Raw genomic sequence first — 57495 nt, 5'->3', positions numbered from 1 at the left:
ACACGCGGTACAAAGGCTCGCCTTGCTTGACGGCATCGCCCAGCTTGTGGAGCAGGTCCACGCCCGAGCCTTGTACCTTGGGGGCGCCGGCCAGGCGGGCAATGCGTGCCAGTTGCAGGTTGTCGACACCTGTCACCACGCCATCGCGGGGGGCCATCACGTCAAAGCTCAGCGGGGCCAGCGCGGGCGCATCCGGGTCAAAGGGCTTGCTGCCTTGCGCTTCGATGATGGCGCGCATCTTGGCCAGCGCACGACCAGAGTCCAGGATGTCGCGGGCAATGGCAAAGCCATCGCCACCGCGCACATCGGGGTCGAACTCCAGCATCCGACCGGCCAGTCGCAAGGCCTTTTGCCGCAGATCGGCCGGTGCACGCGGATCGCCCATGAGCACACGCATCACATCGCGCGCCTCCAGCACCGGGCCGATGCCACTGCCGATGGGCTGACGCCCGTCGGTGATGACCACATCCAGGGTCAGCCCCAGGCGCGAGGCCACGAACTCAAAGAGCTTGCGCAGGCGTTGGGCCTCGGGCATGGAGCGCACCTTGGCCGTGGGCCCCACCGGGATGTCCAGCAGCAGGTGGGTCGAGCCCGCAGCGATCTTCTTGGACAGGATGGAGGCCACCATCTGCCCAGGCGAGTCGATGGACAATGGGCGCTCCACGGCGATCAGCACATCGTCAGCCGGGGACAGATCACTGGAGCCACCCCAGGCCAGGCAGGCACGGTGCTCACGAACGATTTCCCACAAGCGATCAAAGGGCGGTTCGACATTGGCCAGCACCTCCATGGTGTCCGCCGTGCCGGCGGGTGAGGTGATCGCACGCGACGAGGTCTTGGGGCACAACATGCCATGGGCGGCCACGATGGGCACCACCAGCATCGAGGTGCGGTTGCCGGGAATGCCGCCAATGCAGTGTTTGTCCACCACGGGATGCTCGCGCCAGTCCAGGCGGCGACCCACCGCAGCCATGGCATCGGTCAGGTAATAGACCTCTTCGCGATCGAGCTCGCCTTGATTGCAGGCCACCACAAAGGCCGTGAGCTCGATCTTGGAGTAGCGGTGCTCGGCGATGTCCCGCACGATGGCACGGAAGTCTTCGCGCTGCAGGCGCTCTCCGGCGATCTTGCGGTGCAGCGCGGGGATGGAGGAGGGCGGCTCGGCCTGGCTGATGAAGATGGGGTGACCGGCCTCTACGCCCAGTTGCGCAAAGGCGTCTTCGGACAGGCCCAGTTCATTGCAACCAACGATACAGGGGTCATCGACCACATTCAGGCTGGCCAGGATGCGGCGCCCATTGGCGCGGATCTCGACCTTGGAGAGGACCTGAAAGCCCTCGGCCCGGTAGACCTCGCAATCGCGGTGCAGATAGGCCACGTTCTCGCGGTAGGTGTCGATGGCCACTCGCCGCACACGCAGGCGCGGAGTGGTGTCGTCGTCGGTCGACTCGGGGGCTGGGGCTTGGCTCATGGGCAGGACGGGGGGCTCACTGCGCCAGCAGTGTGACGCTCAAGGAGGTGCCCGATTCGATCACCTGGATGAGGCGGTCGATGTTGGGGTGCTTGCCCGGAAAGACGCGGGCATCGGCCGTGTGCTCGGCATAGATGTCCAGGCCTTCCTGAGCGGCGGCAGCGTTGATGCTGCCATGCTTGGCGGCCAGCGCCGCGTAGACCGCCAGAGAGCCTGCCTGACCTGGCTTGTTCTCGATGGTGGCCAGGATCTGGCCTTGAGGGTCGATCAGTTGAAGAGCGCTGAGGTGAGCGACGGAGGGAAGTTGCTTGAGGTTGTCTGCGAACGACATGGCGTGAATGGCGGGAATGAATACGACCCCATCCGGATGGGATGGACACACCTCATTTTGCCCCAGCGCGACTCAAGCCAGCCACACCAGCGCCAGGCCGATCGCGGCGGGGAGCGCTTGCACAAAAAGGATCTTTCTGCTGGCCGTGGCCGCGCCATACACGCCAGCCACGAGCACACAGCCCAGGAAAAACACTTTGATGTGCGTGCCTGCTGCGCCCATGCTGATTCCCCAGAACAGCCCGGCCGCCAGAAAGCCGTTGTAGAGACCCTGATTGGCGGCCAGAACCTTGGTGGACTGGGCTTGTTCCAGCGTGAGTCCGAAGGCTTTGCGACCTGCGGGCTTGTCCCAAAGGAACATCTCCAGCACCAGAAAGTAGACGTGCAGCAAGGCAACGAGACCGATGACGATGTCGGCAATGAGGGTCATGGCAAGGCTCCAGGGCAGGGTGTGGATGAGTGTAAGTGCACCGGTCTCAATGCTTGTAGACAAAGTACGCCGCCGCGCCCGCGACCCAGCCCAGGACGAGCAACGCATGGATCTGGCGTTTGAATCGATGCCTGTCCAGCAAAGGCAGCACTCCCAGCAGGGCGAAACCGATCAGAAGCCATCCACTGATTTCCGCATGCCACCCGCTGGATTCGGAGATGCCGATGCGTGTCGTGATGGAGAGCCGCTGGAGCACCAAGGCCGAGATGCCCAGTGTGCCCAGTATCCCGATTCACGCTGCGGACAGGATGATCAGCAAGAAGGGTGTCCTGGCGTTCATCTGGGTCTGTCAGGAAGTATTGGATGAGAACGTTGTGCAGCGCGGATGATTGCTCATGCGCCGCCAACGGATTGGCCATACGGGCTGGCCAGAAAGATGAAGGCAGCGACGTTCAGCACCACGGTGCCCCAAAAGATAGAACGGAAATCCGGCTTCAGCGATTTGTGCCTGAGTGTTTGTTGTGCCAATAGCGCACCAGGCCAACCACCGATCAGCGCCAGGAAATGAAGCGTTTGCTCAGAAGTCCGCCAATCGCCCCGTTGAGCGGCCGATTTGTCGGCTGCGTAGGCAACGAAGGTGATGACGCTCAATCCCAGGTATGCCCATAAAAGCCAGCGGGGGGGATGAGCGAGCACGTATCCAAGAAGCAGGATAACGAGGAACACAGGAATGGCGAACAGGGTTGCAGTTCCCCATGGCGCTGCCCCCTCTCTCTTTGCCGGCTGCGAAACTGTGCTCCGCGCCCTAATCAACTCGACGTTGAACGCTCGCTTTTTACCCTGTGGTCCGACTTCGACTTCGAACGTGACGCGTTGACTTTGCTGCGGGCGCTCACGCAGACCTCGGAACGCTTTGATATGGACGAAGATCTCCTGTCCCCCCTGAGTGGGCTCGATGAAGCCGAAGCCTCGATCATCGTTCCAGGACTTGATGATGCCGTCGAACTGCATGATTCTGATTTACCTCACCGCTTCAATGTAGGCACCCTTGACCTGCAGGTGCTCGAAGCACATTCTAGGCGCCGACCAGCACCATGAGCTGGGCCATGAGCAGTCCCGGCGTGAGCACGAACGCAGAGAGAAAACCCAGCAGAAGCGCAACCCACCAGCGGCTCGCCGAGGGGTGAGAGGCGCCCGGGCGCCACACGGTCATGAGATACATCGCGCTGGTGACGTATGGGATGGCGACCTGCGCGACGGAGAAGTAAGCCCCCCATGACATCTGTACGTTGTGAGCCTGAGCGTAGCGTTGCGCGTCAGAAAGCGCATACCCACCAAATGCCAGGAGGGGCACGAACAGCACGGCGACCAGCTCAAGCAGCGCCCTCGAACGCCGAGCGGTGCGCAGCAGGCACTCCATTCTCCAGACTGCGAAGGCAAGACCAGGCAGCCATGTGGCTGCCCAGACGAGCACGGCGATGTGAGAACATGATTCGCGCATCAGCGCGGCCGTGTCTTGTAGAACTGCACGGGCGCCGCCGGGATCTGATTCAAGATGGACTTCTTGATCTTGCCCACCACGTGCATCTCACAAGGCTTGCAGTCAAACCGCAGGGTCAGCTTCTCCTTGCCATTGAGCAGCACCAGGGGTTCGGCCTTCACGGTGCCTTGCACACCGGTCACCCCTTTGGCCTGCTTGGGACACAGGCTCAGCGAGAAGCGCACGCAATGCTTGGTGATCATCAGGCTCACATCGCCCAGCTCTTCGTGGCTCTCGTAGGCCGCATCAATGACCTTCACGCCGTGCCTGGCGTAAAAGTCACGCGCCTTGTGATTGAAGACGTTGGCCAGGTAGCTCAAGCTGTCGTCGGGGTAGGGCACGGGGGGCTCGATCGCCTGAGCCCGTGGCAGCCGCTCCAGTGACTGGGCACGGCGGGCCTCCAGCGCCGTCAAGGCATCGCGACGCAACTGGTTGACCACGGAGGCCGGCACGAACCAAGGCTGTGCAGTGTCCAGGGTCATGTCCCGCACCGCGAAGATGGTGGTGCCCAGCTTGCCCAGGTTCTCACGCAGACTGGCCTCGGCCTTGTCAGCCTGCTGGGGCACCTGCTTGTCGACACACACCGATGCCTCGCCCTCGCAGCCATCCTCGTCGGTCACCGTGAGGTGCAAGCCATCGGCCGTGTCGCTGAGCCTGAGCCAGACGCCGATGCGGCGCTCCGCCGATTTCTTCGCGAGTTGCTGCTCCCAGGCGCGGTCCCGGTTGCGGTTGATGGCCACCCCCGGTTTCAGATCGGCCAGGGCCTCGATGCCTTCATTGGGCGTGATGCGCCACAGGCGTCCTGACTTGCCGATGGGGTCGGCCGTGTTCACCTGCACACCCACCAGATCACGTGTCAGCGTCTGGTAGTTGAGGCCATCGCCATTGTGGATGGCGTCGGTCTTGCTCAAATCGATGGCGACGTCGAACCAGGTGTCTCCCACCTTGGCCACTTCGCCAATGTGCAGCCCCAGGTGTTTGGGGGACTCGAAAGCGCCGATGTCTTCCTTGCGGCCATTCACGAAATAATCCGTGCTACCGCGGTTGAAGTTGCGATCTGGATCGGGCATGAAAAAGAAGGTGCACTCGCCGGAGGAGCTGCGTTGCAACTCCGGGCGATCCTCCAGGATGTTGTCCAGCAGCATCCGGTAATGGGCTGTGATGTTCTTGACATAGCCCATGTCCTTGTAACGGCCTTCGATCTTGAAGGAACTGATGCCCGCATCGATCAGGGCCCGCAGGTTGTCGCTCTGGTTGTTGTCCTTCATGGACAGCACATGCTGCTCGTAGGCCACGACCTGGCCTTGCGCATCGGTGACGTTGTAGGGCAGGCGGCAGGCCTGCGAGCAATCGCCGCGGTTGGCACTGCGGCCCGTGTGAGCATGGCTGATGAAACACTGGCCGCTGTAGGCCACGCACAGTGCGCCATGGATGAAGAACTCCAGCGCGCAGTCCGTCTGCGCTGCCACCGCCTGGATCTGTGGCAGCGTGAGCTCGCGGGCCAGCACGATCTGGCTGAATCCCACATCTTGCAGAAAGCGCGCCTTCTCCGGTGTGCGGATGTCGGTCTGGGTGCTGGCGTGCAACTGGATGGGGGGAAGGTCCAGCTCCAGCAGGCCCATGTCCTGCACGATCAGGGCGTCGACACCGGCGTCGTAGAGCTGCCAGATCATCTGGCGGGCGGGCTCCAGTTCGTCGTCCCGCAAGATGGTGTTGAGCGTGGCGAAGATGCGGGCCTTGTAGCGATGCGCATGTGCCACCAGGCGTGCGATGTCGGCCACCTCATTGCTGGCGTTGCTGCGGGCCCCAAAAGATGGACCGCCGATGTAGACCGCGTCCGCCCCGTGGTTGATGGCCTCGATGCCGATATCGGCCGTTTTGGCAGGGGCCAGCAATTCAATGAGGTGACGGGCGTGCGACATGGCGTGCAAATGAGAAAATCCAGCGCGGCAGTGTAGCGGCGGATGTCTGCTGGCGTCCATGCATTGCCCCCAACGATCCGTCCTTCTTTCTCCCACGGCATGCGCACCGTTTTGACCGCCCCACGTTCGACGTCATCGTCGGGCACGCCCCGCTTCGATCGGCTCGATGCGCTGCGCGGTGCCGCGCTGGTGTGGATGGCGGTGTTCCACTTCTGTTTCGACCTGGCCCACCGGGGGCTGATCGAGGCCAATTTCTACCGCGATGCGGTATGGACGGGGCAGCGCACGGTCATCCTGACGCTCTTTCTGTGTTGTGCGGGCGCCGGGCAGGCGATCGCGTCCGCACAGGGTCAGAGCTGGGGCCGTTTCTGGCGGCGCTGGGCTCAGGTGGCCGGCTGCGCTGTGCTGGTCAGCGCTGGCAGCTACCTCATGTTCCCCCGCAGCTACATCTACTTTGGCGTGCTGCATGGCATGGCCGTGATGCTGATCATTGCGCGCCTGAGTGCGCCCCTGGGCCGCTGGCTGTGGCTCCTGGGTTTGGGCGCGGTGCTGCTGCCCCAGTATGCGGCGCACCCCGTGTTTGATCAGCGGGCCCTGCATTGGGTCGGGCTGGTCACCCACAAGCCCATCACCGAAGACTATGTCCCTGTCCTGCCCTGGCTGGGCGTCATGTGGTGGGCGCTGGCAGCCACACAGTGGCTGCTGGCCCGACACCCTCACTGGCTGGCATCCAGCCACTCGCCTGGCGTCCCACAACGCGGGCTCACCTGGCTTGGCCAATGGAGCCTGACCTTCTACATGCTGCACCAGCCCCTGCTGATCGGGGCGCTGGAGTTGGGCTGGTGGCTGACCCACCGTGCCTGACGCATTCGACCGACCCCACCTCATCTCTTTCCAAGGAACGATTTTCATGACCACCGCGCTGACTCAAGACCAACTCAAGGCCCTCGTGGGCCGTGCCGCGCTCGATTACGTCAAACCGGGTGCCATCGTGGGGGTGGGCACAGGCTCGACCGTGGACAAGTTCATCGACGCCCTGGGCGAAGCCCTGCAAAGTGATCCTGCCCGTGTGGCCGGGGCGGTGTCCAGCTCCGTGCGCAGCACGCAGCGCCTGGAAGCGCTGGGCATCCGGGTGCTGCCCAGCGAATCGGTCACGTCTCTGGGCGTCTACATTGATGGCGCCGACGAGATCGATCACAGCGGCTACATGATCAAGGGTGGCGGCGCAGCCCTCACGCGCGAGAAGATCGTTGCCGATCTGGCCGAGCAGTTCGTGTGCATCGCGGACGAGTCCAAGCTGGTTCAAACCCTGGGCAAGTTCCCGCTGCCGGTCGAGGTGATCCCCATGGCCGCCGCGCAGGTGATTCGTGCCTTTGCTCGGCTGGGGGGCGAGGGCAAGGTGCGTGAGGGCGTGATCACCGACAACGGCAACCTCATCGTGGACGTGACCGGACTGAGCATCACCCAGCCGGCTCAGTTCGAGGCGGACATCAACCAGATCCCCGGAGTGGTGACCGTGGGTGTGTTTGCGCGCAACCGTGCGCAGGTGTGCTTGCTGGGCACACCTGCAGGTGTCAAGACGCTGACGTTCTGAGCTCTTTGGCCTGTGACCACCAGGCCAGCAGTCCCTGCGCGGCGTGTCGGCCAGTGGCCAGGCAGGCCGTGAGCAGGTAGCCCCCGGTGGGCGCTTCCCAATCCAGCATCTCGCCTGCGCAAAACACACCAGGCTGACGCTGGAGCATCAGGTGTTCGTCCATCGCGTCGAAGCGCACCCCACCGGCGGTGCTGATGGCTTCGTCGATCGGACGGGGACGCAGCAGTGTCAGGGGCAGGGCCTTGATGGCCTCGGCCAGTTGGCGGGCATCGGCCAGTTGTTCGGGGGTGAGCAGTTCGTGCAGAAGGGCCATTTTCAGGCCCTGCAGACCCAGTCGACTCTTGAGGTGGGTCGACAGGCTGCGTGGCCCGCGAGGCCGACTCACTTCGGCCAGGACCTGCTCCGCCGTGTGGGAGGGCAGCAGGTCCAGCCAGATTGTGGCCTGGCCATCGCGAACCATGGTGTCGCGGATGCGGCCGGAAAAGGCGTAAATCAGACTGCCTTCCACCCCGGTGGCGGTGAGCACGAATTCACCTTGCTGTCGCTGCACTTGGCCATCGAGGTCGGTGAAGGTCAGTGCCACGGGCTTGATGGGTTGTCCGGCGAAGCGGTCGCTCAGGTGAGTGCTCCATCCCGAGGCATCCGGCCGGGTGGGCGCCACATCAAAACCGCAGTTGGCCGCCTGCAGCATCGCGATCTCGATGCCCCGGGACTGCAGCCAGGGCACCCAGGCACCGTCTGATCCCAGGCGCGCCCAGCTGGCGCCGCCCAGTGCCAGCACGGTGGCATCAGGCCTGACCATGATCTCCTCGTCACCATGCAGCAGACGCAAGGCGCCATCGTCCGTCCAGCCCTGCCAGCGGTGCCGCATGTGGAAGCGCACCCCTTGCTGCCGCAGTCGATGCAACCAGGCCCTCAGCAGGGGCGCGGCCTTCAGGTCCGTCGGGAACACCCTCGATGAGGTGCCCACGAAAGTGTCGATGCCCAGCCCTTGAGCCCAGTCTCGAACGGCCTGGCCATCAAAGGCCCGGACCATGGGTGAGAGGGCCGCCTGGGCCTGAGGGTGGGCATAGCGCCCGACAAAGGGGTCGACGGGCTCGGCGTGCGTGAGGTTCAGACCACCGCGACCGGCCAGCAGGAACTTGCGGCCGACGGAGGGCATGGCGTCGTAGACATCGACGCGAGCACCGCCAGCAGCCAGGATCTCGGCGGCCATGAGGCCGGCCGGGCCCGCGCCGATGACGGCGACCTGCGGGCCTTGAGGAGAAGGGGACACGTGTTCAGTTCAGAAACGGAAGCCGGGAGGGATCTCGGGTTGCCCTACAGGGGGGACGATCGGTGTCTCGCGCTTCATGGGAGGAATGGGTTTGGCGCGCACAGGCGCTTCGGTCACCTGCACCAAGGGGGTAGCGCTGCGCCAGGCATAACCCGGAGGCAACACGGATTTGGCAGGGTAGCCAGCCGCATCCAGATAACTCATCCATTCACGCTCCTGGAAGCCCCTCATCTGTTGCTGACCAATGCGCAACACAGGCACCTGGGTGCTGCCCTCCAGGCGCTGCAGGGAGTCGATGTCTTCCTTGGTCTCGACCAGCTTCTCGGAGAAGGGGATGCCACGACGCTGCAAGGCACTGCGCCCCTGATCACAGGGTGCACAGTCGCGGGACGAATACAAAGTGACAGGGTACTTGCTGGCAACCTGCCGCAACTCCAGCGGCAAGCTGCCTGTGGATGACGTGGCGCCATTGGCCCTGATGGTCTGGCTGGGCCGGTCGGTCGACGGGCGATCGGTGTAGGTCACCTTGCCATCGGGGCCCACCACCTTGTAGAGGGCCCAGGCAGGTGAGCTCATCACCACGGCCAGCAAGCCGACCACCTGCACGGCGCGTGCTGCCTTGGGCCAGGCCAGAGGTGAGCGGGCGGGACGATGAGCGCGTTGCATGGCGACCTCGATATGAAGACTATGGGTGGGCGAGATATATGACTGTAACGCGCTCAGGCCATGCCCTGATGACGCAGCAGGGCGTCGATCTGGGGCTCGCGGCCCCGGAAGGCCTTGAAGTTCTCCATGGCGGAGCGGCTGCCGCCGGCCTCCAGGATGGCTTCTCGATAACGACGCCCCACCTCGGCATTCAACACGCCTTGATCTGGCGTGGCTGCCTCTTCGAAGGCCGCATAGGCATCGGCAGACAGCACCTCAGCCCACTTGTAACTGTAATAACCGGCCGAATAACCGCCTGCAAAGATGTGTGAAAAGCTGTGCTGGAAGCGATTGAAGGCCGGCGGAATGTGCACGGAGACCTCCTGGCGAACCTCGTCAGCCACCGCCTGGATGCGCTGGTCGCTGCCCGGTTCGGCATGGATGCGCATGTCGAACAGCGAGAACTCGATCTGGCGCAAGGTCTGCATGCCGCTCTGGAAGTTCCTGGCGGCCAGCATCTTGTCGAACAGCGCGCGGGGCAGGGACTCGCCCGAGTCGACATGGGAGGTCAGTTGCTGGACCACGCCCCATTCCCAGCAGAAGTTCTCCATGAACTGACTGGGCAATTCAACCGCATCCCACTCAACGCCGCTGATGCCCGACACACCGATGTCGTTCACCTGGGTCAGCATGTGGTGCAGGCCGTGACCGAACTCGTGGAACAGGGTGATGACGTCGTCGTGAGGCAGCAGGGCCGGCTTGTCACCCACCCCCTTGGCGAAGTTGCACACCAGATGGGCCACCGGGGTCTGCGTGACATGGTTGTCCGGGCGTGTCCAGCGGCCGCGCACATCGTCCATCCAGGCGCCAGGGCGCTTGCCGGGGCGGGCATAGGGGTCCAGGTAGAACTGGCCCACCAATTGAGGACCGGCGCCATCGCGCTCGATGCGGAAGAAACGCACCGACTCATGCCACACCGGGGCCGAGTCCGGCACGATGCGCACGTCAAAGAGCTTTTCGATCAGGCCGAACAGGCCCTTGAGCACCGTGGGCTCGGTGAAGTACTGCTTGACCTCCTGCTCGCTGAAGGCGTAGCGGGCTTCCTTGAGTTTTTCGCTGGCAAAGGCGATGTCCCAGGATTGCAGGTCTTCCAGCCCCAGTTCTGTACGGGCGAATTCGCGCAACTCGGCCATGTCCTTCTCGCCATAGGGGCGGGCGCGACGGGCCAGATCGCGCAGGAAGTCCATGACCTGCTGGGGGCTCTGGGCCATCTTGGGCACCAGAGAGACATCGGCGAAGCTGCCATAGCCCAGCAGTTGCGCCTCTTCCTGGCGCAGGGACAGCAATTGCTGCATCAGGGCACTGTTGTCACGGGCGGCATCCCCGAATTCACTGGCACGGGTGGCGTAGGCGCGGTAGAGCACCTCTCGCAAGGGGCGGTGCGTGGCGTACTGCATGACCGGCAGGTAGCAGGGCATGTGCAGTGTCAACTTGTGGCCGTCTTTGCCTTCGGCCTGGGCCGCTGCACGGGTGGCATCCTGCACGTCCTGCGGCACCCCGCTCATCTCTTCGGTGGATGCATAGAAGCTGAAGCCGTCGGTGGCATCCATCACATGTTCGGAGAAGGCCTGCGACAAGGCGGCCTGTTGCTCCTGGATGGCGGCAAAGCGTGCCTTGGCCTCGCCCTGCAGTTCCGCACCACCGAGCACGAAGCCACGTAGGGCATTGTCCAGGGCGCGTGCCCGTGCGGGGCTCAATTGCTCATGCACGGGCAGGTCCGCCTGGGCCTGATGCAGGGCCTTGTACTTGGCGTACAGGCGCTCATCGGACCCCAGTCGCGTGTAGAACTCGGTCACGCGGGGCAGGTTCTCGTTGTAGGCCGCACGCAGCTCCGGCGTGTCGGCCACGCTGTTGAGGTGCCCCACGGCGCCCCAGGCACGACCCAGTTGTTCGGTGATCACATCGAGCACGAGCGACAGCGCATCGTAGTCGGCGGGCACACTCGGGCCTGTCACTTTCTCCAGCGCAGCGTCGGCCTGCGCCAGCAGTTCGTCCATCGCAGGGGTGACGTGCTCCGGTTTGATCTGGTCAAACAGCGGCAAGCCGGTGGTATCAAGCAAGGGATTGGTGCTCATGGTGTGCAGATGAAAGAACCAGCTCAGGCGCGTTGCGCTGCGTCGCGCTCGGCGGCCTCGATGGTGTTGACCAGCAACATGGTAATCGTCATGGGGCCGACCCCGCCGGGGACAGGGGTGATGTAGCCTGCCACGTCCTTGCAGCCGGCAAAATCCACATCGCCGCAGAGCTTGCCCTCGTCGTCGCGGTTCATGCCCACGTCGATCACCACGGCGCCGGGCTTGATCATGTCGGCCGTGAGCACATTGCGCTTGCCCACGGCGGCCACCACCACGTCGGCCTGACGGGTGTGGTGAGCCAGATCGGCCGTGCCGCTGTGCGTGACCGTGACCGTGGCATTGGCCTGCAGCAGCATCATGGCCATGGGCTTGCCGACGATGTTGGAGCGGCCGATGACCACCGCGTGCTTGCCTCGCAGGTCCTTCATGCCGATGGATTCGAGCATCTTCATGCAGCCATAGGGCGTGCAGGCCTTGAAGCCTGTTTCGCCCACCATGAGGGCGCCTGCGCTGGCCACATGGAAGCCATCCACGTCCTTGATGGGCGAGATGGACTCGATCACCTTGTGGTCATCGATGTGCTTGGGCAGGGGCAACTGGACCAGGATGCCGTGGATGCTGGGGTCGTTGTTGAGGGCCTCGACGCGGGCCAGCAGGTCGGCCTCGGTCAGGGTGGCGTCGTACTTTTCCAGCACGGAGTGAAGCCCGGCGTCCTCGCAGGCCTTGACCTTGTTGCGCACATAAACCTGGCTGGCCGGGTTGTCACCCACCAGGATCACGGCCAGACCGGGGCGGACGCCCTTGGCGGTGAGCGCGGCGGCGCGTTGCGCCACTTCAGCGCGCAGTTGCTTGGACAGGGCGTTGCCGTCGATGAGTTGTGCAGTCATGGGGCAGGTCGGAGAAAGTAGGGGGATCTGAAAAACTGAAAAAGGCCGCTTGCAGAAGCGGCCTTTGGAAGAGAGCGCAAGATCGGGCCCGTGCTCAGGCCTTGGCCGCCGGTGCACCGGGTTGTCCGCTGGCACCCAGGGCGATCTTGAGCAGGTCGGCCACGGTGTTGGCGTTGAGCTTTTCCATCACATTGGCGCGGTGGGCTTCGACGGTCTTGATACTGATGCCCAGATCGTCGGCGATCTGCTTGTTCAGACGGCCAGCGACGATGCGCTCGAGCACCTGCGCTTCGCGGGTGGTCAGGCGAGACAACAGGGCGTCACGGCTGGCCGCTTCCTGCGATTGCGAGAAGGACACGCGAGCCTCGTCGAGCATGCGCTCGACCAGGGACACCAGGGCGTCTTCCTTGAAGGGCTTTTCGATGAAGTCCATCGCGCCCTTCTTCATGGTGTTGACCGCCATGGGCACGTCGCCGTGACCGGTGATGAACACGATGGGCAGAGGCGACTTGCGATCGAGCAGCTTGTCCTGCAACTCCAGCCCGCTCATGCCGTCCATGCGGATGTCGGTGATCAGGCAGGCGACCTCACGGGGGTCGAAGCGGGCCAGGAAGGACTCGGCCGAGTCAAAGCACCGCACCCGGTAGTCTTTGCCCTCGAGAAGCCATTGCAGCGAGTCGCGCACGGCTTCATCGTCATCGACCACGTACACGGTGCCTTTCTTGGGGATCAGACTCATGGGTTTGTGCAGATCTATCGTTGGTTGATGGAGGGGCCCCGGCAACACACGGGGCTCAGGCCTTGCCTTCCGGCGCGGCGTCTTCAATGGGTAGGGTAAACGTGAAACGGCAACCCATCACCGTGGAGCCATTGTAGATGTTCTCGGCCTTGATGCGACCATGATGTGACTCAATGATGGAACGACACAGGCTCAGGCCGATGCCCAGGCCGTCGGCCTTGGTCGAGCTGAAGGCCTCGAAGAGCTTGCCCAGCATCTCTTCCTTCATGCCCGGGCCGCCGTCGCTGACGGTGAACTCGACCACCGGGCCCTGATCTTCGGTGTTGCGCTGCGTGACACGCAGATCCACGATCCGGCGCGATTGGACGGTGTCGGCGTTGTCGATGGCCTCGGCCGCATTCTTGAGCAGATTGAGCAGCACCTGCTCGATCAAGATGGGGTCCACGCAGAGATTGGGCAGGCGCTGGCCGATGACGGCGTTGAGGGTCACTCGGCGGCGCTTCATCTCGAAGCTGGCCAGATCCAGCACCGCATCCGTGATGTCTCGCACACGGCTCATCTGGCGCTGGGGCTCGCTGCGCTTGACGAACTGCCGGATGCGGTGGATCACCTGACCGGCGCGTTGCGCCTGGCGGGAGGTTTTCTCCAGCGCCTCGATCAGGCCATCGTTGTCGATGGCGCCGTTCTTGATGCGGCTGATCATGCCGCTGCAGTAGTTGGAGATGGCCGCCAGGGGCTGGTTGAGTTCGTGCGCCACGGTGGATGCCATTTCACCCATGGTGATCAGGCGGCTGGTGAACTGGGCCTTTTCCGCCTGCCGGGCGGCGGCCTCCTCGGCTTGCCGACGCTCGGTGATGTCCGTGGCGATCAGCATCTGCGCCAGGCGGCCGTCGGTCCACTGGATGTAGCGTGCACGCACGTCGAACCATTTCTGAACCGACTCGACAAAGGCTTCCCGGGCATCCCCCCCCGCGTCGGTGAGATGCTGGGTGGGCAGACCGCCAAAGTTGTCCACCGACTCGTCGGACTCGCCCAGCCCGTCAGCGGCGGACACATCGCCGCCGGTGAGCTCCATGTGAGCCTCAGGACTGCCGCCGAACCACAGACGGTAGGAGCGGTTGGCAAACAGCAATTCGTTTTGTTGCACGGACACCACCGACACGGCGGCATCCAGCCCCTCCAGCACCGTGGTGAAGCGCTCGTGGGCCGCGCTGAGCTGGTCTCGCACGCGCTTGGCCTCGGTGATGTTGGTCACCGACGTCATCCAGCCCGTCTGGTCGCCCTGGGCATCGATCAGGGGAGAGACGTACATGCGAGCATCGAAGGTGCTGCCATCACGGCGTTGCACCACCACTTCCAGCCCCCCGGTCGGGCTGCGACCCAGCAACTCCTGCTGGAACATGCGGTTGAACTCGTCCAGGCGATCCTTGGGCCAGTAAGGGTAGGGCGGAGTGCAGCCGATCAGTTCGGCCTCCGAGAAGCCCGTCATGGCGCAAAACGCCGGGTTGACGTAGGTGATGCGCCCTTCCAGGTCGATGGTGCGCATGCCGGTCAGCATGGAGTTTTCCATGGCCCGGCGGAAATTGGTTTCCTGCACCAGAGTGCGCTGGATGTCGGTGCGGCGGCGCATGTGCTGCAAGGTGCCCATGAGCGTCCACACCGTCAGCCCCGACAGCGCCACCACCATCCAGAACAGGGTGTTGCCGATCAGGTTGGACGAGGTCTTGAAGCCTTCGCCGCGCAACAGCAGGCCATTGCCCACGGGCGTGACGATGACCTCGTACACAAACGTGGGTTTGGCGCCGGAGTCCTCCGCGGGGATGTCGGTGGTGGTCAGGGTCTGGCCATTGACCTGCACCAGGCTCATGGCATGGCGGCTGGCCACCTCACGCGGCACCAGAAAGCGCATCATCGAGTCCAGCGAGTACTCGGCCACCAGGGTGCCCACAAAGCCACTGCGGTCGATCAGGGGCACGTGCACCTGGATGACGCGCAGCCCGTTGGCGTTCTTGTAGGCCTGCGAATACACCGGCTGATTGCGCTCGCGCGCCAGCTTGAAGGCGCTCTTGGGCTCTTCACGCTGGGGCAGCAAGGGGGTGTAGCCCTCGTTGTGGTTGTTATAGAGGTCCAGATCAAGTGACCGGGACGCATCCATGCCCAGGTTCTGGCCCAGTTGCGCCGCCTTGACCCGCTCGTCGGCCTGAACCCAGCTGACGCCCACCACCTCGGGCCGCGCGCGGACAAAGTCGGCCGCCTGGTTCATGAATTGCTCGGGATTGACCGCGCGCACGCTGATTTCACGGGCCAATCTGAGCAACTGCTCCTGGTTTTCGATCAGACGCAGGCGAATCTGTTGCTGAACCACCTCAGTGTCGCGTTTGACCGACTCCTGTTCACGCTCCAGCTCTTCATTTCGCAAATACCAGAAGGCCGCAATGATGGCAGCCAGAAACAGCAGAACCGAGACCAGGGGGCCCAAGGTCGCATAACGGTCCTGTGTGCTAGGTGATTGCTGGCGCCACCAGCGCCAGAAGAGGCGTCGCGCATTGCCCACATTCTGGGCGGGCTGAGGCGGGGGCAGGGGAGTGGACGAAACAGGAAATACCATGGCCGAATTATCAATGTGGATACCCACGATCACCAATCCCGCGATTTGGGCCTAAATTCACGTTGCTTCGCCCTACTTATCCGAGGTCGCGAAACTGGCTTGGCATCCATACTGGGGTCAAGCCGACCCTCAACAGGAGACTGAACCCATGTCTGCTCTTGATCCGAAATTGTCCACACCCCAGGACCAGGATCCCCAGGAAACCCGTGAGTGGCTCGATGCGCTGTCGGGCGTCATCGAGACCGAAGGCCGCGCACGCGGCCATGAACTGCTCGAAGCCTTGCTCGAGCACGCCCGCCAGTCGGGCATCGACATGCCATTTTCGGCCAACACCGGTTACGTCAACACCATCGAGGTCGAGGACGAGGCCCACTGCCCTGGCAACCTCGAGATCGAGGAGCGCCTGCGCAGCTACATGCGCTGGAACGCCATGGCCATGGTCGTGCGTGCCAACCGGCACAACCCGGCCGATGGTGGCGATCTGGGCGGCCACATCTCGTCCTTCGCCTCACTGGCGACCATGCTGGGTATCGGCTTCAACCACTTCTGGCACGCCGACACGCCCGACCATGGCGGCGACCTGCTCTACATCCAGGGGCACTCGGCCCCCGGCATCTATGCCCGAGCCTTCCTGGAAGGCCGCCTCACGGAAGAGCAACTGATCAATTTCCGCCAGGAGGTGGGTGGCAAGGGGCTGTCGAGCTACCCCCACCCCAAGCTCATGCCCGAGTTCTGGCAGTTCCCGACCGTCTCCATGGGCCTGGGGCCCATCACGGCGATCTATCAGGCACGCTTTCTCAAGTACTTGCATGCCCGGGGCATTGCCGACACGAGCCAACGCAAGGTCTGGTGCTTCTGCGGTGACGGCGAGATGGACGAGCCCGAATCGCTGGGTGCCATCGGCCTGGCCGCACGCGAGAAGCTCGACAACCTGATCTTCGTCATCAACTGCAATCTGCAGCGCCTGGATGGTCCGGTGCGAGGCAACGGCAAGATCGTGCAGGAACTCGAAGGCGAGTTCCGCGGTGCCGGCTGGAACGTGATCAAGCTGCTGTGGGGCTCGTACTGGGATCCGCTGCTGGCGCGAGACAAGGACGGCATCCTGCGCCAGATCATGATGGAGATGGTCGATGGCGACTACCAAGCCTGCAAGGCCAATGATGGGGCCTTCGTGCGCGAGCACTTCTTCGGCCGAGACCCCCGGACGCTGGAGATGGTGGCCCGCATGTCGGACGATGACATCTGGCGCCTCAACCGGGGCGGACACGATCCGCAAAAGGTCTACGCGGCCTATCACGCGGCCGTGAACCACACCGGCCAGCCGACCGTGCTGCTGATCAAGACCGTCAAGGGTTTTGGCATGGGCAAGAGCGGGGAGGGCAAGAACACGGCCCACCAGACCAAGAAGCTCACGGACGAGGACATCAAGATCTTCCGCGATCGCTTCAACATCCCCGTGCCCGACGAAGACATCCCCAAGCTGCCCTTCATCAAGCCAGCCGACAACACGCCGGAGATGCAGTACCTGCATGCGCGGCGTCAGGCGCTGGGCGGCTACTTGCCCAAACGTCGCCCCAAGGCCGAAGAGACACTGACCGTGCCGGATCTGTCCGCCTTCCAGAGCATCCTGGAGCCGACGACCGAAGGGCGCGAGATCTCGACCACCCAGGCCTTCGTGCGTTGTCTGACGCCGCTGCTGCGCGATCCCCATCTGGGCCCCCGCGTGGTGCCCATTCTGGTGGACGAAGCGCGCACTTTCGGCATGGAGGGTCTGTTCCGCCAGATCGGCATCTACGCGCCCGAGGGCCAGAAGTACACCCCGGTCGATCGCGATCAGGTCATGTACTACCGCGAGGACAAGGCTGGCCAGATCCTGCAGGAGGGCATCAACGAGGCTGGGGGCATGAGTTCCTGGATCGCGGCGGCCACCTCCTACTCGACCAACAACCGGGTGATGATCCCCTTCTATGTCTACTACTCGATGTTCGGCTTGCAGCGCATCGGGGATCTGGCCTGGGCCGCGGGCGACATGCAGGCGCGTGGCTTCCTGCTGGGGGGCACCTCCGGGCGCACGACGCTCAATGGCGAGGGCTTGCAGCACGAGGACGGCCACAGCCAACTGGTGGCGGGCACCATCCCCAACTGCCTGAGCTATGACCCCAGCTTCGCGCACGAGGTGGCCGTGATCATTCAAAACGGCCTCAAGCGCATGGTCGAGCGCCAGGAAAACGTCTTTTATTACCTGACCCTGCTCAACGAGAACTACGCTCAGCCCGGCCTGCGCCTGGGCACCGAGAGCGAGATCATCAAGGGCATGTACCTGCTGCAAGAGGGCGGCAAACCCGGTGCGCCCAGTGTCAACCTGCTGGGATCGGGTTCGATCCTACGCGAATCCATCGCGGCCAAGGAGTTGCTGGAAGCCGACTGGGGCGTCAGCGCCAATGTCTGGAGTTGCCCCAGCTTCAATGAGCTGGCCCGAGACGGTCAGGACGCCGAGCGCTACAACCTGCTGCACCCGACTGCGCCCCAACGCCTGCCTTTCGTGACGCAGCAGTTGCAGAACCACGCCGGCCCGGTGGTGGCCTCGACCGATTACGTCAAGGCCTTGCCCGAGCAGATCCGGGCCTTCATTCCCAAGGGGCGCAGCTACAAGGTGCTGGGCACCGATGGCTTCGGGCGCAGCGACTTTCGCTACCGTCTGCGCGAGCACTTCGAGATCAATCGTCACTACATCGTGGTGGCCGCGCTCAAGTCGCTGGCTGAAGAGGGCCTGGTGCCGCCGGAGTCCGTCGTGGATGCGATTGCCAGCTATGGCATCAACCCCGACAAGATCAACCCGCTTTACGCCTGAGGTGCGCCGCCATGGCACTCATTGAACTGACTGTGCCCGACATCGGCGACGTGTCCGATGCGGCCGTGATTGAACTGCTGGTCCAGCCCGGCGATCCCATCAAACTGGAGCAGAGCCTGATCACCATCGAGTCCGACAAGGCGTCGATGGAGGTGCCCTCGACCCATGCCGGGGTGCTCAAGGAGCTGCGGGTGCGCCTGGGTGACAAAGTCAGCCAGGGCTCGCTGGTGGCAGTGCTGGAGGTCGCGGAGGCGACTCAAGGCGCCGCGCCAGCGGCGGCTCCCGCCCCCGTGGCCGCCGCTGTGGTGACACCCGCGTCGTCACCTGCGCCGGTCGCTGCCGAGCCCGTCGAGCGGACCCACCCGACAGCCGCCCTGGCTGCGCTGCCGGCCGAGCCCAGCGCCAGCGTACCGCATGCATCGCCCTCGGTCCGACGTTTCGCGCGTGAACTGGGCGTGCCCTTGGCCCAGGTCCCTGGGAGTGGGCCCAAAGGGCGTATCACCCATGTGGACGTGCAGAACTTCGTCAAGGGAGCGCTCACCGGTGCGACCACGCCGGCTGCCCCTGTCGCCAGTGGCGGAGCGAGCACCGGGGTCGCCGACCTGGGTGGCATGACCTTGCTGCCCTGGCCCAAGGTCGATTTCAGCAAATTCGGTCCGATCGAGCGCCAACCGCTGTCGCGCATCAAGAAAATCTCGGGTGCGAACCTGCACCGCAACTGGGTGCGCATTCCCCATGTCACCAACCATGACGAGGCGGACATCACCGAACTGGAGGCCTTCCGCCTCAAGCTCAACGACGAGCACGCCAAGGCCGGGCTCAAGTTCACCTTGCTGGCCTTCCTGCTCAAGGCCTGTGCCGTGGCGTTGCGCAAGTTCCCGCAATTCAATGCATCGCTGGATGGCGACGACCTGGTGCTCAAGCAATACGTTCACATCGGCTTTGCGGCCGACACGCCCAACGGGCTGGTCGTGCCGGTGATCCGCGATGTCGACAGCAAAAGCCTGAGCCAGTTGGCCACCGAGACTGCGGCGCTGGCGGCCAAGGCCCGCGAGGGCAAGCTGACACCGGCCGAGATGCAGGGCGGCAATTTCTCGATCTCGTCGCTCGGGGGCTTTGGAGGCACCACCTTCACCCCGATCATCAATGCGCCCGAGGTGGCCATCCTGGGGGTGTGCCGATCGGCCATGAAGCCGGTGTGGAACGGCTCGGCCTTCGAGCCCCGTCTGATGCTGCCCCTGAGCCTGAGCTATGACCACCGTGTCATCGATGGCGCATCGGCCGCACGCTTCAATACCTACCTGGCCAGCTTGCTGGCCGATTTCCGCCGCGCACTGGTCTGAGGGGGCACGAGATGGCATTGATTCCTGTTCCCGTGCCCGATCTGGGCGACATCGCCGACGCTGCGGTCATCGAGATCCTGGTCAAGCCTGGCCAGCGCATCGAGGCCGAGCAGAGCCTGATCACCCTGGAGTCCGACAAGGCATCCATGGAGGTGCCCTCGCCCCGTGCCGGGGTGGTGGGCGAGATCACGGTCAAGCTGGGCGACAAGGTGAGCCTGGGTCAGCAGATCCTGACACTGGAGGTGGAGGAGGGTGCGGCCACCGCAGCCCCATCGACCGCCACAGCCACGCCGGTCGTGACGGCAGCGGTGCCTTCCGCCCCGGCGGTGCCTGTCGCGGCGCCCAGCGCGCCCTCGTCGACGACGCCCCCCCCGGTCGAGACCGATTGTGATGTGCTCGTGCTCGGCGGCGGCCCTGGTGGCTACAGCGCGGCCTTCCGTGCGGCGGATCTGGGGCTCAAGGTGATCTTGGTCGAGCGGTATGCCGAGCTGGGTGGCGTTTGCCTGAATGTGGGCTGCATTCCCTCCAAGGCCCTGCTGCATGTGGCCTCGGTGATGGATGAGGTCAAGCACTTTGCGGCTCTGGGGATCAGCTATGGCACGCCCCAACTCGATCTGGACAAGCTGCGTGCGCACAAGTCCGCGGTCACGGGCAAGCTCACAGGCGGCCTGGCGGGCATGGCCAAGGCGCGCAAGGTGCGCGTGGTGCGGGGTTACGGCAGCTTGATCGATGCACACCATGTGTCGGTCGAGGCCACCACGGGTGCGGCGCAGGACAAGACCGGCGAGTCCAGCACACTGAGTTTCAAGCGCTGCATCATCGCGGCGGGCTCGCAAGCGGTGCGACTGCCCTTCCTGCCTGATGACCCTCGCGTGGTCGACTCGACCGGGGCGCTGGCGCTGCCCTCCGTACCCCGGCGCATGCTGGTCATCGGTGGCGGCATCATCGGCCTGGAAATGGGCACGGTGTACTCCACCCTGGGTGCTCGCATCGACGTGGTCGAGATGAGCGACACCCTGATGCCCGGTGCCGATCGGGATCTGGTCGGCGTGTGGCAGAAGTTCAATGCACCACGCTTCGATCGCATCATGCTGGGCACCAGGACCGTGGGTGCCGAGGCCACGCCCGAGGGCATCCGTGTCAGTTTCGAGGCGGCCAAGGCCGGCGAGGCCGCGCCCGAGCCGCAGACCTATGACCTGGTCTTGCAGGCGGTGGGTCGCAGCCCCAATGGCCGCAAGATCGGTGCCGACAAGGCGGGGCTGAGCCCCAATGAGCGCGGCTTCATCCCGGTGGATGCCCAGATGCGCACCCAAGTGCCCAGTCTGTTCGCCATTGGCGACATCGTCGGGCAACCGATGCTGGCCCACAAGGCTGTGCATGAGGGCCATGTGGCGGCCGAGGTGATCGCAGGTGAGTTGCTGGGTGATGAGGCCCTGGCCCGCGTGGTCTTTGATGCCCGCGTGATCCCCAGTGTGGCCTACACCGACCCCGAGATCGCCTGGGTGGGGCTGACGGAGGAGCAGGCCAAGGCGCAGGGCATCGCACTCAAGAAGGGGCTGTTTCCCTGGGGGGCCTCTGGGCGCGCGCTGGCCAATGGCCGCGCCGAGGGCTTTACCAAACTGCTCTTTGATGCCGAGACACACCGCATTGTCGGTGGCGGCATCGTGGGCACGCATGCGGGCGACCTGATTGGCGAGGTGGCACTGGCCATCGAGATGGGCGCCGACGAGATCGACATCGGCAAGACCATCCATCCCCATCCGACCCTGGGTGAGAGTGTCGGCCTGGCTGCCGAGGCAGCGCATGGATCGTGCACCGACCTGATGCCGGTGCGCAAGCGCTGATCGGGACGCGCTTCAGCGCGGCAGGCTCTGGACCTGCTGTTGCAGCGCGACCAGGAATTCGTCGATGGTGCCCTGATCAAAGTCCACATGCTGGTGGCACAAGGTCAGGAACATCTTGTCGGCCAGCGATGACGCAGCCATGAAGAAGGACGGACCCACACTGAGCGGTCTCAGCTCGGTCAGCCGTGGGCCGTCTCCTTTGGGCTGCAGGACATCGGCACTGCCCAGGTTGGTCAGAAAGCAGGTGGTCTTGGCCAGACCGCCGCTCGCGCGCATGGATTGCAGCAGCTTGCTCATCAGCCGCAGGCCAATGAACGGCAGGCCTGCCAGCAAGAGATAGGGGATGGCGCGCTCATGGCGCTCGAAACGCGCCAGATGATCGGTGATCTGCTCGTGGATGGACTTGATCTGGTCCGCCAGAGAGCTTTCATGTCCTGCGCGGATCACCATGTTGACCACGAAATTGCCCATGCGTGGCGCATGACCCTCGGGAAAATACTTTCGCAAGTCCACGGCAATACGCAGCACCGCCTGCGCCTTGGGATCCTGACGGTGAGGCGCCAGAAAGATCTGGGCCAGACAGGCGGTCAGCAGGGTGTTGACCGTGGTGTTGGCCGCCTTGGCCGCCGCCTTGAACTGTGTCAGTGTGCAGGGCAGTTCGGCATGATGCACCTTGGCGTGGCTGAAGCGTGGGTAGTGGCGTGTCTGCAAGGTCACGATGCGAGCGCCCTTGGCGCGACGCGCATCGCGTCGATGGGCCTGCACCAGGGCCCACACCATGCCTGGCCACTGCCATGGCCGCCTGGGCCACAGGCCGAGCCTCTGGCTGGGTGACTCGATGGGGCTGGGTGACATGGCCTGCCCTTGCAGTCGGGCCAGCAGGGCCTGGGTCAGAAAGCCCATGGTGGCGCCATCGGCCATCACATGGTGCACATTGAAGATGAGCACAGGTTGCTCGGGGCGAGGATCGTAGACGGCCCGCCAGGGCAGATTGCGCTGCAGAGAAATCGGGGTATTGAGCTCTTGTGTGTGCGCGGCTTCGGTATGAGCCGGGGTGTCCATCGGCACCCCTGTCCACACACTGAAGGCGACATCGAACAGCTGACGCAGCAGAAATTCGTCGTCCAGCACTTCAAGCTGATAGGTGAACCACCCAGGGCTGAGCACAGCTCGCAAGCGCGGTTGGGCCATCATCAGATCCCACAGAGACTGCCTGAGAAGGTCCGTGTCCACCGGGCGATCGAATCGCAGCAGATAGGGCACGTTGATGGGCCCCATGGGGCCTTCCGCCACCAGATTGGCTTGTTCCGAACGGTTCAGTTTGATCAAGGTGGTGCTGTTCACATGCGTCCCGTGAGAGTGATACGGGGAAACCTTCACTGGAACTGCCCCTGACCGACTTGAATATAGCAACATCCAGAGACGGGTCTGTTCAGTGAAAATCCCGACTCTGGGTCATCAGGCGTCCCAGCAGGGGGCTCATGTCCTTGAGCCGATGGGCGATCAGGTGGCAGACCTCGCCCTGGCGCTGCCACACGCCATAGACCGCCAGCAGGCGAGCATGCACCAGTTCGCGCCGTTGCTTGTCACGCAGATCGCGCCAGACCACGACATTGACCGTCCCGGTTTCATCCTCCAGGGTCACAAAGACCACGCCCGAAGCCGTGCCCGGCTGCTGTCGAACGGTGACGATGCCGCAGGCGCGGGCCAGGCGGCCGTCGGGAAAATCGCTCATCTGGGCGGCGCTCAGCAGGCGCTGCGCAGCCAGTTGTGGCCGCAACAAGGCCAGAGGGTGACGACGCAGGGTCAGGCCCAGCGAGGCGTAGTCGAAGACGATGTCTTCGCCCTCCGGCGGCGCGGGCAGACTCAGGGGCGGCTCATGGACCGGTGAGGCCTGCAGCAACGGTGGCGGTCGGTGCAGGGCCGATGCGGCCCAGACCTGCTGACGGCGGTGTCCCGACAGACTGCGCAGCGCATCGGCAGCGGCCAGCGCCCGCAGGGAGGGCTGGTCCAGCCCGGCCAGACGCCCCAGGGTCTCGACCGAATCGATGAGCGCACCGCTGCGCTCGCGTGCCTGCACGATGCGCTCGGCCGCCTCGCGAGAGAGTCCGTCCACCATCCGCAAGCCCAGTCGCACCGGGTTCTGGGGTGCCCCAGGGCGCCAGGGGTGTGACAGCCCGGTCAGGATACAGTCGACCTCGCTGTGCATCACGTCGGGAGGCAGCACCTCCACACCATGGCGCTGCGCATCCTGCACGAGCTGGCTCGGCGAGTAAAAGCCCAGCGGTTGGGCATTGAGCAAAGCGGCGAGAAAGGCGGCCGGCTCATGGCACTTGATCCAGGCGCTCGCATAGACCAGCAGAGCAAAGCTGGCGGCATGAGACTCCGGGAAGCCGTAAGAGCCAAACCCTTCGATCTGCCGACAGATCTGCTCGGCAAACGCCAGCGTATACCCCCGCGCGGTCATGCCCTGCACGATGCGCCGCTGGTACTTGTCGATGTGGCCGGCACGCCGCCAGGCCGCCATGGCCCGCCTCAGGCCATCGGCCTCGCCCGGCGTGAACCCGGCAGCGATCACGGCCACCTGCATCACCTGCTCCTGGAAGATCGGAATGCCCAGGGTGCGGCCCAGCGCGGCTTCCAGTCCGGGCGGGGAGTCATTCTTCTCCAGACCCTGCCTGCGCTTCAAATAAGGATGGACCATGCCGCCCTGTATCGGGCCGGGACGAACCAGCGCCACTTCGATCACGAGGTCGTAAAACGTCTGGGGGCGCAGGCGTGGCAGCATGCTCATCTGCGCCCGGCTCTCGATCTGGAAGACCCCGATGGTGTCTGCCCGGCAGGCCATGGCGTAGGTGTCCGGGTCTTCGGCCGGAATGTCCTGCATCTGGAATGGCTGTCCTCGGCGCAGGCCGATGAGCGCCATCGCACGCCGCAGCGCCGTGAGCATGCCCAGTGCCAGCACATCCACCTTGAGCAAGCCCAGGGCATCGAGGTCATCCTTGTCCCACTGGATGACGCTGCGATCCGGCATGGCGGCGTTCTCGATGGGCACCATTTGGCACAGCGGCCCGCGCGAGATCACGAAACCACCGGTGTGCTGACTCAGGTGCCGGGGAAAACCCACCAGGGTGCGCGTGAGCTCCAGCCACTGCAGGACACGTGGATCCTGTGCATCCAGCCCGACCTCGCTCAGCCGCTCAGCCAGGGCGCTGTGTCCATCCCACCATTGCAGATTGCGGGCCGCACGATCGATCTCTTCCTGGGTGAAGCCCAAGGCCTTTCCGACATCCCGCAAGGCACTGCGAGTGCGGTAGGTGATGACGGTGGCGGTCAAGGCCGCGCGGTCGCGCCCGTACTTCGTGTAGAGATACTGGATGACTTCCTCGCGCCGTTGGTGCTCGAAATCGACATCGATGTCCGGAGGCTCATTGCGCTCGCGGGAGATGAAGCGCTCGAACAGCACCGCCGTGCGCGCCGGGTCGACCTCGGTGATGCCCAGGCAGTAACACACGGCCGAATTGGCTGCGCTGCCACGCCCCTGGCACAGGATCTGGCGCGAACGGGCAAAACGCACGATGTCGTAGACCGTGAGAAAGTAGTGCTCAAACGCCAGCTCGCTGATCAGGCTCAGTTCGTGTTCGATCTGGCGGCGCACGGCATCGGGCATGCCCTGGGGGAAACGTCGACGCGCGCCTTCGAAGGTGATGCGACGCAGGTAGCCGCCCGGGGTCTCACCCTCAGGCACGACCTCGTCGGGATATTCATAACGCAGCTCATCGAGCGTGAAGTGGCAGCACGCGGCGATCTCGATGGACGCCTGCATGGTGTCCGGCGGATAGCGCTGGCTCAGCCTCAGCCGACTGCGCAGATGCCGCTCGCCGTGACGCTCCAGGGCCAAGCCGCAGTGGGGCAATGATCGGCCCAAACGCGTGGCGGTCAGGACATCCTGCAGGGGTTTGCGCGAGCGCTGGTGCATCAGCACATCCCCTGTGGCCACGAGCGGCAGACCGCTGTGGGCACTGAGGTCTCGCCATGCCTGCAGCCAGCGCTGGTCTTCGATCGATTGATGCAAGGCCAGGCTCAGGGCGGCGCGACCAGGAAAGTGCGTCTGCACCCAGCGTGCCTGCTGCCGCGCGGCGAGCTGGTGGGCCTCATCCTGCCCAGGGGGCAGGGCCAGCAGGATCTGGCAGTCATCGAGCCCCCCCTGGCTCGCTGCCGCGGCCACTTGCGCCTGCGTGAGTCGATAGTGCCCCTTGTCCGCCGAGGCTCGGCGGACCCGTGTGATGAACTCGGACAGCAAGCCATACCCTTGCCGATGACAGGCCAGCACAACCAGGCGGAAAGGACAGCCCCCCTCATCCGGGATGACACTGAACTCACTGCCCACAATCAGCTTGAACGCCAGCGCAGGAATGGCCGTGTCAGGGTGCTTGCGGGCATCCCTGAGTGCCAGGTGTGCCCGCACGACACCGGCCAGAGAGCAGTCATCGGTCAGGGCCAGGGCGCTGTAACCCAGCGTCAGGGCGCGGTTGACCAGCTCCTCCGGGTGAGAAGCCCCTCGCTGGAAACTGAAATTGGACACGCAATGCAGTTCCGCGTAAGACGGCAGGACGGCTGGATCCATCACATCTCGCCAAGTCAGAAAAGACCGTGTACGAACCACGGAGGACGACCGGACCGGGGCAGGGCGCGTTCGCGGAACACCCACAGCAGACCGGACTGCTCGTGATGCGCGATGAAATAGTCGCGCGCCATGTGGGGCCCCTGGGCATCCCACCAACCGGCTTCGATGCGATGCGGCCCAGCCAGCAGACGCAGGGATGCCAAGGCCACTTCACGCGGCTCGGGCACCAACCAGCCTGGCTGGGGCAAGGGGTCCACGGCGACATCTGGGGGCACCGTGCTCACGCTTGCCAAGGAGTCCGGCGTCATGGGCTGCCAATGCTGGGCCTGCTCGGGCCGGTGATCGGCTCGCAACTGCCCCTGGCACACCTGTGAGCCCCCCAGCCGCACAGACAGGCGCTCCAGCAGGGCATGCAGATGCTGGCGGTGTTCACGCAACCCGGAAGGCGTTTGCAGACGGGCCGGCCCCGTGCCTGCCTGCGGGTCCAGCTCGCCGAACAGGTCCTGGCTGTGCAGGCTCAAGCGTGTGATGTTGTCCACCCTCAAGCACAGGCTGTCCACAGGCGCGAGCAAGGTGGTGCGGCGCAGATGTTCATCCAGCAGACGGGTGAGCCGCTGCAGATCACGGGTCGGATCGGCCAGAGGCACCACCAACTGCCCTGGGGTCTCGCTGTGATGGCGAGCGCCATCGTGCTGCCAGCGCAAGGTGAAGCGGCTCACACCGGCCTGTCGCCCCGCCAGCCAGGCGCACATGGCGCGCAAGAGATGTTCGGCCCCATGCAGCAGTGCCTGTGCATGGGCCACCCGACCGTGCAGGTCCAGGTGCTGCTCGAAGCGCTCGGGCAAACTCATCCACTCGAACACTTCGGGCGCTTGACCATAGGCCTGATCCAGCGCCAGCAGCAAGGCAGATCCGAAACGACGACTCAGCCCACCACGAGGCAGTCGACGCACATCACCCAAAGTGCGGCAGCCCAGTGGCGCCAGGGTGCGTTGATGCACCGCCACGGCGGACAAGGCACTCAAGGGCAGGGGGTCGAGCAAGGTGGACACGGGCGTGTCCCAGTCGCAGTGTCGCTGCGCTGACCATGAGGCATCGTGCTGCAGGCAGGCCAGGGCGGCCCCGGCCGTGCACGCCAGCCGGCCACCGGGGCAACCCATGGCTTGGGCCTCCTCCACCAGACGCGTGTACAGACGGTCGGGGCCACCGAAGAGACGCAAGCTGGCCTGCACTTCCAGGAGGATGTGCGATCCGACCTGAGCCACGCGGGGGGTGAACTGCAGGGCCCACCAGCCCAATGCGGTGACCGGCCAGGACTCAGCCGATGACAAGGCGATCCAGCGCTGGGACATGATCGATGCTTGAGACATGCCCCCGAGCCCAGGACATGGCTGGCGCCGGATGCCTTGGCACGGACGGATCGGATCGGTCCCTCAGGCCGGGCAGATCCGGCAGGGACAAGTCCAGTGTCTGCGTGAGCAGGGGGCCGCGCCGTTTCAGGATGTCCACCTCCAGGCGGGCCTGATGGGCCGACAGGCGAGCCAGCAGCCGCAAAGGCGCTGCAGACGCCTCGCGGGCGGCTGCGGCAGGCCGCATGGCAAACAGCAGACCGGGATGCCGTGTGGCGCAGGCCTGCAGACGTCGCATGTGTTCCGGGCGGGCCTGGGGCAACCAGCAGAGCACGGCACTGACGGCCTGAGCCTTGAGCGCCTGCTCGGCCGCCCACAGACGCTCCGCCTGCGAGGCACAGCGCACCCAGAACACCTGATGCGCGGCAAGCCCCCGCTGCACCAGGCCTGGCAGATGGGGTTGGTAGGGCGGCCCAATGAGGAAGACCACACCGCCACGATCCGTGAAGCAGCTCAAGGCTGGCGACAACAAACGCCAGATGGCGCAACTCTGGGGTGGCTGCAGGATCTCCGTCAGGGTCTGCAGGGGCCAGCCGCCTCCCGGCAACTCGGCATCCAGACTCGCATGTCCACTGGCCCAGCCCGCAGGGGCGTGTGTGCCCATCCGGTGTCCTCGCCACAGTTGAGGGGCCAGGTGTTCGGGCAGCAGGTGTTCAGGCAGCGGTCTGGCAGGAGCAGGGTGGTGCACAGCGATACTGTATATTTGAACAGTATCATACTGTGTCCAACCCCTGTGCGTCCAGCCCTGTCTCAGGCCTTGTCGATCACATTCACCCGGTTGCGCCCGCCATGTTTGGCATCGTAGAGGGCACGATCGGCCGAGGACACCAGCTTGTCCGCGGTCACACCTGCCATGCCTGGCACGGCTGTGGCGACGCCAACGCTCACGGTCACCACCGAGGCCGTGGGGGAGGCTTCATGACGCATCTGCAGGCGCTCGATGCTCTGGCGCACACGCTCGGCAGCCAGTTGGGCCACCGATGCATCGGCCTCCGGCAGCACGGCAATGAATTCCTCGCCGCCATAGCGCGCCACGAAATCCCCCGGTCGACGCAAGGAGCTCTCCAGCGCCTTGGCAATCTGCCTGAGGCACTCATCGCCTTCTGGGTGACCGTAATGGTCGTTGTAGGCCTTGAAGTGATCCACATCGAGCATCAGCACGGACATGGGCTTGCGGTCGATGCGGGCGCGCTCCCAGACCTGCGTCAGGTAGTCATGGAAATGCCGACGATTGGCCACCCCGGTGAGCACATCCGAGCGCGAGAGCTTTTGCAGGCGCATGTTGACATCACTGAGGTCCTCGACCAGGGTGTGCTCACGACGCAGCAGCAGGTAGCGACGGCGCCGAGCCTTTTCGACCAGATAGTTGGCGGTGAGCGTGAAGCAGATCGTCACGGCCAGCAACTCGATCATGGCGATGCGAATGGGGGCAGGGTAGTCGGGCACGATCATGACCCCTGTCACGCTCACGCACAGCACCCCCAGCGAGAACAGGATCGCAAACCGAAAGGCCAATTGCTGCACCAGATTGCCATAGATGACCACCACCAGGAAACCGGCATGGTAGTAGTGAACATAGGGGCTGCGGCTTTCGTAGAGGATCACGGCCAGGCACAAGGCGGCTCCCCATCCACTGATCAGGATCACCCAGTCCGTGAAGGACGTGAGCATGCCGTCAATGATCCTCTGTTTGTAATGCGTGCTTGAAAACAGCGTGATCAGACACAGGGGCGTGAACAGGACCACACGCACCAGCACGCTGAACCAGAACACATCTCGCGCCATGAGCCAGTCGACCAGCAGAAAGCTGTTGAAGATCAGCAAGGCCAACCAGCCGCTGCGCAAGGTGTGTGAGATGCGCCCGGCCAGGGTGGTGATCTGATAGTCACGCTCCAGGCCTCCTGGCAGATCCAGCTTCCAGAAGGATGAGTTCAATCCACGCTCGATCAGGGCGTGCACCGTTTCCGAATCCAGGCCCATGGCTGCCGCCGGTCTGCGCGCCATGTTCAACATGCTCAGCATGGCGGCGCTCCTGCAGCAGAGGACGAACTGCCGCCGGGCTGCAGCACCGTGGCCGTGTGCAGGCAGACACGGTTGCGACCTCTGTTCTTGGCCCGGTAGAGCGCCTCATCGGCCAGGGAAATCAGGCGCTGGGGCGAGGCATGCCGATCTGAAGGCCGCATCGTGGCCACGCCCACACTGACCGTGACCACCTGATCGACAAAGGACGCGGCATGGGGCAGGGCCAGGGCGTACACGGCACTGCGCACCCGCTCGGCGGCCGCCTCGGCCTGGGCCGGTCCGGCCTTGTAGAGCACGGCAATGAACTCCTCACCACCGTAGCGGGCCACCAGATCACCGGGGCGCCTCAGGCTATGGCGCAAGGCCTGGGCCACCTGAACCAGGCAGGCATCCCCTGCAGGGTGTCCGTAGTGATCGTTGTAGGGTTTGAAGCAATCGACATCCAGCATCACGATGCCCACCTCGGCATCGTCGCGCTTTGCACGCTCCCACAACTGGCTCAGGAAAGTGTCAAAGTGGCGACGGTTGGCCACCTGGGTGAGCGCATCGACCCGTGACACACGCTCCAACTGGCGGTTGGCGCTGCTCAGCTCCTGCTGCAGCAATTTCTGCCGCACGGCCAGCAGGTAGTTCAGACGTTCCTCGTGCTCCAGGGTGTAGAGGTAGAACAGCGTGAAGACGGCCGTGGACAGCAGGACCAGACCGATCGGCGCCATCAATTCCAGTTTGGGCTCAGGGAACAACCACAGCGAGCCTGCATACATCAGCAGCAGCGCCACGCAGGTGGGGGCCGCCAGCCAGAACCGGGTGCGGACATAGATGTTGGAGTACAGGATGATCATGGCCATGCCTGTGGTGTAGGCCTGGGCATGAGGGCTGTGGCTGCTGATGCACAGCCACATCTGGATCGCGCCAGCCAGCAGGTCGGCGCCGATGGCCATCGTCTCCCGCAGCAGAACATGGTGGATCTTGACCATGAGCCACAGACCGATCAGGCAGACGGGCGTGAAGATCCACAGACGCGCCATCAGTGCCTGGTCGAACATGTCCGGGATCATGGCGTAGTCCGAGATCAGGAACAGATTGAGGACGAAAGCCACCAGCGTGCCAGCGATCACCAAGGTCTTGAGGCGGTAGTCCGCCGTTTCACGCTGAAAGCGCGCCTCCAGCATGCGAGGAAAGCGCAACCATCCGATGCCGCCTCTGAGGGTGTCCTCGATCAGGGTGGACAAGGCACGGTCTTCAGGCGTCAGCGTGTCCGCGGCCGAGGGGTCCGCCGGCGCAGGCGAGACGGCAGGTCGAGTCCCATCCGCTGCAGCGCTGGCCGCAGCGGGGAGCATGGACTTCAAACCCTCGATCATGAATGAACTGCAGTGCTTTCTGGCTCAGGCCACGGGATGGCTAGGCCTGCTGCCGTCCATGTTACGACGAATGATGTCTTTTGTGACATCCATGTAAGTTGACATAATATACATTGTCGCAAGTTAATGAATGACACTGGGCACGGTGGGCTTAACGCTTCGCGTGCAGTCATTTTCGGCGGATTGGTGCATGGACTGTGCTGATCTGATCGTGCCATGCTGCACAAAAAGGCCTGGGACTTACCCGATAGGTACAAGCAGAGCGCTCCAAGCCAAGCTCAGTGAGCCGTGTCGAGCACCTGCATCGCCGGTGAAATCTCCACCCGGTTTCGGCCCAATCGCTTGGCCTCATACAGCGCCGCATCGGCGCGGGCCAGCAAGTCGCCGCTCAGCGCCTGGTCTGCCGCCGGTGTCGCGATGGCCACGCCCACGCTCACCGTGACCGTGGCGGCCGTGCCCGATCGCTCATGACGCAACCCCAGCCCCTGGATCGTCTGCGTGATGTGGCGCGCCACGCTCATGGCCTGGTCCGCATCCTTGCCAGCCAGGACCACGGCAAACTCTTCCCCGCCCCAACGAGCGACCAGGCCATCCCGGCCCGTCACTTGATCCTGGAGCGCCCGCGCCACGTAGCGCAGGCATTCGTCACCCGCCGGGTGGCCATAGTGGTCATTGAATGCCTTGAAATGGTCGACATCCACCAGCAGCAGGGCCACGGCCTGCCCGCTGCCACGACGCGCGTCCCAGACCGTGCGCAGGAAATCATCGAAATAGCGTCGATTGGCCACACCCGTCAAAGGGTCCATCAAGGACGATGCTTCCAGTTGCTGGCGCGTCTGGTGCAATTGCTCCCTCAAATCCTGTGCCCGCAACAGTTGCAGATAACGTTCGCGCTCATCGCGCTCCAGCCGATAGTTGGTGATCAATGTGGAGCCCGCCATGACAAACATGAAGGCGGGCATGGTGATCAGCAGGCCCGCAGACACCGTGTCCAGGGCCAGGCTCAGGCAGGCCAGCTCCAGCAGCAGGATGCTCGCCGAAAAGGCCACCGCCACACCAAACCTCAGGCGTTGCACCACGTTGCCATAAATGAGCACGGGGACAAAGCCACCGTGGTAGTACACCAGCCAGTTGCTCTGCTGAATGGTGGGATTGAAGACCAGAACCGCCGCCATGGTCATGGCCGCCAGCAGTCCTGTGAGTGCGATGCCATATTCGATCCATCGCGGCGGCAGATGGGCCAGCATCCAGTTGCGGTAGCGCATGCCCAGCAGCAGCACACCGACGGACAGTGGCGTGAAGACGCCCAGCCGCAAGGCCAGCGCCAGTTGAAACACATCGGGCGCGATGTGCCAGTCCACCAGCAGAAACAGGTTGTAGACCAGCAAGGCAATCCAGCCACTGGCCATGAAATGCTGCAATCGCGATGCCGCGGTCGACTCGTTGAAGAGCCGTTCGACCTCCGGCGCATCGAACTGCAGTTTGAGCCGGTGCATCCTCATGCTGCGCAAGACCTCTCCGAGGGCATCGGATGGCTCAGTCGGGCCCAGACGCGATTGCGCCCTCGCCCCTTGGCCTCATACAAGGACATGTCCGCTGTGCGAACGAACTCCTCGATGCTGCTCTCGGGACCAGGGTCGACCGAGGTCACGCCGATGCTGACCGTCACCATCGGTGCCGTGGGGGACGCCGCATGCAGCAGGCCCTGAGCCTGAACCGACAGCCTGACCCGCTCTGCTGCCTGCTGGGCCATTTCCAGCGAGGCCCCATTCATGATCACGGCGAACTCTTCACCGCCCCAGCGAGCCACCAGATCACGAGGCTTGCGCAAACAGGCGCCAATGGCCTGCGCCACGGTGCGCAGACACTGGTCTCCGGCTTGATGCCCGTATTGGTCGTTGTAGGCCTTGAAATGATCCACATCGATCAGCAGCAAGGCCACCGATGAACGTTGTGCCAGAGCGCCCTGCCAGACCTGTCCCAGGAAATCATCGAAATGGCGTCGGTTGGCCACCTCCGTGAGGGCGTCCGTACGGGCCGTGCGGGCGAGCGCATCATTGGCCTGGCTGAGCTCCGCTTGCAGAGCCCGCTCCTGCATGTCCAGCAAGTACGCCTGCCGCTCGCTGTGCTCCAGGCGGTAATTGCCATACAGCGTGAACACCATGGTGGCCACCAGCAAGAGGCTGGTCGCCACGCCAAGGGGATCCTGCACGGCATCCAGCATCACGATGACCGCCCCCTGCCCCACCGCAATCAACAGACACATCACGACCATGGGCCAGAACCGCCCGATGCCGGTCGCAAAAACCACCACGATATTGATGGTGACCAGCGTGCTCAGTGCCATGTCACTGTCACTGACCAGCACCAGGGAAAAACACAAGGCGGAGGCCACCACGCCAGCCAGCGCAATCGACCACTCGGTCAGGAAGGGCTTGCGCAGACTGTAGACCAGCAGCATGCCGATCAGACAGGCCGGCAGGAAGATCCCCAGACGGAAGGCCAGCGCGAGATCCAGACTGTCATGGATGAGGAAGTAGTCCGACAGAAGAAAGCCACTGAAAAGAGCAATGGCACCCAGGCCACTCCACAGCACCATCCTCAGGCGTTCAGCGGCACCGCCAGACTGAAACTGGCACTCCAGATCCGCGGGGAACTTCAACCACGCAAATCCTTTGGCCAGGGTGTTGTCAATCAGACGGCACATAACAAATCACGGCTACAACGTACACCCCGAACCTTAAAGGCTTGCCTTATGCTTTGGCTTCGTGTCCGAGTGCACGCTTTCCCGAGTCAATATGCGTAATAGTCAGCTTTCCGTCAATTGTTCACGACCCTGGGGTCGGGCCTGGCAGTTCACGTCCCTGGCCATGCTGGCAGCGGCCTGCGCGCTCCCGGCGCATGCGGGCAGCGTGCTGGATGGGGTCAAACAACGAGGCCAGTTGCGCTGCGGCGTGAGCACGGGCGTCGTGGGGTTCTCGGCACCGGAAACCGGCAACCGCTGGAAGGGCCTGGACGTGGACATCTGCCGCGCTGTGGCGGCGGCCGTCCTGGGCGATGCCAACAAGGTCAGCTACACACCCCTCAATGCCCAGCAGCGCTTTGCGGCCCTGCAGTCGGGGCAGATCGACATCCTGTCGCGCAACACCTCCTGGACGCTGACCCGGGATGCCTCCCTGGGCTTCCATTTCGTGGCGGTCACCTACTATGACGGGCAGGGCTTTCTCGTCCCCAAGAAGCTGAAGGTCAACAGCGCTCGCCAGCTCAAGGGCGCTCAGGTCTGCGTGCAGGCCGGCACCACCACCGAAAAGAACCTGGCCGACTTCTCGCGCCGCCACCAGCTCAACATCAAGCCGGTGGTCTACGACTCCTTCGAAGCGGCATTCAAGGCGTTTTTCTCGGGACGCTGCCAGGCCTACACCACGGACGCCTCGGGTCTGGCCAGCGTGCGCAACAAGGAAGCGCCCAAACCCGATGACTACCTGATCCTGCCCGAACTGATCTCCAAGGAGGCCCTGGGCCCCATGGTGCGCCGCGGCGATGACGAGTGGCTGGCGATCACACGCTGGACCATCTACGCCCTGATGGAAGCGGAAGAGCTGGGGCTGACCCAGGCCAACATCGAGCAGCGTCGCAAGGACCCCGATCCGGCCATTGGCCGCTTCACCGGCTCGGGTGAAGACCTCGGCAAGCTGCTGGGCCTGGACAAGGCCTGGGCCGTGCGTGCCGTTCAGGCCGTCGGCAACTACGGCGAGATCTTCGAGCGCCATGTGGGCCAGGGCTCGCCGCTGAAGCTGGCGCGTGGCCTGAACCGCTCCTGGACCCAAGGGGGCCTGATGTACCCGCCCCCCCTGCGTTGAGCGCCCGCGCCTGAGCATGCTGGACTTTCTGACACAGCCCGCCGGATTCGACATCGGCGAGACCGGCGGCTGGCTTTTTGACGCACAGCAACCCTTGTGGCACGCCTTTGCCGTGGGGCTGGGCAACACTTTGCGCGTCAGCCTGCCCGCCATCGTGCTGGCGCTGGCGCTGGGCACGGTGCTGGGCCTGGGGCGGCTGTCCGCCCTGCCCGTTCAGCGACGCCTGTCGCTGCTGCTGGTCGACACCTTCCGCAATGTGCCCCTGCTGGTGCAGTTGCTGATGTGGTACTTCGCACTGGTGGAGATCCTGCCCGACCCATCATCTGCCGTGGCCCTGCTTCCCGGCGTCTGGCTGAGCAAGGGGGGCTTGAGCTTTCCCTGGTGGGACGGCGCCGTCGGCGCCTGGAGCGTGCCCGTGCAGGAGCCCTTCAACGTCCAGGGGGGCGCCGCGCTCACGCCGGAGTACCTGGCCGTGCTGATGGCGCTGAGCACCTACACCGGGGCCTTCATCGCCGAGATCGTTCGCGCAGGCGTGCTGTCCGTGCCGCGCAGCCTGCTGGAAGCCGCCGAAACCCTGGGCGCCACCCAGGCCCAGATGCGCTGGCGGGTCCTGCTGCCCCAGGCCTGGCGCGCCATCATGCCGCCGCTGAGCAACCAGATCCTCAACCTGATCAAGAACTCCTCGCTGGCCGTGGCCGTGGGGTATCCGGATCTTGTCTCGGTGGGCAACACGGCCCTGAACCAGACCGGCAGGGTGTTCGAGTGCATGGCCTTGATGATGCTGGTGTACCTGCTGCTGTCGCTGCTGGTGTCGACCTGGATGAACCGATCGGCTCGTCTGCACCGTGAACGCGCCGCTGCGGGAGGCTGAGATGGCACGCAGCCCCCTGTCAGCCTGGTTGAAACAGGCGCCCTGGCTGGCGCTGGCGGGCTTCGTGGCCTGGCATCTGCTGGACTGGGCACTGATCCAGGCCGTGTTCCGCCCCGACCTGGCCGCCTGTCAGGCCTTGGCGCGTGAAGGCGCTTGCTGGGGCGTGGTGCCCCAGAAGGGCCTGACCTGGTTGTTCGGACGCTACCCGGAGGAGTGGCGCTGGCGCCCAGCCCTGAGCCTGCTGCTGTGGGCCGCAGCGCTGCTGCTCTTGCTCCGGCCGCTGTGGCCCGCCAGGCTCAAGGGGCCGCTGAACGGGCCTGTGCTCGGGTCCGTGCTACTTCTGTGCCTGGGCGGCCTGGCCTTGCTGGCCGGGCACACCGCTTTGGGGCACCCTTCCCTGGCCCCCGTGGACTCATCCCAATGGGGCGGCCTGCCATTGACGCTGCTGCTCACAGCAGGGGCCTTGTCCTGCAGTCTGCCCCTGGCTCTGCTGCTGGCCTGGGCCCGACTGTCGCCCCGGGCTCTGTGGTCCTGGCCCGCCGTGCTGGTGATCGAAGTGGTTCGTGGCGCACCGCTGGTGATGTGGTTGTTCATGGCGGCCTTCCTGCTGCCCGCGCTCCTGCCCGAGGCCTGGGGCGTCGGGCCCGTCGCACGGGTGTGGCTGGTGACCACGGTGTTCTCGGCCGCCTACGCCGCCGAGATTCTGCGGGGCAGCCTCAGGGTGGTGGCGCAGGATCAGACCGAGGCGGCCACGGTGCTGGGCGCACACTGGTGGCAGCGGCAGCGGTTGGTGATCCTGCCCCAGGCCTTTCGCAGTGCCCTGCCCGCCCTGGTGAACCACACCATCGGGCTGCTCAAGGACACGGCCCTGGTCATGGTGGTCAGCCTGCAGGACCTGACGGGATCGCTCTCCATGAGCCTCAATGGCGATGCCGACTGGCGGCCCTACTTCCTGGAGGCCTACCTCTTCATCGCGCTGGTGTATGCAGCGATGTGTCTGGGTGTGGCGGCTGTGGGGCGAGCCCTGGAGCGGCGCTACCCGGCCCTGGGCGTGGGCCAATAAAAAAGGTTCTTCGCGGAATTTCGGGATGAACCATAAAAAAGGCCCACCGATGACGGTGGGCCAAATTTCAACACACACACTTGCCGCACGAGAAAACTGTCTCCGCCGGCGATCGCGTCTCCAAATGGAGTTCGCGATCAGAACACCGCGCTCACTGAGCGTCGATGTCGGCGATTTCGAGATCGGAATCCGTGTCTGCCTCATCCGAGGCAGACAGGGGAATGAGGGGCTTGTCCAGGGGACGGCACACGCGGCTTTGCAGGCGGTTGAGGCGCTCCGAGCGCTCCATGGCTTCCACCACGGCCTGTGGATCCATCATCAGTGCAAAGGGGTTCGAATAGATGCTCTGCTTTTGCATACCGCCTCCAGTGGGGAGTGAATTTGACCGTTTGATGGGTCCACTGTAGGAGGAGGTAACAAGATGCACCAGTCGTCGAAGCGCCAAACCTCGTGTCAGAAAAAGCCTGACAAGGGTTTTTCTTGGACTCGTGAACTATGCACTCAGGCCAGCACCAGCGGGAACAGCGTGTCGAAGTTGCGAGAGGTGGCCTGGCCCACGTCTTCCACGCTCAGGCCCTTGATCTCGGCCAACTGGCGCGCCACCAGGGGGACCCACGCGGGAGTGTTGGTCTTGCCACGGTGAGGCGCAGGTGCCAGGTAAGGACTGTCGGTTTCGATCAGGCAGCGGTCCAGCGGCACGAAACGGGCCACCTCACGCAGATCGACCGCGTTCTTGAAGGTCAGGATCCCTGAGAACGAGATGTAGAACCCCAGGTCGAGCGCCGCACGCGCCACCGCCTGTGTTTCGGTGAAACAGTGGAAGACACCACCCACCTGCCCTTGCCCCTCATCTCGCAGGATGCTCAGGGTGTCCTCACTGGACGAACGGGTGTGGATCACCAGCGGCAGGCGGGTTTGCCGCGCCGCACGGATGTGCACACCAAAGCGCTCACGCTGCCAAGCCATGTCGGCATGGGTGCGCTCGCCCACGCGGTAGTAGTCCAGCCCGGTCTCACCGATGCCCACGATGCGGGGCAAGGCCGCGCGCTGGAGCAGATCGTCCAGCGTAGGCTCCTGAACGCCCTCGTTGTCAGGGTGCACACCCACCGTGGCCCACAGCTGAGGATGCTGGAGCGCCAGTTGATGAACCTGGGGGAATTCTTCCAGCGTCGTGCTGATGCACAGCGCCCGATCGACCTGGGCCTGTGCCATGTCGGCCAGCACCGTATCAAAGGTGTCGGCGTACTGCGGGAAGTTCAGATGGCAATGCGAATCAACGAACATGGGAGCAAAGACCGTGAGCAGGCTGTCAAGCCTGCGATTGTCGACCCAAAACCAGGGTCAGAGGGTCTGTGTGGGTTTGGCCGACGAGATGGCGGTGCCCAGCACCTGCTCGATCTTGACGCGCAGCACGCGGGTCTTTTCGTCGCTGGGGAACTTGACGCCCACGCCTTGCGTGCGCCCACCCGAGGCATTGGCCGGGGTGATCCAGGCGATCTTGCCCGCCACGGGGTAGCGCTGGCCATCCTCGGGCAGGGACAGCAGCAGATAGATGTCGTCACCCAGCCGATACTCGCGGGTGGTTGGCACAAAAAGCCCACCGTCGGTGAAGGCCGGAATGTAGGCGGCGTACAAGGCCCCCTTTTCGCGGAACACCAGCTGGATCACGCTGGGCCGAGCCGGAGAAGATGGCGTCGACGCAGCACTGCCCCCCAGGGGCGACAGACCCGTGGGCAGTGACATCATCGTGGAAGGCCCGATCGCCGTGGCAGAAAACCCGGTCGCCGGCAGTGCAGTTGGCTGGAAGTCGCTCATCGTGGTGGCAAGTTTACCGGCTTGACGCCCCGTGCGTGCGTGAAATCACACACGTTTACCCGAGGCGACCGCCCGGCGAGCCTGGAAGAGCAAGGCTTCGATCTTCAAGGGACCATTCCAGGGGTGATCGGCGTGCCGTTGCACCTTGCGCAATTCGATGGACCACGCCGTGAGGCGCTCCAGTTGCCCTTGCGCATGGAGGGCATCGGCCGGGAAAAAGCGCGCCGCGCCACCCGCACAGAGGCAAGCCAGGTCATGGCAGAGCTTTTGCAGCAGATCCACCACCTTGGGCAAGGGCCAGCTGGCCCAGTTGCCCGCACGGCCACGCTCGATGTCGGGCAGCACACCCCGCCAGAGCTCAGGGCTCCAGCCCATCTGCAGCAACTCCAGCGCCCCTTGTGGGCTGCCCCCGGCGGCGGCCAACACCATCTCGGCGTCGGCATCGCTCAGGCGTGTGCCGCCCTGCCCCTGCAACCATTCACGCACCTGCGCCGCCTCGGGCGTGGGCAAGCGCCAGGCCTGGCAGCGGCTGCGCACCGTGGGAAGCAGATCGTCCAGAGAGCCACAACTGAGCACGAAACGCACATGGCCCGGCGGCTCTTCCAGGGTCTTGAGCAGGGTGTTGGCGGCGATCGTGTTCATGCGGTCCGCGGGGTGCACGACCACGACCTTGGCGCGACCCCGCGACACGGTGCTCTGCGAGAAAGTCACCACCTGGCGAATGGCATCGACCTTGATCTCGGCGCTGGGCTTGCGCTTTTTGCCATCGCCCTTGTCGTCGCCGGCGTCGTCCGGACCATGCTCCCAGCCCAGGCTGGCTTGCAAGGCTTCGGGCACGATGACCTTGAGGTCGGGGTGGTAGCCCTGATCCACCAGGTGGCAGCTCGGGCAGGCATCACAGCCAGGCGCCATGGGTGCCCCCGGCGCGCGAGGGGCTTCACACAACCAGGCCTTGGCCAGGGCCAGGGCGAGCTCCAGTTGACCGCCTCCTGCATCACCATGGATCACGGCCGCCGAGGTCCGCAAGCGATCCAGCGCCTCGCTGAGCGCCGGGGCCTGCCAGGGCAGCAAGCTCAGACCGCTCACCACCAGCCTCGCTGCGCCATCACGGCTTCCACCTGCAGCGCGACCTCATCGGGGGTTCGAGCCGCATCGATGACCGCAAAGCGTGCCGGCGTGGCTTGCATGCGAGCCAGATAGCCTGCGCGCACGCGCTCGAAAAAGGCCCGGTCTTGCGCCTCGAAGCGATCCGGGCTGCGTGCGGCGCTCAGGCGCTGCGCGGCAATGGCCGGATCCACGTCAAAGACCAGGGTCAGGTCGGGTTGGCGCCCCTGCTGTACCCAGGTCTCCAGGGTGCTGAGCACCGACAGGTCAAAACCCCGCCCCCCACCCTGGTAGGCGAAGGTGGCATCGGTGAACCGATCGCACAGCACCCATGCGCCACGCTGCAAGGCGGGCTCGATCACATGATGGAGGTGATCGCGTCGCGCGGCGAAGACCAGCAAGGTCTCGGTCAGGGGGTCCATGGGCTGATGCAGCACCAGCTCGCGCAGGGATTCGGCCAGGGGCGTGCCACCGGGTTCGCGGGTGCGCACCACATCGCGGCCTGCCGCACGCCAGCGCTTCTCGAGCTCGTCGAGGTGGCTGGTCTTGCCCGCGCCATCGATGCCTTCGAAGGTCACGAAACGGCCTGGCACGCCCGCTGGGGCGTCAGGGTTCAGGCCGGTGGCCAGGGTCGAGTCGGTCATGGGCGGTTTCGCTGGTAGCGGTTGACGGCGCGATTATGCTCAGTCAGCGTCTCGCTGAAGGCGCTGCGGCCGTTGCCTTGTGCCACGAAGTACAAAGCGCGGGTAGACGCCGGCTGCACGGCGGCCAGCAAGGCGGCCTTGCCGGGCATGGCGATCGGCGTGGGCGGCAGGCCACCACGCGTGTAGGTGTTGAAGGGGGTGTCGGTCTGCAGGTGCACCTTGCGCAGATTACCGTCAAAGGACGCTCCCAGGCCGTAAATCACGGTGGGATCGGTCTGCAGGGGCATGTTGATGCGCAGGCGGTTGCAGAAGACGGCGGCGATCAGCCCCCGGTCCGCTTCGTGCCCGGTCTCCTTCTCGACGATGGACGCCAGGATCAGGGCCTGCTGGGGCGTGCTCAGAGGGCAGTCCGGGCTGCGCAAGGCCCAGGCGGCCTCCAGATGACGAACCATGGCCTTGTGAGCGCGGCGCATCACGGCCAGGTCGCTGCTGCCCTTGGCATACGCATAGGTGTCAGGGAAGAACTGCCCTTCCGGTGCCAGTCCTGGCGCGCCCAGCTCGGCCATGATGGCCTCGTCGCTCATGCCTTGCGATGCCGCCCGCAGACCGGGGGACTGGGCCAGCTCCTGCCGCCAGCGCCGGAAGGTCCAGCCTTCGATCAGCTTGACGCGGGCCAGGCTTTCGTCACCCTGCACCATCATGCTGAGCAACTGGCGCGGGGTGACGCCTGCACTGACCTCGTAGCTGCCGGCACGGATGCCTCTGGCCTGTCCTGACCAGCGGAACCACTGGTAGAGCATCCATGGCGAGGTCTGCACCCCCGCCTCGACCCAGTTCTGCGCCACGGTGCGTGGGGTGAGCCCCTGCTCGACCGAGAGTTCGACAGAGGGCTGCGCCAGCGGCAAGGCCTGTCCGGCCCACCACCACAAGCCGCCGAAGGCCGCGCCCAGCGCCAAGGCGGCCGCCAGGGCCAGGCCGATCAGCCAGATCAGAAGCCCCCGCCCGGCAAGGGCCCGAGGGACATGAGTGCGTTGAAGGGACAAAGCCCGAGTGTCTGCATGGAAGTTCACGGCGGTGATCATAATCACCTCATGAACACGAACTCACTCCCCGATGTGTCAAATTGGGCCGGTGCCTGCACGGTGTCGACCCTGGCCTGCATCAAGGCGCAAGGTGCCGATGCAGCCACGTTTCTGCATGGACAGCTGAGCCAGGACGTGCAGTCCCTGGGCCCCCAGGAGGCCAGGCTGGGTGCCTATTGCTCCGCCAAGGGGCGCATGCTGGCCAGCATGCTGCTGCTGGCGCCCCAGCCAGAACAGGTCTGGCTGTTGTTGTGTGACGACGTGCTGCCCGCCACGCTCAAGCGCCTGCAGATGTTCGTGCTGCGCGCCAAGGCCAAGCTGAGCGACGAACGCGGCACCACGGCGATCGTGGGGCTGGTCGGCACAGCGAGCCTCGCCGCCATTCCCGGGGCTGACTCAGCGGCCTTGAGCAGGCCCTACCAGGTTCAGGTGCTGCCCGCAGCATCGGCCGACGACGCCAGCACCACCGTGCTCGTGCGATTGCCCGATGTGCAGGGCCTGGCGCGCTGGCTGTGGATCGGCCCTCAGGCAGCCGCGCAAGGTCTGATGGCTGCACTGCCCGCCCTGGACGCAGATCGATGGGCCTGGCTGGACGTGATGAGTGGCGTGCCACAGATCGAGGCGGCCACGGTGGACCAGTTCGTGCCCCAGATGGTCAATTTTGAAATCGTGGGCGGCGTGAACTTCAAAAAGGGGTGCTACCCCGGGCAGGAGGTGGTGGCGCGCAGCCAGTACCGAGGCACGACCAAGCGCCGCGTGTTCCTGGCCCATGCCGATGCGGCGATCACGCCGGGCCAGGAAGTGTTTGCAGCCGACGATCCGGGGCAACCGGCGGGTCTGGTGGTCAACGCCGCCACCCGGCCCATGTCGGACGGTGAAGCTTCGGCCCTGATCGAGCTCAAGCTGGCACATGCGGGCAGCGCCCTGAGCGTGGGCGCCCTGGAGGGCCCGGCTCTCACACTGGCCCCCCTGCCGTATGAGCTGCCCGGCGGCGACGACTGAAAACAAGAGACAATCCGCGCACTCTGACACGCGACACTGGCGTCCGGCCTGCGATCCTGGGTCGGCGCCTGCGTTTTTGTCGCAAGATGACCGCCAATGCTCTCTCTCTACATCTACTACCAGGTCCACCCTGACCACGCCGCCGTTCTGCAGGGCGCCGTGCAGGACATGCAGGCCCGCTTGCGCTCGGCCATGCCGGGCCTGGCGGCTTCGCTGCATGTGCGCGAGGACGCCGGCGCCAGCGCGCTCACCTGGATGGAGATCTACCACTTCAACGGCCACGCCGATGACCGCGCCTGGGCCACATTCGAGGGCGCGCTGGCCATGCAAGCGGCGCAACTGCCAGAAGGCCTGATCGGTGCGCGCCAGGTGGAGCGTTTTCGCGCCCTGCCCGCCCGAACGGCCCACTGACCCACGAACTTCAGGATTCCCTTATGTGCCTGGTGTCGCTTGCCCTGGACCTCAACAGCCGCTTTCCCTTTGTGCTGGCCGCCAACCGCGACGAGTTCACGGAGCGCCCGACGGCGCGCATGGGGTGGTGGGATGCACCCGGCCAGCCTGCCATCCTGAGTGGCCGGGATCTGCGGGCCGGCGGCACCTGGCTGGGTCTGACGGCCTCAGGACGACTGGCCCTGGTCACCAATGTCCGCAACCCGGCCCGTGAGGACAAGAGTGCTCCCTCGCGGGGCGACATCGTGCCGCTGTGGCTCAAGGGGCACAAGCCCATGCAGGAGCTCTGGCCCCAACTGGCCATGTCCGGCTACAACGGCTTCAACCTGATCGCGCTGGACTTCGCTCAGGGCGAGTGCTTCTGGCTGTCCAACACCGTCAACCACCCCAAACGGCTGGAGCGGGGTCTGTATGGGCTGTCCAATGGCGTGCTCGACACGCCCTGGCCCAAGGTCCAGCAACTCAAGGCACGCACCAAGGCGGCGGTGAGCGAGTCCGACTCGGTGGATGACCTGGCCATGCATCTCTTTGAGGCTCTGGCCGACCCGACCATGGCGCCCGATGACCAGTTGCCTCAGACCGGCATTCCTCTGGAGTGGGAGCGCATGCTCTCGGCGGCCTTCATCCGTAGCCCGGATGGCGGGTATGGCACACGCTGCTCCACCCTGGTGATCACCGAGCGCATCCACAAGCGTCTGGTGACCCATGTCATGGAGCGAACCTACACGGCCGGCACCCGCATGGCCCTGCTGCGCCGGGTGACCCTCAAGAACTGGCCGCCTCGCCACACCGCCACGCTGGACGATCTGGCGCGACTGGATCAGATGCTGCCACCCGCCGCACTGAGGCAGGAAGACTCGTTCGAGAGCAGTGACGTGCAGGAGCAGGACGACCACGCCCTGACCCCACCGACGCCGCGCAAGACCCGCGCCCGCAGCCTGATCAAGAACACCCGCACGCGCCGCACGGAGCCTTGAGCTCAGAGGTCTCGGCGCATGAGCACGTGGGGGATCTCGACCTCGTCGAACACTTCGCCCTGGGCCACAAAGCCCTCTGACTCATAGAAGCGCTGCGCGGCGGTCTGGGCGTGCATGCAGACCTGTGTGCAGCCTTGCGCTTGAGCGGCTTCGACCAGCGCGCGCAGCACGGCGCGCCCCACCCCAGCCCCACGCATGGCGCGCAGCACGGCCAGGCGGCCAATCCGGGCCTGCCCCGAAGGCAAGCCCTGAGTGATCAGCCGTCCGGTGGCCAGTGGCAGACCCGCCAGGTTGCGCACCACGGCATGCAGAGCATGGGCGTCGTCGGCATCCCACTCTTCGGCTTCGGGCACGGCCTGCTCGTCGATGAAGACACTGCGGCGCACCGCCTCAGCCGCCTGCTGCTGATCGCGCCAGGGGCCCAGGGTCAGCGTTGTGACAGGCTCGCCGTGGGCGTGTGCATGGATGTGCTGGCGGAAGGTCTCGGGCACAGGATGCGAGCGACGGGTTTCCAGCGAGGTGTAGACATAGACCGCCTCCCCGGTGAGCAGCAGGCGGTGATCAGCCCACACGGCCCAGGCCATCTTGATGGACGAAGTCCCGATGCTTTCACAGCGCAGGCCAATGTCAAGATGGTCATCCAGCCGCGCGGGCGCGTGGTAGGACAAGGTGTGCTGCCTGACATACACGTCACCACCGAGATGGCTCATGCCATCCGGATAGGGCAGACCCGCCGCGCGCCAGTACTCGCTGATGGCCACATCCAGGTAAGTCAGGTAGTGACCATTGAAGACGACCTGCTGGGCATCGACCTCTTGCCAGCGGACACGCAGGCGATGGATGAAGGGAAAGTCAGTTCTCTTTGCCATTCAGGGATTGTCGCTGCAAGGAGCGATGCCGATACGGTCCTTGCACCGAACAACCCATGAAGCCTTCTGCTGCACCCTCATCACTTGACAACAAATCGAACCTGAATGAGCTTCTTGCCCGGCAGGCTCACCACGGCCAGTACCTTGCTGCCGGGCGGCGGTGCCACTTGCCCAGATGCCGACAACTGACCGGGACCGGACGCCTTCAAAGCCATGCGGGTTTTGACCTTGCCAGACAGCACCGTGACCTTGGCGGTGGCGCCATCCACCTTGGCTGACTGCCCATGGTCACGCACATGCAAGGTCACGACATCGCCGCGGGCCACGAGCTCAAAGTCCATGTGCTGGGCTTCGCTGACGATGCCGCCGTGCTGGGGCTGGTGCCCTGGGTCGTCGTCGCGGTGCTCGCCACCGGCGTAAGCATGGCCGCCCAGACTCAGGACGAGAGACAGAAGAAGGTGTTGATATCGCATGACAGTCCTTATCAATGGATGGATCGATCAGAACGCTTCACCGCTCTGGTCTTGCAACAGGCGTTCGGCATCGCGCTTGCCAAACAGCCAGAACATGGTTGGGGTCAGGAAGGTGTCCAGCAGGGTCGAGCTGATCAGGCCCGAGAAGATCACCACCGCCACCGGGTTCAGGATCTCGGTGCCAGGCTGCTCCGCCTCGAACAGCAGCGGTGCCAGCGCGAAGGCGGTGACCAGAGCGGTCATCAGTACGGGGCTCAGGCGCTCCAGTGAACCGCGCAGGATCATGGCTTGGTCGAAGCGTTCACCTTCCAGGCGCATCAGGTTCAGGTAGTGGCTGACCTTGAGGATGCCGTTGCGCACCGAGATGCCTGCCAGGGTGATGAAGCCAATCAGCGCGGCCACCGACAAAGGCTGGCCCGACAGCCACAGCCCCAGCACTGCCCCCACCAGGGCCAGCGGGATGTTGGACATGATGAGCGCCGCCAGTCTCACTGACTTGTAGCGCGTGTGCAGCACCGCGAACATCAGCACCAGCGAGACGATGGACAGCAGTCCCACCAGGCGGCTGGCTTCTTCCTGCGCCTGGAATTGGCCACCCAGGGTCACGAAGTAGCCCTCGGGCAGTGTGGTATCGGCCACCGCCTGACGGATGTCGGCCACCACGTCAGACAGCGCTCGGCCTTGCGCGTTGCCAGACAGCACGATGCGGCGCTTGCCATCGTCGCGGCTGATCTGGTTGGGACCGTCGCTGTCTTCGATGCTGGCCACGCGCGACAGGGGCACCGGCCCCAAAGGCGACTCCAGCAGGATGCGGCCCAGGCCATCGATCGAGCGAGCCTGCTCGGGCAGGCGCATCACCAGCGCGAAGCGTCGGCTGCCCTCGCTCACCTGTGTGATCTTCTCTCCCTCGACCAGGCTTTGCAGCGCTGACAGGATGTGCGGCACCGGGATGCCCAGTTGTGCAGCCACTTCCTGATCCACACGAACCTTGATCTGCGGCGCCAGCACCTGCTTTTCCACCTCCAGATCGGTCAGGCCTGGTACGGTGGCCAGCTTGGCCCGAAGGGCCTCGGCCTGCCCGCGCAAGGTATCGAGGTCTTCGCCGAAGAGCTTGATGGCGATCTGCGAGCGCACCCCCGAGAGCATGTGGTCGATGCGGTGCGAAATGGGCTGACCGATGGCGATGCTCGCAGGCAGGTTCACCAGCCGGGCGCGGATGTCAGCCTGAATCTCGGCCATGCTGCGGGTGAGTTCGCTGGTGGGCTTCAAGCCCACATCCAGCTCGCTCACATGGACACCCTCGGCGTGTTCGTCGAGTTCGGCGCGTCCGCTGCGGCGCCCGACGTGCGTCACCTCCGGCACCTGGCGCACCAGACGCTCGGCCTGAGAGGCCAGTGCCGAGGTCTCGGCCAGCGTCACGCCCGGGTTCAGTCGAATGCCGATCAACAAGGTGCCTTCGTTGAACGGAGGCAGGAAAGTGGTCGGGAACAAAGGCACTGCCGCCAGAGAGCACAGCACGGCCGCGGCGCCTGCGGCCAAGGCGCGCCTGGGATGCGCCAGTGTGGCACGCAAGGCCTGGCCATAGCGCAACTTGAGCCAGGCCAGCGCCCGGGTGTCGCCATGGTCCAGCGACTTCATGCGCGGCAGCAGGAACGACGCCAGCACCGGCGTGACGGTGACCGACACCAGCAGCGAGGCCAGCGTCGAAACAATGAAGGCAATGCCCAGCGGCACGAACAGCCGCCCCTCGATGCCAGGCAACGCAAACAGCGGCAGGAACACCAGCACGATGATGGCCGTGGCGTACAGGATGCCGGAGCGAACCTCCATCGATGCCGCCTTGACCACGGCCAGTGTGCTCAGGCGCTCGCCTTCGGGCTTGCCTCGCTCCATCTTGAGCCGTCGCAAGATGTTCTCCACGTCCACCACGGCATCGTCCACCAGGCCGCCGATGGCAATGGCCAAGCCCCCCAGGGTCATCGTGTTGATCGACAGGCCAAAGTAGCGAAAGACCAGCGCTGTGACCAGGATGGACACCGGGATGGCCGTGAGCGCGATCACCGTAGGCCGCAAGGTGCCCAAGAAGACGAACAGGATCACCGCCACGAACACCGACGCGCCGATGAGCTTGCCCTGCAAGGTGGTCACCGAGGCTTCGATGAAGCTGGCCTGGCGGAAGGTCACGCGTGGCGCCTCCATGCCTGCGGGCAGTGACTTGCGCATGTCCACCAACGCGATCTCGATGGTGCGTGTCAGGCCGATGGTGTCGGCCGTGGGTTGTTTCTGGATGCCCAGGATCACGGCGGGCTTGCCGCCAAAGCCTGCATCACCGCGCTTGATGGCCGCCGCAAAGGCGACACTGGCCACCTGTTTGAGCAGCACGGGCTGGCCGTTGCGAGCCGTGAGCGCAAGGTTCTGCAAGTGCTCCAGCTGCGAGGTGCGGCCCAGGTGCCGAATCAGGTACTCGCGCCCGTTGAGCTCAAGAAAGCCGCCCGAGCTGTTCGACGAGAAGCCGCGCAAGGCCGACTCCAGTTGCGCCAGCGTGATGCCCAACTCGGCCATGCGCACCGTGTCGGGCTGCACCTGGAACTGGCGCACCTCGCCACCGATGGGGATGACCTGAGCCACGCCCGGGATGGCCATCAGGCGGGGGCGCAGCACCCAGTCAGCGTACTCGCGCACGGCCATGGGTGACACCTTGGCCGTGTCGATAGGAATGGCCACCTGCATGATCTCGCCCATGATGGAGCTGATGGGCCCCATGCGCGGCACCACCCCGGCGGGAAGCCCCTCTTCCATCGAACTCAGCCGCTCCGAGACCATCTGCCGGGCGCGGAAAATCTCGGTCGACCAGTCGAAGGTCACGTAGACGAAAGACAGGCCCGAACTGGACACGGAGCGTACCGACTCCACCCCAGGCAGACCGTTCATGGTCGTCTCCAAGGGGAAGGTGATGAGCTGCTCCACTTCTTCGGAGGCCATGCCCCCGGCCTCGGTCATGATCGTGACCGTGGGCTTGTTGAGGTCGGGAAACACATCCACCGGTGTGCGCGTCAGAGTGAATGCGCCATAGGCCATCAGCACGACTGCGGTCAACATGACCAGCAGCCGATGGGCCAGTGCGGTGTCGAGGAGCCACTTGAACATGCGTGTGCTCCCTCAACGAACCTGATTGATCAGGCTGGCACCCTGGGTGACCACGAGCTCGCCGACCTTCACGCCCGAGCTCAGCCGCACTTGCACGCCATCCATGGGCGCATGCGTGACCACGCGGGGCTCGAAGCGCTCGGGTGCCACCTTGACCCACACCGTGTCCTGGTTCGATGGGCTCTTGACCAGCGATGCCGCGGGCACGGCCATGCCGCGCTGGCTGTCACGCGTTTGCGCAAACACTTGCAGCACTTGCCCCAAGGCCAAGGTGTGGCCTTGGGGCAGGGGGGACTCGGCTGCGAACAGCAGTGGCAGGGCCTGCTCACGCAGGCGGCGTGCCGCACCCATGAAGCGCAGCGGCACGCGTGCACCGCCCACAAGCAGGCTGGCCGAGCCGATCTGCCGGGCCTGTGCAGGCTCGTAGGCCAGCGCCTCAATGCGCAGCCGGTTCGGATCCACCACTTCGAAAACCTGATCGCCAGGCTGCAGCACCTGCCCCGCCACGGCGTTGGCCGAGGCAATGACACCCGAAACCGGCGCCACCAGGGCATCGCGCCGCGAGAGCCCGGCGCTCACAGCCTTCAGGCGTTCGCGCAGGCTGATCACCTCCGCCGCAGCGGCCTCAATGTCCTTGCGGGCCACGGTGTCCGACAGGGCCTGCAAGCGGCTCAGGCGGCTTTCAGCCAGCCGCAGGGATGCGCGCAACTCGGCTTGCTGCGCCTGCTGATTGGCCTGTTCGATGGCGCCAGGGGTGGGCACCACATGGGCCAGCACCTGGCCCTGCCGCACGGCTTGTCCGAGCGATGGCAAGCCTGAGGGCCCTGCCTCCAGGCGACCGGCGATGGCGGCCTGAACACGCCCCCCGGCGTTGGGGTCCATCACCACCTTGCCTGTCAGGACGAAAGCGCTGGGCCAGGCAGCCTCGACGGTGAGCGCCGTGCGCACGCCGATCTGCCGCTGGGCGGGTTTGGGCAAGAAGACGCTGCCATCGGCCTGCCGCTTGGGGCCGTTGCCCACCACTGCCGGTGGGGCATCGCCGTGGTCATGGCCTTCACCGGCCATCGCAGGTGATGCACAGAGCATGGCCGCAGCCAACAGACCCACCCGTGCAGCCATGGCCGCCGAGCGCATGGATTTGAACAGTGCTGGCATCATGCGGCACCTCCCGTGCGCAGGCGGCGTTGACGCCCCATGAAAGCCATAAGCCCCACCACCACCGCGACCACCACGAGCGCTGCCCCGCCCCAGGGCAACCAGCGCCGCCAGGTGAGCGGTGCGGCACCCTCGTGGGCGTGCTCATCGCCATGTTCATCGCCATGCACGTCGATCTCGGCGGCCAGCAGGTCCGAGCTCTCGCCGACCACCACCGTCGCGCTCACGGGCACGCTGCCTTCTGCCAGGGGCCTGGGAAGGTCGACCTCGAACGTGCCATCGGGGCTGGTCCGCGCCTGCAAGGTCTGCCCGGCCAGTTCCAGCTCCACGCTGGCCTGGGTGACAGGCTCATTGCTGGCCTTGCGGTCCAGGTACATCGTGATGCGCTGGCCCTGCAGCACCCCGACCAACTCGAAGTCTTCGGACTCGGCGGTGAACCGGGGTTGCGCAGGAGATTCTGCTGCCACAGGCGCTTCGCCATGGTCGTGTCCTTCATCCGCCTGAGCGTGTGTGAAGACCATGGCCAGGGTGGCCATGAGGCTCGCCGTGAAATGTGTTCGCCCAATGGGGCGAAGCCAGAAATGGGTGGTCATGTGGACCCTCTCGTGAGTCGTTGGTGGTCAAGCGCACGGACCTGAAGCAAGCGCGCTCACCTGTCGTTGACAGATATCAGTCGGGCAACAGGCCCGCCGCTTGCCGCAAGGCAGACACGGCCGCAGCGACATCGATCTGCGCCAGCGCCGCTTGTCGGGTTGCCTCCTGGGCCTCCTGTGCAATGCGCAGACGCGTGGGCAGATCGGTCTCACCCCATTTGAATGACTTGTCGAAAAAGGCCTGCGTCTCTTGCGCCAGGCGGGCGCGGGCGAGGGCCGCATCTCGCTGAGTCTGCGCCCATGTCACGCGTTGCCTGGCACCCAAGTACACCGCCTCAACCTCTGCTCGCACCAGCTCTGCTTGCGCCTCCAGCTCGGTGGCCTCGGCACCTGATTGGATGGCATGCGTGATCTGTGCAGGTGAGCTGCCCAGCGGCACACGCAGGCCCAGTACCAGGGCACGCTGGGTGTCCTCACCGCGTTGACTTCGGCTGTGGACCGTGCCCAGCATCAGCTCCGGGTTCGCGCGCACCTGGGTCGTCGCCAAAGCGGCTGACTCCCTTGCAGCCAGAGCCTGTTGCCTAGCCAACTGCACGGCAGGATGCTGTTGCACGTCAAATGTTGCCAAAGATTCGACGTGCGCCTCGGGGTGCTCGGACACCCGAGGCTCTGCGCCCTCAGGCCAGGCCCCCCTCGCCGCCAAGGCTTGCCAGGCCAAAGAGCGCTGAGCTTGTGCCTGAAGCTGCGCGACTTCAGCCAGTGCCAAGGCGCCGGCAGCTTGATGATGGTCGGACTGTGCCAGGTCCCCGGCGATGACGCGCCGCTTCACATCGGCAAGCAAGGTGGTGGCGCCACGCACTCGCTCGGTCGCCATCTGCGCGTCCACCTCCGCACGCTGCCAAGCCCACCAGGCCTCTCGCAAGGCGCCCGCCAGCGACAAGCGTGCTTCCGCGACCCGTGCATCCAGCGCCTGGTCCTGTGCATGGGCCAGTTGCTGTGCGCGGTCTCGCTGCCCTGGCAGCCACAAGGGTACGGACACACCCAACTCCAGTTCGCGGGCTCCTTGGTCGGAGCCAGGCCGGTCGGTCTGAGTGCGAATGTCCAGCGATGCGGGCTGTGTGGTCCAGGACTGTGCAGCGTGCAACGCCGACTGATTGGCAGCGCGGCGCTCAGCCAGTGCCCGCTGGATGGGATGACGAGTCCACGCACGCTCAAACACCTCGTTGAGTTGGAGCGGGGCCGGTGTGGCCATGCCAGTGAAGGACTGGGTAGACGCCCCTGGCAGTGACGCCGGTTGGGCGTTCAGCAGACGGGGGACGACAAGCGCACACACCAGGCAGACACGAGCGATGGCCTGAGATGGTGTGATGGGCGCTCGTGCCGCCCCTTGCCTGAATGGCAAAAGAGATGACATGCGATTCTTCTCCGGTGGGTGACCAAGATGGGAATCGGCAAGGCACAGTCATGCAGAACGGGGCGTCTTGCATGGGCGCGCGAAACGCGCCATGTGTCAGAGGGTTGGCCGCAACCGCCTCGCCGATCAGGCGAGGCTGCGCCACTGAGGGCGTTCTGGACGGATCGAAGGCGGTGCCGTCGTGCCTGCCTGCGTCGTGTCAAAGTGGATTTCAGAGGACACGGGACGCCGGTAGCTGTCAACCAGACCCAGCATGGCGAGCGATGCCGCTTGACACGCATGGCAATCGGCATGGTCCATGGTCAGGGCATCACTGGAAGTATCAGCACCAACATCATCGGCCGCAGCCTGGTGATGCTCATGGGTGTGATGGCCCACGTGCGACGAGCCGGAAGCCTCGTGCTGGCAATAGGGCGCTGCTGCGGCCCAGATGGACTGCAGCGGAAGCAACACCAGCAACAAGACGGCCAGGAATCGACGCATGAGCGAGATGCTAAGCGATTTTTGATCAGGCACTGGTGTCGTGCTTCCATCCGCATGACGACGTGTCACTGGCCGTGGCTTCTGCCATGGAGAAGTCCTCTCTCTGGGGTTGTGAGCGTCTCTCCATGCTGCATTCAAAACCCTGTAGCTGATATAGAGTCAAGGGGTGTTAATGGCAGATGTGGAAACAAGCCCATGAAGATCGGAGAACTCGCAAGGAAAACGAACACCCCCGTCGAGACCATTCGGTTCTACGAGCGCGAGGGGCTCATGCCTGCACCCGTGCGATCAGAGGGCAACTATCGGATCTACGATCAGCATCACATGCAGCGCCTGGCATTCATCAGGCGTTGCCGTGCGCTCGACATGACCTTGCAGGAAGTGCGCGCCCTGTTGGCCCTCATGGACCAGCCAGACAGCAGTTGCGAACAGGCCAATCAGTTGCTGGACGAACACATCGAGCATGTCACCCGGCGCATCGCAGAACTGACGGCGCTCAAGCACCAGTTGTCTGAACTGCGCGCGCTGTGCGACAGCGGTCACAGGGCAGACCAATGCGGCATTTTGAATGCCCTGACGACCAGCCCCTCACCTGACTGTCCCCCAGACTCGTCGCATGTGCCGGGGAGCCACTGCAGATAGCAAGCCAGGAAGCGAGATCAGTCCTCGCAGGTGAGAAGGCCAAGGCCGGCTTCCCCGGAACCGCGTGATGAAACGAAAAAAAGCCCGCCGGCATGCGCCAGGCGGGCTTGTCGAACCATGCGCGTCAGACGCGCTGAGACATCACTTGCCGTCGCGCAACTCGCGACGCAGGATCTTGCCCACGGGCGACTTCGGCAGCTCGGTGCTGCGGAACTCGACGATGCGGGGGATCTTGTAGCCGGTCATGTGCTTGCGGCAGTGCTCCAGCACACTTTCCTTGGTGATCTTGTCGTTGCGCGGCACGATCACGATCTTGACGCGCTCACCTGCCACCGGGTCGGGCACGCCGATGGCAGCGCACTCCTTGACGTCCGGATGCATGGCCACGACGTCTTCGATCTCGTTCGGGTAGACGTTGAAGCCCGACACCAGGATCATGTCCTTCTTGCGGTCCACGATCTTGAAGTAGCCGCGCTCATCGCACACGGCGATGTCGCCGGTGGCCAGCCAGCCTTCGCTGTCGAGCACCTTGGCGGTCTCATCCGGGCGCTGCCAGTAACCCTTCATCACCTGAGGGCCACGCACGCACAGCTCGCCGGGCTCGCCGATGTCAGCCCAGGTGCCGTCTTCACGGCGCAGACGCACTTCGGTCGAGGGGATGGGCACACCGATCGAGCCGGTGAAGGTGGGTTGTTCCTTGGAGATGTCCACCGGGGCCTGCGTCACGATGGGCGAGCACTCGGTCAGGCCGTAACCTTCGACGATGGACGCCTTGGTCACTTCCTTCCAGCGCTCCGCCACATTGCGCTGCAGGGCCATGCCGCCAGCGATCGACAGCTTCAGCTTGGAGAAGTCGAGCTTGGCGAAATCAGGATCGTCCAGGAAGGAGGCAAACAGCGTGTTGACGCCCGTGATGCCAGAGAACTTCTCGTTCTTGAGGATCATCATCACGCGCTTGGTGTCGCGCGGGTTGGCGATCAGGATGTTGCGTCCGCCCAGGGCCATGAAGATCAGGCCGTTCACGGTCAGCGAGAAGATGTGGTACATCGGGATCAGCGTGACCACGGTCTCGGTGTCGCCCGTCAGTTGCCCTTCGGCAAAGGCCAGGGCCTGCTGACAGTTGGCCAGCACGTTCAGGTGGGTCAGCATGGCGCCCTTGGCCACACCGGTGGTGCCACCGGTGTATTGCAGAAAGGCCAGATCCTGCTGCTCGACCTTCACGGGCTTGAGCGTCACCTTGGCGCCTGCGTCCAGAGCATCGCGATACCAGATGGCGCCCGGCAGGCTGTAAGCCGGCACCATCTTCTGAACCTTGCGCAGCACGAAGTTCAGTGCCCAACCCTTGGGGTTGAACCAGCCTTCGGCCAGCAGGTCACCGATCTGGGTCAGCACCACGTTCTTGATCTTGGTGCCTTCCTTGGCGTCTTGCAGGGTCTTGGCGAAGGTCTCCATCACGATGATGGTCTCGGCGCCGGAATCCTTCAGCGTGTGTTGCAGCTCCCGTGCGGTGTACAGCGGGTTCACGTTCACCACGACGGCGCCAACGCGCAGCACGGCGAACAGCGTGACCGGGTACTGCAGCGTGTTGGGCAGCATGATAGCGACGCGGTCGCCCTTCTTCACCCCTTTGCTCTGCAACCAGCCAGCGAAAGCTTTGACGCGACGCTCGAACAGGTCGTTCGTCATCTCGGTGCCGATGCTCACAAAGCCCGGACGGTCGCGGAACTTGTTGATGCACTCGTCGAAGTAATCGTTGAGCGACTGGTACTTGTTCAGGTCGATGTCATGAGGCACGCCCTCAACATATTGCGACAACCAGATGCGGTTGGTGCTGCCATCGGGATTGACGATGGACTGAGAAGGCGTCGGCGATGCCACGCTTGCTTGACTCATGAGAACGCTCCTCGGGTACCTGCAGAACCCTTGTTTTGACTGCTCGGCAACGTGTCAGGGATTTTAAAAACCCGGGCAGATGCCACAAAAGCTGCTGATTGTAGAAGTGACCCGAGGGTTTTCGCCTAGGTAGAACCCTTGGGTCACAAAAACAGACCGATCAGCGTTCGACGATGGCAACCACGCCCTGACCGCCGGCGGCGCAGATCGAGATCAGGCCGCGACCCGAACCCTTTTGCGACAGCATCTTGGCCAGCGAGGCCACGATGCGGCCACCGGTGGCGGCAAAGGGGTGGCCTGCGGCCAGCGAGGAGCCATTGACGTTGAGCTTGCTGCGGTCGATCGAGCCCAGGGGCTTGTCCAGACCCAGCTTTTCCTTGCAGTACTTGGGATCTTCCCAGGCCTTCAGGGTGCACAGCACCTGGGCGGCGAAGGCTTCGTGGATTTCATAGAAATCGAAGTCCTGCAGCGTCAGGCCGGCACGCGCCAGCATGCGGGGCACGGCGTAAGCCGGGGCCATCAGCAGGCCTTCCTTTTGCGGACCGAAGAAGTCCACCGCAGCCACTTCGCTGTGCGTCAGGTAAGCCAGCACAGGCAGGTTGCGAGCCTTGGCCCACTCTTCGCTGCCCAGCAGGACGGCGGAGGCGCCATCGGTCAGGGGCGTGGAGTTGGCGGGCGTCAGTGTGCCCTGGCCGGGAGCGACCTTCTTGTCAAAGCAGGGCTTGAGCGAGCGCAGCTTCTCGATGGTGATGCCTTCGCGCAGGTTGTTGTCCTTGGCCACGCCCTTGTACGGCGTCATCAGGTCGGCAAAGAAGCCTTCCTTGTAGGCACGCGCCATGTTGGTGTGCGAAGCCAGGGCCAGTTGATCCTGCTCTTCACGGGGGATGCCCCACTCGCGGGCCATCAGTTCGGCATGCTCACCCATGGAGAAGCCCGTGCGGGGTTCGCCGTTCTTGGGGATGGCCGGCTTGACCAGCATCGAAGGACGGATCTTGGAGATGACCTGCAGCTGTGCCATCGTGCCCTTGGCGCGGTTGGCTTCCATCAGGATCTTGCGCATCTTTTCGTTGATGCCGATGGGCGCGTCAGAGGTCGTGTCCACACCACCGCCGATGCCGCACTCGATCTGGCCCAGAGCGATCTTGTTGGCCACCAGCATCAGGGCTTCCAGGCCCGTGCCGCAGGCTTGCTGAAGGTCATACGCAGGAGTCTGGGGCGACAGGGTGGTCGACAGAACCGTCTCGCGCACCAGGTTGAAGTCACGCGAGTGCTTCATGACGGCGCCAGCTGCCACGTCGCCCAGACGCTCGCCATGCAGGTTGAAACGGTCGACCAGGCCCTGGAAAGCGGCCGTCAGCATGTCCTGGTTGGACTCATGCGAGTAGACCGTGTTGGAGCGGGCGAAGGGGATGCGATTGCCACCGATGATGGCGACACGACGGATGGAGTTCATGCGTGGATCCTGTGAGAGATGAGTGTGAGGTGGGTGGCGCCGGACGGTCAGTACGTCACGCGTCCCCGCAGGTGAGGTTTGTCGCCCTTGGCATTGCGAACTTCGAACAAGGCGCCGTCTTCTGAACGCACAGCCCACAGCGAGGCACGTGCGGGCAGGAACAGCGGGGTCTTGAACTCGACGATCACTTCGGCCTTGTCCACCGCTTCGCGGGGCATCAGCATGGCCAGGGCGCGAGCCTTGGTCCACATGCCGTGGGCAATCGCCTTGCGGAAACCCAGAAACTTGGCGGTCAGCGCCGACAGGTGGATGGGATTGATGTCACCGGACACCGCGCCATAGCGACGGCCGATGCCGGCAGCGGCAAAGAAGTCGGCCTGGTGCGACAAGGGCGTCTCGTCGATCAGGGCGCTCACGAAGGCGGGGCCGCGCGGTTGCTTGACGCCCAGGCGCAGCAAGGTCCAGGTGCTCTCCCACACCAGCGCGCCAGCGCGCAAGGCGCGGGCATGCAGCGTGAAGATCTGGCCCTTTTCGTGAGCGATCAGCTCGCCGGTGCGCATCTCGATGCGCAGCTCGTCGCCGACATTGATGCGCTGGTGCAGCTTGGCGCTGTTGCCCAGGTGCACCAGACCCATGGCCGGCCAGGGGAAGCGCCGAGAGCCAAACAGCATCATGGCCAGCGGGAAGGCCTGCATGTGCGGGTAGAGCATGGGCACGCCATGCGCCTTGTTGAACCCGCACACCTTGGCGTACTTGGCCACCTCGCGACCATCGACGACCACCCGGGGGCGGACGTAGGTCACTTCAGGCAGCGCTTCGACCACGCCGGGGCGCTTGCTGGTCGAGCGCAAGGCACCGATGTTCAGCGAGATGGCGCTGGGCAGCTTGTTGACTTCTATGATCTTCATGACGGCGTTCGGTGAACGATCGATCAGGCACCAATCAGGCTCTGGCCGCACACACGGATGGTGTTGGCGGTGATCGCGCTGGAGGCAGGGCTTGCAAACCAGCCGATGGCTTCCGCCACGTCCACGGGCTGACCGCCCTGGCTCATGGAGTTCATGCGGCGACCGGCTTCACGGATGGCAAAAGGCACGGCGGCGGTCATCTGGGTTTCGATGAAACCCGGTGCCACGGCATTGATCGTGATGCCCTTTTGCGCAAAGATCGGCGCGGTGCTCTGGACCATGCCGATCACACCAGCCTTGGAGACGGCGTAGTTGGTCTGGCCCATGTTGCCGGCGATGCCCGAGATGGAGGACACGCAGACGATGCGGCCACCGGCCTTGAGGGCACCGGCCTCGACCAGGGCTTCGTTGATGCGCTCCTGGGTCGACAGGTTCACGTTCACGACCAGTTGCCACAGGTGTTCCTTCATGTTGGCAATGGTCTTGTCGCGGGTGATGCCGGCGTTGTGCACGATGACATCCCAGCCACCCTGGCTCTTGGCCGCATCCACCAGCTTCTGGGG

50 protein-coding genes (1 of these 50 only partly in view) are annotated in these 57495 nt (G+C 64.6%); 13 read left to right on the top strand and 37 right to left on the bottom strand.

What is annotated here, in order from left to right; genetic code table 11:
* From VFW84_RS12665 to VFW84_RS12655, 3 genes are all read right to left on the bottom strand, one after another.
* On the bottom strand, positions 1-1471 hold the 5' portion of the coding sequence (locus VFW84_RS12665; protein WP_329680820.1) for a thymidine phosphorylase family protein. 110 nt of this gene lie to the left of the window's left edge; 1471 of the gene's 1581 nt are visible here — the first part of the coding sequence; the start codon lies at positions 1469-1471; its stop codon lies off the left edge, out of view.
* A gap of 16 nt (positions 1472-1487) precedes the next feature.
* The gene (locus VFW84_RS12660) at positions 1488-1802 is read right to left on the bottom strand and encodes a DUF2322 family protein (RefSeq protein ID WP_329680819.1); all 315 of its coding nucleotides are present in this window, start codon (positions 1800-1802) and stop codon (positions 1488-1490) included.
* A 72-nt stretch (positions 1803-1874) separates the two neighbouring features.
* On the bottom strand, positions 1875-2231 hold the full coding sequence (locus VFW84_RS12655) for a DUF1304 domain-containing protein (protein WP_329680818.1): 357 nt from the start codon (positions 2229-2231) through the stop codon (positions 1875-1877).
* 218 nt (positions 2232-2449) lie between these two features.
* On the opposite strand from VFW84_RS12655, the gene VFW84_RS12650 reads away from it, so the two are divergent.
* On the top strand, positions 2450-2620 hold the full coding sequence (locus tag VFW84_RS12650; protein WP_329680817.1) for a hypothetical protein: 171 nt from the start codon (positions 2450-2452) through the stop codon (positions 2618-2620).
* Between the two features lie 4 nt (positions 2621-2624).
* On the opposite strand, the gene VFW84_RS12645 is transcribed toward VFW84_RS12650, so the two are convergent.
* The 3 genes from VFW84_RS12645 to VFW84_RS12635 form a co-directional block, all read right to left on the bottom strand.
* Positions 2625-3242, bottom strand: coding sequence for a cold shock and DUF1294 domain-containing protein (locus VFW84_RS12645; RefSeq protein ID WP_329680816.1), 618 nt, complete (start codon positions 3240-3242; stop codon positions 2625-2627).
* Positions 3243-3306: 64 nt separating this feature from the next.
* Positions 3307-3651, bottom strand: coding sequence for a hypothetical protein (locus tag VFW84_RS12640; protein ID WP_329680815.1), 345 nt, complete (start codon positions 3649-3651; stop codon positions 3307-3309).
* Positions 3652-3731: 80 nt separating this feature from the next.
* Positions 3732-5693: a U32 family peptidase gene (locus VFW84_RS12635; protein ID WP_329680814.1), complete on the bottom strand. Its 1962-nt coding sequence runs from the start codon at positions 5691-5693 to the stop codon at positions 3732-3734.
* 99 nt (positions 5694-5792) lie between these two features.
* On the opposite strand from VFW84_RS12635, the gene VFW84_RS12630 reads away from it, so the two are divergent.
* Complete coding sequence (locus VFW84_RS12630) at positions 5793-6557, top strand: heparan-alpha-glucosaminide N-acetyltransferase (RefSeq protein WP_329680813.1); 765 nt, start codon at positions 5793-5795, stop codon at positions 6555-6557.
* A gap of 46 nt (positions 6558-6603) precedes the next feature.
* On the top strand, positions 6604-7287 hold the full coding sequence (rpiA, locus tag VFW84_RS12625; protein WP_329680812.1) for a ribose-5-phosphate isomerase RpiA: 684 nt from the start codon (positions 6604-6606) through the stop codon (positions 7285-7287).
* Here rpiA and VFW84_RS12620 read toward each other — a convergent pair.
* From VFW84_RS12620 to VFW84_RS12595, 6 genes are all read right to left on the bottom strand, one after another.
* The gene (locus VFW84_RS12620; protein WP_329680811.1) at positions 7268-8563 is read right to left on the bottom strand and encodes a TIGR03862 family flavoprotein; all 1296 of its coding nucleotides are present in this window, start codon (positions 8561-8563) and stop codon (positions 7268-7270) included. The genes rpiA and VFW84_RS12620 overlap by 20 nt on opposite strands.
* A gap of 9 nt (positions 8564-8572) precedes the next feature.
* The gene (locus VFW84_RS12615; RefSeq protein WP_329680810.1) at positions 8573-9229 is read right to left on the bottom strand and encodes a glutaredoxin family protein; all 657 of its coding nucleotides are present in this window, start codon (positions 9227-9229) and stop codon (positions 8573-8575) included.
* A gap of 53 nt (positions 9230-9282) precedes the next feature.
* A complete protein-coding gene (locus tag VFW84_RS12610; protein ID WP_329680809.1) occupies positions 9283-11343 on the bottom strand; it encodes a M3 family metallopeptidase in 2061 nt (686 codons plus the stop codon).
* Positions 11344-11366: 23 nt separating this feature from the next.
* Positions 11367-12230 carry a bifunctional methylenetetrahydrofolate dehydrogenase/methenyltetrahydrofolate cyclohydrolase FolD gene (gene folD / locus VFW84_RS12605; RefSeq protein WP_329680808.1) on the bottom strand — a complete coding sequence of 288 codons (864 nt, stop codon included), beginning with the start codon at positions 12228-12230 and terminating at the stop codon, positions 11367-11369.
* Between the two features lie 94 nt (positions 12231-12324).
* Positions 12325-12969, bottom strand: a complete 645-nt coding sequence (locus tag VFW84_RS12600) for a response regulator transcription factor (RefSeq protein WP_329680807.1) — start codon at positions 12967-12969, stop codon at positions 12325-12327.
* 55 nt (positions 12970-13024) lie between these two features.
* Positions 13025-15577: a PAS domain S-box protein gene (locus tag VFW84_RS12595; RefSeq protein WP_329680806.1), complete on the bottom strand. Its 2553-nt coding sequence runs from the start codon at positions 15575-15577 to the stop codon at positions 13025-13027.
* A gap of 148 nt (positions 15578-15725) precedes the next feature.
* Here VFW84_RS12595 and aceE point away from each other — a divergent pair, with 148 nt between their 5' ends.
* The 3 genes from aceE to lpdA are packed head-to-tail and all read left to right on the top strand — an operon-like array spanning position 15726 to position 21615.
* Complete coding sequence (gene aceE, locus VFW84_RS12590; RefSeq protein WP_329680805.1) at positions 15726-18428, top strand: pyruvate dehydrogenase (acetyl-transferring), homodimeric type; 2703 nt, start codon at positions 15726-15728, stop codon at positions 18426-18428.
* An 11-nt stretch (positions 18429-18439) separates the two neighbouring features.
* Entirely contained in the window at positions 18440-19771 is a 1332-nt protein-coding gene (aceF, locus tag VFW84_RS12585; protein ID WP_329680804.1) for a dihydrolipoyllysine-residue acetyltransferase, read from the top strand.
* Positions 19772-19782: 11 nt separating this feature from the next.
* The gene (gene lpdA, locus VFW84_RS12580; RefSeq protein ID WP_329680803.1) at positions 19783-21615 is read left to right on the top strand and encodes a dihydrolipoyl dehydrogenase; all 1833 of its coding nucleotides are present in this window, start codon (positions 19783-19785) and stop codon (positions 21613-21615) included.
* A gap of 12 nt (positions 21616-21627) precedes the next feature.
* Here lpdA and VFW84_RS12575 read toward each other — a convergent pair whose 3' ends face one another.
* The 8 genes from VFW84_RS12575 to VFW84_RS12540 all read right to left on the bottom strand — a co-directional run bounded on the left by VFW84_RS12575 (position 21628) and on the right by VFW84_RS12540 (position 33741).
* Positions 21628-22944, bottom strand: coding sequence for a hypothetical protein (locus VFW84_RS12575; RefSeq protein ID WP_329680802.1), 1317 nt, complete (start codon positions 22942-22944; stop codon positions 21628-21630).
* Positions 22945-23047: 103 nt separating this feature from the next.
* Positions 23048-26242 carry an error-prone DNA polymerase gene (locus tag VFW84_RS12570; protein WP_329680801.1) on the bottom strand — a complete coding sequence of 1065 codons (3195 nt, stop codon included), beginning with the start codon at positions 26240-26242 and terminating at the stop codon, positions 23048-23050.
* Between the two features lie 14 nt (positions 26243-26256).
* Positions 26257-27594, bottom strand: coding sequence for a DNA polymerase Y family protein (locus VFW84_RS12565; protein WP_329680800.1), 1338 nt, complete (start codon positions 27592-27594; stop codon positions 26257-26259).
* On the bottom strand, positions 27560-28339 hold the full coding sequence (gene imuA, locus VFW84_RS12560) for a translesion DNA synthesis-associated protein ImuA (RefSeq protein WP_329680799.1): 780 nt from the start codon (positions 28337-28339) through the stop codon (positions 27560-27562). The genes VFW84_RS12565 and imuA overlap by 35 nt, the downstream gene beginning before the upstream one ends.
* A 62-nt stretch (positions 28340-28401) precedes the next feature.
* Complete coding sequence (locus VFW84_RS12555; RefSeq protein ID WP_329680798.1) at positions 28402-29673, bottom strand: diguanylate cyclase; 1272 nt, start codon at positions 29671-29673, stop codon at positions 28402-28404.
* On the bottom strand, positions 29667-31034 hold the full coding sequence (locus tag VFW84_RS12550) for a diguanylate cyclase (protein ID WP_329680797.1): 1368 nt from the start codon (positions 31032-31034) through the stop codon (positions 29667-29669). The genes VFW84_RS12555 and VFW84_RS12550 overlap by 7 nt, the downstream gene beginning before the upstream one ends.
* Positions 31035-31312: 278 nt before the next feature.
* Complete coding sequence (locus VFW84_RS12545; protein ID WP_329680796.1) at positions 31313-32536, bottom strand: GGDEF domain-containing protein; 1224 nt, start codon at positions 32534-32536, stop codon at positions 31313-31315.
* A complete protein-coding gene (locus VFW84_RS12540; RefSeq protein ID WP_329680795.1) occupies positions 32533-33741 on the bottom strand; it encodes a diguanylate cyclase in 1209 nt (402 codons plus the stop codon). The genes VFW84_RS12545 and VFW84_RS12540 overlap by 4 nt, the downstream gene beginning before the upstream one ends.
* A 163-nt stretch (positions 33742-33904) precedes the next feature.
* Between VFW84_RS12540 and VFW84_RS12535 the strand changes: the two genes are divergently transcribed.
* Genes VFW84_RS12535 through VFW84_RS12525 form a run of 3 tightly spaced genes read left to right on the top strand, consistent with a single transcriptional unit; the run spans position 33905 to position 36828 of the window.
* Positions 33905-34894 carry an amino acid ABC transporter substrate-binding protein gene (locus tag VFW84_RS12535; protein WP_329680825.1) on the top strand — a complete coding sequence of 330 codons (990 nt, stop codon included), beginning with the start codon at positions 33905-33907 and terminating at the stop codon, positions 34892-34894.
* A gap of 16 nt (positions 34895-34910) precedes the next feature.
* Positions 34911-35765 (top strand): ABC transporter permease subunit, encoded by an 855-nt coding sequence (locus tag VFW84_RS12530; RefSeq protein ID WP_329680794.1) that lies wholly within the window; start codon positions 34911-34913, stop codon positions 35763-35765.
* Between the two features lies 1 nt (position 35766).
* A complete protein-coding gene (locus tag VFW84_RS12525) occupies positions 35767-36828 on the top strand; it encodes an amino acid ABC transporter permease (protein ID WP_329680793.1) in 1062 nt (353 codons plus the stop codon).
* A 151-nt stretch (positions 36829-36979) separates the two neighbouring features.
* Here the strand turns inward: VFW84_RS12525 and VFW84_RS12520 are convergent, their stop codons facing one another.
* The 6 genes from VFW84_RS12520 to mltG all read right to left on the bottom strand — a co-directional run bounded on the left by VFW84_RS12520 (position 36980) and on the right by mltG (position 41380).
* Positions 36980-37186, bottom strand: coding sequence for a hypothetical protein (locus tag VFW84_RS12520; RefSeq protein ID WP_329680792.1), 207 nt, complete (start codon positions 37184-37186; stop codon positions 36980-36982).
* Positions 37187-37329: 143 nt separating this feature from the next.
* Positions 37330-38112, bottom strand: coding sequence for a TatD family hydrolase (locus VFW84_RS12515; RefSeq protein WP_329680791.1), 783 nt, complete (start codon positions 38110-38112; stop codon positions 37330-37332).
* 57 nt (positions 38113-38169) lie between these two features.
* Positions 38170-38571, bottom strand: a complete 402-nt coding sequence (locus VFW84_RS12510; RefSeq protein WP_329680824.1) for a PilZ domain-containing protein — start codon at positions 38569-38571, stop codon at positions 38170-38172.
* Between the two features lie 117 nt (positions 38572-38688).
* Positions 38689-39729, bottom strand: coding sequence for a DNA polymerase III subunit delta' (locus VFW84_RS12505; protein ID WP_329680790.1), 1041 nt, complete (start codon positions 39727-39729; stop codon positions 38689-38691).
* Entirely contained in the window at positions 39726-40391 is a 666-nt protein-coding gene (tmk, locus tag VFW84_RS12500; protein ID WP_329680789.1) for a dTMP kinase, read from the bottom strand. Before tmk ends, VFW84_RS12505 begins: the two co-directional genes overlap by 4 nt.
* Positions 40388-41380 (bottom strand): endolytic transglycosylase MltG, encoded by a 993-nt coding sequence (gene mltG / locus VFW84_RS12495; protein ID WP_414638977.1) that lies wholly within the window; start codon positions 41378-41380, stop codon positions 40388-40390. Before mltG ends, tmk begins: the two co-directional genes overlap by 4 nt.
* Positions 41381-41482: 102 nt before the next feature.
* On the opposite strand from mltG, the gene VFW84_RS12490 reads away from it, so the two are divergent.
* The 3 genes from VFW84_RS12490 (at position 41483) to VFW84_RS12480 (ending at position 43902) form a co-directional block, all read left to right on the top strand.
* Positions 41483-42475, top strand: a complete 993-nt coding sequence (locus tag VFW84_RS12490) for a folate-binding protein (RefSeq protein WP_329680787.1) — start codon at positions 41483-41485, stop codon at positions 42473-42475.
* 96 nt (positions 42476-42571) lie between these two features.
* Positions 42572-42886, top strand: coding sequence for a DUF4936 family protein (locus tag VFW84_RS12485; RefSeq protein WP_329680786.1), 315 nt, complete (start codon positions 42572-42574; stop codon positions 42884-42886).
* Between the two features lie 23 nt (positions 42887-42909).
* On the top strand, positions 42910-43902 hold the full coding sequence (locus tag VFW84_RS12480; protein ID WP_329680785.1) for an NRDE family protein: 993 nt from the start codon (positions 42910-42912) through the stop codon (positions 43900-43902).
* Positions 43903-43904: 2 nt separating this feature from the next.
* Here the strand turns inward: VFW84_RS12480 and VFW84_RS12475 are convergent, their stop codons facing one another.
* The 7 genes from VFW84_RS12475 to VFW84_RS12445 form a co-directional block, all read right to left on the bottom strand.
* Positions 43905-44771 carry a YbgC/FadM family acyl-CoA thioesterase gene (locus VFW84_RS12475; RefSeq protein ID WP_329680784.1) on the bottom strand — a complete coding sequence of 289 codons (867 nt, stop codon included), beginning with the start codon at positions 44769-44771 and terminating at the stop codon, positions 43905-43907.
* Between the two features lie 80 nt (positions 44772-44851).
* Complete coding sequence (locus VFW84_RS12470) at positions 44852-45244, bottom strand: hypothetical protein (RefSeq protein ID WP_329680783.1); 393 nt, start codon at positions 45242-45244, stop codon at positions 44852-44854.
* Between the two features lie 27 nt (positions 45245-45271).
* A complete protein-coding gene (locus VFW84_RS12465; RefSeq protein WP_329680782.1) occupies positions 45272-48391 on the bottom strand; it encodes an efflux RND transporter permease subunit in 3120 nt (1039 codons plus the stop codon).
* Between the two features lie 12 nt (positions 48392-48403).
* On the bottom strand, positions 48404-49549 hold the full coding sequence (locus tag VFW84_RS12460) for an efflux RND transporter periplasmic adaptor subunit (RefSeq protein ID WP_414638974.1): 1146 nt from the start codon (positions 49547-49549) through the stop codon (positions 48404-48406).
* Positions 49546-50082 (bottom strand): hypothetical protein, encoded by a 537-nt coding sequence (locus VFW84_RS12455; protein ID WP_329680781.1) that lies wholly within the window; start codon positions 50080-50082, stop codon positions 49546-49548. The genes VFW84_RS12460 and VFW84_RS12455 overlap by 4 nt, the downstream gene beginning before the upstream one ends.
* Positions 50083-50215: 133 nt before the next feature.
* A complete protein-coding gene (locus VFW84_RS12450; protein WP_329680780.1) occupies positions 50216-51391 on the bottom strand; it encodes a TolC family protein in 1176 nt (391 codons plus the stop codon).
* A gap of 288 nt (positions 51392-51679) precedes the next feature.
* Complete coding sequence (locus tag VFW84_RS12445) at positions 51680-52036, bottom strand: DUF2946 family protein (RefSeq protein WP_329680779.1); 357 nt, start codon at positions 52034-52036, stop codon at positions 51680-51682.
* A 195-nt stretch (positions 52037-52231) separates the two neighbouring features.
* Here VFW84_RS12445 and cadR point away from each other — a divergent pair, with 195 nt between their 5' ends.
* Positions 52232-52678 (top strand): Cd(II)/Pb(II)-responsive transcriptional regulator, encoded by a 447-nt coding sequence (gene cadR / locus VFW84_RS12440; protein ID WP_329680778.1) that lies wholly within the window; start codon positions 52232-52234, stop codon positions 52676-52678.
* A 141-nt stretch (positions 52679-52819) separates the two neighbouring features.
* On the opposite strand, the gene VFW84_RS12435 is transcribed toward cadR, so the two are convergent.
* The 4 genes from VFW84_RS12435 to VFW84_RS12420 all read right to left on the bottom strand — a co-directional run.
* Positions 52820-54571: an AMP-binding protein gene (locus VFW84_RS12435; RefSeq protein ID WP_329680777.1), complete on the bottom strand. Its 1752-nt coding sequence runs from the start codon at positions 54569-54571 to the stop codon at positions 52820-52822.
* A 160-nt stretch (positions 54572-54731) separates the two neighbouring features.
* The gene (locus tag VFW84_RS12430; protein ID WP_329680776.1) at positions 54732-56024 is read right to left on the bottom strand and encodes an acetyl-CoA C-acetyltransferase; all 1293 of its coding nucleotides are present in this window, start codon (positions 56022-56024) and stop codon (positions 54732-54734) included.
* A gap of 47 nt (positions 56025-56071) precedes the next feature.
* Positions 56072-56932 (bottom strand): MaoC family dehydratase, encoded by an 861-nt coding sequence (locus VFW84_RS12425; protein WP_329680775.1) that lies wholly within the window; start codon positions 56930-56932, stop codon positions 56072-56074.
* 23 nt (positions 56933-56955) lie between these two features.
* On the bottom strand, positions 56956-57495 hold a 540-nt coding region (locus VFW84_RS12420; protein WP_329680774.1), incomplete at its 5' end, for an SDR family oxidoreductase.

The sequence above is a fragment of the Aquabacterium sp. genome, from assembly GCF_036279655.1.
GTDB lineage: Bacteria > Pseudomonadota > Gammaproteobacteria > Burkholderiales > Burkholderiaceae_C > Aquabacterium.
Note: the sequence above shows the minus strand (reverse complement) of the source record. Positions and strands in the feature narration are given on the sequence as shown.

Bases quoted from the DNA above. Each gene is read 5' to 3' on its own strand.
- VFW84_RS12515 (WP_329680791.1), bottom strand. From the start codon at position 38,112: ATGTTCGTTGATTCGCATTGCCATCTGAACTTCCCGCAGTACGCCGAC.
- VFW84_RS12460 (WP_414638974.1), bottom strand. From the start codon at position 49,549: ATGATGCCAGCACTGTTCAAATCCATGCGCTCGGCGGCCATGGCTGCA.
- rpiA (WP_329680812.1), top strand. From the start codon at position 6,604: ATGACCACCGCGCTGACTCAAGACCAACTCAAGGCCCTCGTGGGCCGT.
- VFW84_RS12570 (WP_329680801.1), bottom strand. From the start codon at position 26,242: ATGGATCCAGCCGTCCTGCCGTCTTACGCGGAACTGCATTGCGTGTCC.
- VFW84_RS12630 (WP_329680813.1), top strand. From the start codon at position 5,793: ATGCGCACCGTTTTGACCGCCCCACGTTCGACGTCATCGTCGGGCACG.
- tmk (WP_329680789.1), bottom strand. From the start codon at position 40,391: ATGACCGACTCGACCCTGGCCACCGGCCTGAACCCTGACGCCCCAGCG.
- VFW84_RS12595 (WP_329680806.1), bottom strand. From the start codon at position 15,577: ATGGTATTTCCTGTTTCGTCCACTCCCCTGCCCCCGCCTCAGCCCGCC.
- VFW84_RS12490 (WP_329680787.1), top strand. From the start codon at position 41,483: ATGAACACGAACTCACTCCCCGATGTGTCAAATTGGGCCGGTGCCTGC.
- VFW84_RS12640 (WP_329680815.1), bottom strand. From the start codon at position 3,651: ATGGAGTGCCTGCTGCGCACCGCTCGGCGTTCGAGGGCGCTGCTTGAG.
- VFW84_RS12545 (WP_329680796.1), bottom strand. From the start codon at position 32,536: ATGAGGATGCACCGGCTCAAACTGCAGTTCGATGCGCCGGAGGTCGAA.
- VFW84_RS12645 (WP_329680816.1), bottom strand. From the start codon at position 3,242: ATGCAGTTCGACGGCATCATCAAGTCCTGGAACGATGATCGAGGCTTC.
- VFW84_RS12455 (WP_329680781.1), bottom strand. From the start codon at position 50,082: ATGGCCACCCTGGCCATGGTCTTCACACACGCTCAGGCGGATGAAGGA.
- VFW84_RS12430 (WP_329680776.1), bottom strand. From the start codon at position 56,024: ATGAACTCCATCCGTCGTGTCGCCATCATCGGTGGCAATCGCATCCCC.
- VFW84_RS12520 (WP_329680792.1), bottom strand. From the start codon at position 37,186: ATGCAAAAGCAGAGCATCTATTCGAACCCCTTTGCACTGATGATGGAT.
- VFW84_RS12660 (WP_329680819.1), bottom strand. From the start codon at position 1,802: ATGTCGTTCGCAGACAACCTCAAGCAACTTCCCTCCGTCGCTCACCTC.
- VFW84_RS12425 (WP_329680775.1), bottom strand. From the start codon at position 56,932: ATGAAGATCATAGAAGTCAACAAGCTGCCCAGCGCCATCTCGCTGAAC.
- VFW84_RS12610 (WP_329680809.1), bottom strand. From the start codon at position 11,343: ATGAGCACCAATCCCTTGCTTGATACCACCGGCTTGCCGCTGTTTGAC.
- VFW84_RS12565 (WP_329680800.1), bottom strand. From the start codon at position 27,594: ATGTCCCAGCGCTGGATCGCCTTGTCATCGGCTGAGTCCTGGCCGGTC.
- folD (WP_329680808.1), bottom strand. From the start codon at position 12,230: ATGACTGCACAACTCATCGACGGCAACGCCCTGTCCAAGCAACTGCGC.
- aceE (WP_329680805.1), top strand. From the start codon at position 15,726: ATGTCTGCTCTTGATCCGAAATTGTCCACACCCCAGGACCAGGATCCC.
- cadR (WP_329680778.1), top strand. From the start codon at position 52,232: ATGAAGATCGGAGAACTCGCAAGGAAAACGAACACCCCCGTCGAGACC.
- VFW84_RS12635 (WP_329680814.1), bottom strand. From the start codon at position 5,693: ATGTCGCACGCCCGTCACCTCATTGAATTGCTGGCCCCTGCCAAAACG.
- lpdA (WP_329680803.1), top strand. From the start codon at position 19,783: ATGGCATTGATTCCTGTTCCCGTGCCCGATCTGGGCGACATCGCCGAC.
- VFW84_RS12485 (WP_329680786.1), top strand. From the start codon at position 42,572: ATGCTCTCTCTCTACATCTACTACCAGGTCCACCCTGACCACGCCGCC.
- VFW84_RS12550 (WP_329680797.1), bottom strand. From the start codon at position 31,034: ATGATCGAGGGTTTGAAGTCCATGCTCCCCGCTGCGGCCAGCGCTGCA.
- VFW84_RS12475 (WP_329680784.1), bottom strand. From the start codon at position 44,771: ATGGCAAAGAGAACTGACTTTCCCTTCATCCATCGCCTGCGTGTCCGC.
- VFW84_RS12470 (WP_329680783.1), bottom strand. From the start codon at position 45,244: ATGCGATATCAACACCTTCTTCTGTCTCTCGTCCTGAGTCTGGGCGGC.
- VFW84_RS12435 (WP_329680777.1), bottom strand. From the start codon at position 54,571: ATGAGTCAAGCAAGCGTGGCATCGCCGACGCCTTCTCAGTCCATCGTC.
- VFW84_RS12535 (WP_329680825.1), top strand. From the start codon at position 33,905: ATGCTGGCAGCGGCCTGCGCGCTCCCGGCGCATGCGGGCAGCGTGCTG.
- VFW84_RS12480 (WP_329680785.1), top strand. From the start codon at position 42,910: ATGTGCCTGGTGTCGCTTGCCCTGGACCTCAACAGCCGCTTTCCCTTT.
- VFW84_RS12465 (WP_329680782.1), bottom strand. From the start codon at position 48,391: ATGTTCAAGTGGCTCCTCGACACCGCACTGGCCCATCGGCTGCTGGTC.
- VFW84_RS12530 (WP_329680794.1), top strand. From the start codon at position 34,911: ATGCTGGACTTTCTGACACAGCCCGCCGGATTCGACATCGGCGAGACC.
- VFW84_RS12615 (WP_329680810.1), bottom strand. From the start codon at position 9,229: ATGCAACGCGCTCATCGTCCCGCCCGCTCACCTCTGGCCTGGCCCAAG.
- VFW84_RS12540 (WP_329680795.1), bottom strand. From the start codon at position 33,741: ATGTGCCGTCTGATTGACAACACCCTGGCCAAAGGATTTGCGTGGTTG.
- VFW84_RS12510 (WP_329680824.1), bottom strand. From the start codon at position 38,571: ATGTCACTGCCCACGGGTCTGTCGCCCCTGGGGGGCAGTGCTGCGTCG.
- VFW84_RS12600 (WP_329680807.1), bottom strand. From the start codon at position 12,969: ATGAGTCTGATCCCCAAGAAAGGCACCGTGTACGTGGTCGATGACGAT.
- VFW84_RS12650 (WP_329680817.1), top strand. From the start codon at position 2,450: ATGCCGATGCGTGTCGTGATGGAGAGCCGCTGGAGCACCAAGGCCGAG.
- VFW84_RS12525 (WP_329680793.1), top strand. From the start codon at position 35,767: ATGGCACGCAGCCCCCTGTCAGCCTGGTTGAAACAGGCGCCCTGGCTG.
- VFW84_RS12450 (WP_329680780.1), bottom strand. From the start codon at position 51,391: ATGGCCACACCGGCCCCGCTCCAACTCAACGAGGTGTTTGAGCGTGCG.
- VFW84_RS12555 (WP_329680798.1), bottom strand. From the start codon at position 29,673: ATGCTGAGCATGTTGAACATGGCGCGCAGACCGGCGGCAGCCATGGGC.
- VFW84_RS12445 (WP_329680779.1), bottom strand. From the start codon at position 52,036: ATGCGTCGATTCCTGGCCGTCTTGTTGCTGGTGTTGCTTCCGCTGCAG.
- aceF (WP_329680804.1), top strand. From the start codon at position 18,440: ATGGCACTCATTGAACTGACTGTGCCCGACATCGGCGACGTGTCCGAT.
- VFW84_RS12655 (WP_329680818.1), bottom strand. From the start codon at position 2,231: ATGACCCTCATTGCCGACATCGTCATCGGTCTCGTTGCCTTGCTGCAC.